Below are 54532 nucleotides of genomic sequence, written 5' to 3'. Positions count from 1 at the left end.
GCCGATCGCCCAACCGACCCAGCCCAACAGCACCCCGATCATCGCCGCCAGCGTGCCGGCCGGTGCCAACTGCCAGCGCCGCCTGCTGACCAACACCATTGACGCCCGCCTGATCGCGGTCGACGCCGACACCGGTGAGTTCTGCCAGGGCTTTGGCAACAATGGCCAGGTCGACCTCAAGGCCGGCCTGGGCAATGTCCCGGACGCGTTCTACCAATTGTCTTCGGCGCCGCTGATGGCCGGCACCACGGTGGTGGTCGGCGGCCGGGTTGCCGACAACGTCCAGACCGACATGCCAGGCGGCGTGATCCGCGGCTTTGACGTGATCAGCGGGCAGATGCGCTGGGCCTTCGACCCGGGCAACCCGCAAGATCGCAATGCGCCGACTGGCGACAACACCTACGTGCGCAGCACCCCCAACAGCTGGGCACCGATGTCCTATGACCCGGCGATGAACACCCTGTTCCTGCCGATGGGCAGCTCGTCCACCGACATCTATGGCGTCGAGCGTACCGAGCTGAACCACAAGTACGGCGCTTCGGTGCTGGCCCTGGACGCGACCAGCGGCGAAGAGAAGTGGGTGTACCAGACCGTGCACAACGACCTCTGGGACTTTGACCTGCCGATGCAGCCAAGCCTGATCGACTTCACCAAGGCCGACGGTCAGTCGGTGCCAGCGCTGGTCATCGGCACCAAGGCCGGGCAGATCTACGTGCTCGACCGCGCCAGCGGCAAGCCGCTGACCGAAGTAGTCGAGACCCCGGTCAAGCCGGGCAACATCCCCGGCGAGCCGTACTCGCCGACCCAGCCTAAATCGGTGGGCATGCCGCAGATCGGCGCCCAGCAACTGACCGAGTCGGACATGTGGGGCGCCACCCCGTATGACCAGCTGCTGTGCCGCATCGACTTCAAGAAGATGCGCTACGACGGCCTGTACACCGCACCGGGCACCGACCTGTCGCTGAGCTTCCCGGGCTCGCTGGGCGGCATGAACTGGGGCAGCATCTCCACCGACCCGGTGCATGGTTTTATCTTCGTCAACGACATGCGCCTGGGCCTGTGGATTCAGATGATCCCGTCGCAGAACAAAGGCCAGGCCGCCTCCGGGGGTGAAGCGCTGAACACCGGCATGGGCGCGGTACCGCTCAAGGGCACGCCGTATGCGGTGAACAAGAACCGCTTCCTGTCGGTGGCCGGCATTCCGTGCCAGGCGCCGCCCTTCGGCACCCTCACTGCCATCGACATGAAGACCCGCAAGGTTGCCTGGCAAGTGCCGGTCGGCACCGTCGAAGACACCGGCCCACTGGGCATCCGCATGCACCTGCCGATCAAGGTTGGCCTGCCGACCCTCGGCGGCACCCTGTCGACCCAGGGCGGCCTGGTGTTTATCGCCGGCACCCAGGACTTCTACCTGCGCGCGTTCAACAGCGCCAACGGTGAAGAAGTGTGGAAAGCCCGCCTGCCGGTCGGCAGCCAGGGCGGCCCGATGACCTATGTGTCGCCGAAAACCGGCAAGCAGTATGTGGTCATCACCGCCGGTGGTGCGCGTCAGTCGACGGACCGTGGCGACTATGTAATGGCCTACGCGCTGCCGTAAATCGCATCGCCCCCATCGCGGGTCAAGCCGGCTCCCACAGAAGCTGTGGGAGCGGGCTTGACCCGCGATGGGACTTTTACCGAACTCCCAGGAATACCCCGCAATGCCCCGCGCTTCTCGCATCACCCCTGCCCTGCTCCTGGCCCTGGCCAGCACCACGGCCCTGGCCGACGACCTGATGACCCGCAACACCCTGACCGGCGACTGGGGCGGCCTGCGCCATCAGCTCGACGAACAGGGCATCAAGTTCACTGGCGACTACAGCGGCGAAACCGCCTACAACGCCGATGGCGGCCTGCACCGCTCGGCGCGTTACTCGCAGAACCTCAAGCTGGGCGTGCAGTTCGACCTGGGCAAGCTGTACGGCCTGGACAACGGCGGCAAAGTCCAGCTGACGATCAACGACCGCCGCGGCAACAGCGCCTCCGAAGACCTGGTGGGCAACCGCCTGCCGATCCAGGAAAACTACGGCGGCCTCTACACCCGCCTGACTGAACTGAGCTACGAGCGCAGCCTGTTCACCCCGGCGCTGAACGTAAAGCTCGGCTACATGGCCATGGGCAACGACCTCGGCGGCCTCGACAGCGGCATCCTCTGCAACTTCATGAACGCCGGTTTCTGCGGCCATCCGCTGAACATGTCCGGCGGCAGCGGCTGGACCAACTACCCCAACGCGCACCTGGGCGTGCGGGTCAAATACGACCTGTCGCCGGCTTGGCAACTGCGCGTGGCGGCGTTCAACGTCGACCCCGAAAGCAACGGCAACTCCAGCCGCGCCTGGCACCTGGGCCCCAAGCACACCACCGGCACCGTGGTTCCGGTGGAGCTGGTGTACAAGCTTGCCGGCGAACTGCCGGGTGAGTACAAGCTCGGTTACTACTACGACAGCTCCGATGTGAAACGCATTGGCAGCGACAAAGAGGTGTCCGGCCGCAGCGGCCATTACCTGCTGGTGGACCAGGCCGTCTGGGCCTCGCAGAGCTCCGAGGGCCGCAGCCTGCATGCCTTCGGCCAGTACTCGGCCGCCAGCGCCGCCGCCTCGCCATTCAGCAAGTGGTATGGCGCAGGCGTGGTGCTGTACAAGCCGTTCGAAGGCCGCCCGCGTGACACGCTTGCCTTCGGCTATGGCCGCGCCGTGCCCAACCCGCGCAGCCGTGATGTGCAGCAAGACGCCGCCGTGGCCGCAGGGGTTGCCTACCCCAACCTGGACAGCGCCGAGCAGTTGATTGAACTGAGCTACGGCTACCAGGCCACCCCGTGGCTGACCCTGCGCCCGGATGTGCAATACATCATCGAGCCGGGGGCGTTTTCCGCTGACAACATCGACAACGCGCTGGTGTTCGGCCTGCAGGTCAAAGCCACGTTCTGAGCCTTGCTGATACCGGTGAGTGCCGGTTGGTCTATACGCGCCCGGGCAATCCGGGCGATGATCGCGCTCCCGGTTTTCAAGGATTGAAGATGAATACGCTGCTTTCCATCTACGCGCTGTGCGTGGTCGTGCTGTTTGTGAAGATGCTGGCGATCTCCTGCTACCAGGGCTTCTATCGCATCAGCCGCCTGACCTTCAAGAACCCCGAAGACGCCGGCCTGGTCGGCCGCCCGCCGAGCGCCGAGGAACTGCCGCAGGTCGCCCGTGCGGCTCAGGCCTGGGCCAACGATCTGGAGAACATTCCGCTGTTTTTCGTGCTCGGCGCGCTGTGCCTGGTATTCAACCCACCGCTCATGCTCACGGCCGGGCTGATGCTGTTGTTCACCGTCGCCCGCCTGCTGCACACGCTGTGCTTTCTGGCCCGCTGGCAACCGTGGCGCACGATCGCCTACGCCGTGGCAATCGTCTGCCTGTTGGCGATGGCGGCGCTGGTCAGCATGGGCGCCCTGCGGCATTTCTGATCGGGCTTGCCAGGAAGTTCTTAAGTATTGGGAATTTGCAACGAGAAAATGGCAGGGGCGGCTGGATTCGAACCAACGCATGGCAGGATCAAAACCTGCTGCCTTACCGCTTGGCGACGCCCCTGTAATTGTAGCGATGAGTGCCTGGCACTCGCTTGCGATGATGCAGCGTGGTGCAACCTGGAAAGTTGCGGGCCTGCGCTGCCAGCCGGTGAAGGCCGTTGCAAGAATGGCCGGCAATTTAACAAACTTGATTGCATCTGGGAAGCCCCCAGGCAAACAAATTGTTGTTAAAACAGCCACTTACTCTGAATCGAGGCGCCAGGTCGGCGCCTCGACCGTTCACCGGCTACGCCCGACAAGGCGCAACCGGTGTTTTACCGCCGCAAGAAACTCAGTTCCACGGACGGTCGCCGTTCTCGTCTTTGACCCGAGTCGGCAGGCCCATCACATCCAGCGCCTTGAGGAACGGCTCGGCTGGCAGCTCCTCGACGTTGACCATGCGCTGCACGTCCCACTCGCCACGGGCAACCAGCAGCGCTGCTGCTACGGGTGGTACGCCTGCGGTGTAGGAAATACCCTGGCTGTCGGTTTCGGCGTAGGCCTCTTCGTGGTCCGCTACGTTGTAGATGAACACTTCACGCGGCTGGCCGTCCTTGGTGCCCTTGACCAGGTCGCCGATGCAGGTCTTGCCGGTGTAACCCGGAGCCAGCGAGGCAGGATCCGGCAGCACGGCCTTGACCACTTTGAGCGGTACCACTTCAAGGCCTTCGGCGGTCTTGACCGGTTGCTCGCTGAGCAGGCCAAGATTTTTCAGCACGGTGAAGACGTTGATGTAGTGCTCGCCGAAGCTCATCCAGAAACGCACGTTCGGCACGTCGAGGTTCTTCGACAGCGAGTGCACTTCGTCGTGGCCGGTCAGGTACAGGTTCTGCGAGCCGACTACCGGCAGGTCGTCGGTACGCTTGACTTCGAACATGGTGTTGCTGGTCCACTGGCTGTTCTGCCAGCTCCACACCTGCCCGGTGAACTCGCGGAAGTTGATTTCCGGGTCGAAGTTGGTGGCAAAGTACTTGCCATGGGATCCGGCATTGACGTCGAGGATGTCGATCGAATCAATGCTGTCGAAATACTGTTGCTTGGCCAGGGCGGCATAGGCGTTGACCACGCCCGGATCGAAGCCCACGCCAAGAATGGCGGTAACGTTCTTTTGTTGGCACTCTTCGAGGTGCTTCCACTCGTAGTTGCCATACCAGGGCGGCGTCTCGCAGATCTTGCCCGGTTCTTCGTGAATGGCGGTGTCCAGGTAGGCCACGCCAGTATCGATGCAGGCACGCAGCACCGACATGTTGAGGAAAGCGGAACCGACGTTGATGACGATTTGCGATTCGGTTTCGCGGATCAGCGCTTTGGTCGCTTCGACGTCCAGCGCATTCAGCGCGAAGGCCTTGATTTCTGCGGGCTGCTTGAGGCTACCCTTGGCCTTGACGCTGTCGATGATGGCCTGGCATTTGGAGATGTTGCGCGACGCGATAGCAATACGACCGAGTTCGTCGTTGTGCTGCGCGCACTTGTGGGCCACCACCTTGGCGACACCTCCTGCACCAATGATAAGAACGTTCTTCTTCAATTTCTCTTGCTCTCCTTTACTGCCAGCTTACGACAGGCTGGACAAGTAGTCTTCGAAACCAAACTCACGAACCAGCTCGACACTACCGTCGAGTTGTTTCACTACGATGGACGGCATTTTCAGGCCGTTGAACCAGTTTTTCTTGACCATGGTGTAACCCGCTGCGTCAACAAACGACAGCCGATCGCCGATGGCCAGCGGACGATCGAATTGGTATTCGCCGAAAATGTCGCCGGCGAGGCAGGATTTGCCGCATACCATGTAGGTGTGTTCGCCCTCGCTTGGCGCCAGCTTGGCGTTCAGGCGGTAGATCAGCAGGTCGAGCATGTGTGCTTCGATCGAGCTGTCGACCACGGCCAGGTGCTTGCCGTTGTAGAGGGTGTCGAGCACGGTAACTTCCAGCGAGGCGCTCTGGGTGATCGCCGCTTCGCCCGGCTCCAGGTAAACCTGCACGCCGTACTTCTCGGAGAAGGCTTTCAGGCGCGCGCAGAAGGCGTCGATTGCATAGCCTTCGCCGGTGAAGTGGATACCGCCGCCAAGGCTGACCCACTCGACCTTGTGCAGCAGGTGACCGAAGCGCTCTTCGATGGTGCACAGCATCTGGTCGAACAGGCCGAAGTCGCCGTTCTCGCAGTTGTTGTGGAACATGAAACCGGAGATCTTCTCGATGACGGCCTCGACCTTCACCGGGTCCCACTCGCCCAGGCGGCTGAACGGGCGCGCCGGGTCGGCCAGCAGGTAGTCGGAGCTGCTCACCTGCGGGTTGACGCGCAGGCCGCGGACCTTGCCTTCAGACTGTTCGGCAAAACGCTCGAGCTGGCCGATGGAGTTGAAGATGATCTTGTCGCAGTTGTCGAGCATCTCTTCGATTTCATCGTCGGCCCAGGCCACGCTGTAGGCGTGGGCTTCGCCGGCGAACTTCTGGCGGCCGAGCTTGAGCTCGTACAGCGACGACGAGGTAGTGCCGTCCATGTACTGCTCCATCAGGTCGAACACCGACCAGGTGGCGAAGCACTTGAGTGCCAGCAGGGCCTTGGCCCCGGACTGCTCGCGCACGTAGGCGATCTTTTCCATGTTGCGCAGCAGCTTGGTTTTGTCGATGAGGTAGTACGGCGTTTTGATCATTTCGAGGCCCCCGGCCAGGCCGGCCAAAAAAAGGACACGCATTGTGCCTTCCCTTGTCTCAAGTCGAAAGAGCAAAAGCGCTTTTCCCTGGATCGGCGGTCAATTTCGGTGCATTCACCCGTGACCGAGCCATTGCTCGAGGAGCAAAACCGCAGCAATCACCACCATCGCCAGCCCCGACACCCGGCTGATCACCTGCGCCGCCGCTGGCCGCGCCTGCAATACCGCCTGGGAGCCAAAGCCCACCAGCAGGTAGACCACCGCGCAACTAAAAGCATGCACCAGGCCCAGGGTGACGATCTGCACCGGCACGGGCCAGGCGGCCATGGCATCGGTGAACTGCGGTAGCAAAGCCAGAAACAGCAGGAACACCTTGGGGTTCAGACCACTGACGCAGACGCCCTTGAACGCCCAGCGTGCCCACGACGCCGACTGTTGCGCCAGCCCGGCCTGCGGCGCTGAAGGATGAACAAGCATGTTGATGCCCAACCACAGCAAGTAACCGCAACCGGCCACAGTCAGCAGGGTCAGGGCCATGGGGTTGCTGGCCACCAGCCCCCCTACCCCGGCGGCGACAATCAGGGTTGCCAGCAGATGGCCGAGCAGCAACCCGGCCACTGCCGGCACCACCACCCGCCCGCGCAACCCGGCGGAAATCGCGTAGGCCCAGTCCGCCCCCGGGGTAATCACCAACAATAACGACACCGCCCAGAACGCGGCCAGCATGTTCAAGGTCATGGCCACAGCTCCGGGTGCTGAATCTGGAATTTTCTTGCCTGCATGCTTGCCTCCGCTCGCTGATCTGACGTTGAGCGGGAGATTAGAGAAAAGCTGATAGGATTATCTTTCTAATATTCCAGAACTAACGGCCAGAACAGAAAGGTTCTTCCCCATGGACAGGATTGACCGCAAGATCCTTGCGCAGCTGCAAAACGACGGGCGCCTGTCGCTGACCGAACTGGCCGACCGGGTGGGCCTGAGCCTGTCGCCCTGTCACCGCCGGGTGCGCGCGCTGGAGCAATCCGGGGTGATTCAGGGCTACCGCGCGCAGTTGGCGCCGGGCGCCCTGGGGCTGAATTTTTCGGCCATGGTCTTCGTCACCTTGCGCGAAGGTGATCGCCAGGCGGTCAGCGCCTTCGAAGCAGCGCTGCAGGAGATTGCCCAGATCGTCGGAGCGCAGCGGCTGTTTGGTGATCCGGACTACCTGCTGCAGGTGGTCACCCGCGACCTGCCAGCCTTCCAGAAGTTGTACGACGAGCGACTGTCGGCCCTGCCCAATGTGCAGCGCCTGACCTCGACCCTGGTGATGAAACGGGTGATCGAGAACCGCTCGTTGCCGATGTAAGCTGCGCGCACAATTGTTCTAAACCCCGCCGCATAAACGGGTTATGGTCGTGCATGCCTCACTGCCCGGAGCCCGCCGTGCCCAGCCACAACTGGATCGATCTCGCCCAGGACGCCGACACCGGCATCGAGTCGGTGCGCGCGCATTTCAAAGGCCACGCCTATGACCCGCACTGGCATGACAGTTACCTGATCGGGGTCACCGAGCAGGGCGTGCAGCAGTTCCATTGCCGTCAGTTGCAGCACCTCAGCACGCCGGGCAAGGTGTTCATGCTCGAACCTGGGGAACTGCACGACGGCCATGCGCCAACCGCGGACGGCTTCACCTACTCGATGCTCTACCTTGATCCGCAGTGGCTGGAGCGCGAGCTGCAAGCATTGTTCGAGCAGGCACCAGCGGCTAGTCAGCCCAGCTTTGCCGATACCTTGAGCGCCGACCCGCAGCTGTGCGGGGCCATTGCCCGGGCCTTCCAGGCGCTGCATGGGGGGGAGCTGAAAATGCTCCGGCAGACGGCAATGGACGAGCTGCTCGGCTGCATGACCCGCCACACCCTGTGGCGCAAACGCATCGACCCCGACCCACGCCTGCCGCAGGTGGCGCGCATCGCCCGCGAGTATTTGCACGCCCATTACACCGAGGACATTGGCCTGGTGGAGCTGGCCGAGGCCTGCCAGGTCGATCGCTTTCGCCTCAACCGTGCCTTCAAGAGTGCCTTTGGCCTGGCGCCCCATGCCTACCTGATCCAGCTGCGCCTGGCCAAGGCGCGCCGCTGGCTGGCCCGTGGCGACAGCCCGGCAGTGGTCGCCGCCGCCCTCGGCTTTGCCGACCAGAGCCACCTGGGCCGCTGGTTTCGCCGCGCCTACCGGCTCACACCTGCCGATTACCGCCGCCGCTGCGCAAAGCTTCCAGACTGAAAGCCCACCAGCCGGGAACATGGGGCTCCCCTGCACTGGAGTCCGATCATGTTGCCCAACCTGCTGCCTTTCGCCCTGTTCGCTTTTGTCGCCAGTATCACGCCTGGGCCGACCAATATCCTGATCCTCGGCCATGGCGCGCGCTTCGGTTTGCGCGCGACCCTGCCGCTGATACTCGGCGCCTGCCTGGCCGCCGCGCTAGTGGTGCTGCTGGTCGGCCTGGGGCTGGGTGAAGTGCTGCTGGCCTACCCGCGAGTGCAGCAACTGATGACTTGGCTCGGCGTGGCCTGGTTGAGCTGGCTGGGCTGGCAATTGCTCAATGCTGGCGCAGCACCGCTGGCCAGCCCCGACAGCCCCCGAGACCTGCGGGCCCGGGACGCGGCACTGTTGCAGTTGATCAACCCCAAGGTGTGGTTGATGGCGGTCGCGGTGCTCGGGGTTTTCAGCAGCGCCAGCGCGAACCCGTTGCAGGACAGGCTGCAACTGGCGCTCTTGTTTCTGCTCATCGCCCTGCCGTGCATGACCAGTTGGGCGCTGATGGGCGTCGGTAGCGCACGCTTGCTGCGCTCGCCGCAAAAGGCCCGGCGCTTCAATCAGCTGTTGGCGCTGCTGCTGATTGCCTCAGCCTGGCTGGCGGTGCTGGGATAGCCACGGCGGGGCCTTGCGCCCCGCCTCGCACCCTCAGCTGAAGGCGTTGATGAACCAGGTAATCAGCGGCAAGGCGACGATGTCGATCAGCACCGCCCCGCACAGCGGCACGATGATGAAGGCCTTGTACGAGAACACCTTGTAGTGGTCGCAGATCGCGCCCATGTTGGCCACCGCGTTCGGCGTCGCGCCCAGGCCATGGCCCATGTAGCCGGCGCACAGCACCGCCGCGTCGTAGTTGCCGCCGAACAGGCGGAACAAGACGAAGATGCACAGCAGCACCATGATCAGCACTTGCACCACCAGGATCACCAGCAGCGGCAGGCCCAGTTGCTCCAGCTCCCAGAACTTCAGGCTCATCATCGCCATGGTCAGGAACATGCCCAGGCTGATGTCGCCCAGGGTGCTGACGGCATTGTCGGGAATCTCGATGACCCGTGCGCGGTCGTTGAAGTTGCGCGCCAGGATGGCGACGAACATGGCGCCGACGTACACCGGCAGGACGATACCCAGGTGCGCCTTCAGCGCATCGCCGATCCAGAAGCCGAGCACCATGATCACCAACATGCAGGTCAGCAAGCGCAGCAGCACCGGCGTATCAATGCTGACAACGGGGGTTTCATTGGCTTTTTCCAGGGCTTGCAGGGCATCGACCTGGTCTGCCTGTACCACCAGTTTCTTGCGTTCGATCAGGTAACGCGCCACCGGGCTGCCGAGCAGGCCACCGGCAACCATGCCGAAGGTCGCCGAGGCCAGCGCGGCTGTAGTGGCGCCGACCGTGCCGAGGCTCTCGGCGATCGGGCCAAAGGCTGCGGCGGCGCCAAAGCCACCTTCCAGCGACACGGCGCCGGCCATGATCCCCAGCAGCGGGTCGATGCCCAGGGCCTTGGCCATGCCCACGCCGACCAGGTTCTGCAGCAGCGCCAGGCCCCAGCAGGCACCCAGGTAGATGAACAGGATCTTGCCGCCCTGGCGCAGCAGGCCAAGGCTGCCGCCCAGGCCGACGGTGGTGAAGAACGCCACCATCAGCGGCGTTTGCATGGCGGTGTCGAGCTTGATGTCCAGCCACTGCTGGTCACGCAGCAGCCACACCACCAGGGCAAAGCCAAAACCGCCGATGACCGGCGCCGGGACACAGAGCTGGCGCAGCCAGTAGCTGTGCTTCTTCAGTTGCGCACCCATCGCCAGCAGCAGGAGCGCCAGGGCGACGGTGGTCAGAGCATCGAGTTGCAGGGTCAGCATGGTTAACACTCTTCTTTTTATAGTTGGATAGGGGTTGTGGGCTTCAGTCGACCAGGCTGGCCAGCAGCCGTGCAGCGATGCGCGCGGTGCGTTGGTCCTGGTCAAGACCGGGGTTGAGTTCGGCGATGTCGGCCATGCGCAACTTGCCGCTGGCCTTGGCGCGCCGCGCCAGGTGCTCGACCACCATCAGCTCGACGCCATGGGCCGAGGGCGCACTGACGCCGGGCGCCTGGCCGGCCGGCAGGACGTCCAGGCAGAGGGTCAGGTACAGGTGGTCGATGCCGCTGAGAAAGTCATCGACGAAGGTTTCCAGCGCGGCGATATTCCACGGCTGCATCTGCCGGTCGAGGCGATAACGCACATTCAGGCGCTGGGCCTGGTCGAACAAGGCCTGGGTGTTGTTCAGCTCGCTGACGCCCAGGCAGCAGTATTCAAAGGCCATGCCGGCCTGCTGGCAGTACTCGGCAATCTGCCGGAACGGCGTGCCGGAGCTGCTCTGGGCGCTGTGGCGCAGGTCGAAGTGGGCATCGAAATTGAGAATGCCGATGCGCGGCTGCGCCTCTTGCTGGCGTAAATGGCCAGCCAGGCCGAGAAAACTGGCATAGGCGATTTCGTGCCCGCCGCCCAGGCCCAACGGCAGATGCCCTTGCCCCAGCAGTTGCGTCACCCGCTTGGCATAGGCCTGCTGGGCACCTTCCAGGTCAGTACCGAGGCAGACGAAGTCGCCGCTGTCATAGACCGGGCGCTGGCCACGCCAGGCCAGGTTGGCCAAGGCCTTGCGCAGGGCCGGCGGCCCCTGGCGGGCGCCGCTGCGGCCCTGGTTGCGGATCACCCCTTCGTCACAGGCCAGGCCCACCAGGGCGTTGCCAGCCGGTTGGTCATCAGCCCAGGGCTGCACCCATTGGTGCCAGCGCAGGGCCGCCGTGCCTTCTGCGGCGTCGACGCGGCCCTGCCAGAGCGGCAGTGCGGTAGTGCTGTTCATGCGGGTACTCCAGTAGATTCAGTCCAGCCGCGCACCAATGCGCAGGGCCACGTCGCAGGTCCAGCGGGTCAGGCGCTCGCTGTTCTGCCGGGCGCGAATGGCCGGGGCCATCAGGCTGATTGCGCCATGCAGGCGGTTGCGGCTGTCGAGCACCGGGGCACTGACGCCCCAGATGCCGTCGTCGACTTCACCGAGGCTGATGGCATAGCCCTGGTCACGGATCTGCACGAAGCTCTGGCGGTAACTGTCCAGTGCTTCGGCTTCCAGGCCCTGCTCTTCAAGAATCGCCAGGCTGCGCGCCGGCTCCATGTGCGCCAGCAACACCCGCGCCGACGCGCCGACCCGCAGCGGTTGCGCCAGGCCCTTCTGGTAACAGCAGCGCAGTGGCTGCGGGCTGTCGATCAGTTCGATGCAAATGGCCTGGCCGTTGCTCGGCACCATCAGTGCCACGCTTTCCTGGCTGAGTTCGGCCAGGCGCTTGAGCTCGGGCTTGGCCAGCGACACCAGCAGTGCTTCGCGGTCGAACTTCTTCGCCAGTTGCAGGCAGGCCGGGCCCGGCAGGTAGCGACCATGGCCATTGTCTTCGGCCAGGCCCCAACGCAGCAGGGTCTTCAGGTGCCGATAGGTGCTGCTCAGGGGCTGGTCCAGTTGCAGGCTCAGCTCCTTGGCCGACACGGCCTCGTTGGCCTGGCCGAGGGCGACGAGGATCTGCAGCAGGCGATCGGTGGGCGTGGTGTAGGTCATATGTGCTCCTTGGCGCCATGGTGCACAGTCTTTCTCAATAGGTGAAACTCGATTCCCATTGAGTGGGAAATATCCTACTTATAGCCCCTTGGCCGCCCACTGCAGGCAGCGTGTTTGCAAAAAGCCCTGCAACGCCTTGACCCGCTCGGTCACCTGCGCCCGGTGCGGGCACATCAGGTACACCGGGGCGTGCTCGCCCTGCCAGTCGCCGAACAAGCGCTGCAAACGCCCGGCCGCGACGTCCGCGGCCACGTCCAGCCAGGCCTTGTAGACCACGCCATGCCCGGCCAGGGCCCAGCGCCGGGCCACTTCACCGTCATCGCAGCGGTATTCGCCGTGCACCCGCACTTCGTTCACTTCACTGCCACGCGCAAAGCGCCACAGGTCATAGGGCCGGCCGTTGCGCTGGTAGATCACGCACTGATGGTCAGCCAGCTCCTGGGGCATCGAGGGCGTGCCGTGGCGCGCCAGGTACTCGGGGCTGGCGCAGGCCACGCGGTGGTGATCGAGCAGAATCGGCAAGGCGACCATGTCGGAATCGGCCGGCACGCCAAAACGCAGGGCGACGTCGACTGGTTCGCGGTACAGGTCGCTGGCCTGGTCGTTGAGCAGCAGTTGCAGCTGGACCCGCGGGTATTCGCGCTTGAACGCATCGAGCCAGGCCAGCAGCACGCTGCGGCCAAAGTCAGAGGGCGCCGCCAGTTGCAGCAGGCCGCCCATTTCCAGCGCCTGCTCGCGCAGGGCCTGCTCGCCTTCGGCCAGCGCGCCCAGGGCCAGGCGCACGCTGTCGAGGTAGCGCCGGCCTTCGTCGGTGAGCCGTTGCTGGCGGGTCGAACGGGCAAACAGGCGCACCTGCAAGCGCGTTTCCAGGCGCTTGAGCGCAAGGCTGGCGGCTGCCGGGGTGATGTCGAGGCTACGCGCGGCGGCAGACAGGCTGCCCTCGTCGGCCACCCGCACGAACAGTTCCAGGTCGAAAAGCGTGCTCATCAGTCCTGCCCGAACACCGGGCGCAAGAACGAGCGCTCATAGCTGAGGATGCAACGGGTGTCCTGGGCGTACTGGAAGGCGGCCAGGCACTCGGGGTCGTTCATCGAGTCCTGGCGGTAGCGTTCGTACGCGGCAAGGCTTGGAAAGGTGAACATCGCCATGGCGATATTGTTGGCACCTTCCGAAGGCAGGAAGTAGCCGTGGTGCTGGCCGCCGAAGCGCTCCACCAGCGGGATCCAGAGTTTGCCGTAGTGTTCGAACTCGGCGAGTTTGTAAGGGTCGAGGACGTAGCGCAGGTAGCAGGTGATCATCGGTGGCTCTCGCTGAAGTTGCTCGGCAGCCGAGAATGCACGATTCCAGCGCTGCCCGCATCAGTCTTGAGGGCCGCCAATCTCATCCATGAAACCTTGCACAAACAGCTCAAGCCGCCGATGCCGCTCGGCCGCCAGACGTGCGCCCTCCCCGGTTTGAAAGCCCGAGGCCAGTTTCAGCAATTTGGTGTGAAAGTGCTCGAGGCTGAACTGGTGGTCCAGGTAGTCGCGGCCTGCCGCGCTGGGATTAGTGAAATCGTACAGGGCCGAGCCCATGCGCCCACCGACGTAGAAGCAGCGAGCCACACCGACCATACCGATGGCGTCCAGACGGTCACTGTCCTGAAGGATTTTTGCCTCGAGGGTTTCCGGCGCCAGGCCGGCTGAAAAACTGTGCGTAGCGACGGCATGAGCGACAGCGCTGATGCGCTCGCCGGGCCAGCCAAGATCGGCGAGTATCCGGGCAGCTTTTTCCGCAGACAGGGTCGAGGCCTGGGCGCGCAGCGGCGAGTTCTTTTCGACCGCGACGCAATCGTGCAGCAGCGTGGCGGCCAGCAGGATGGACAGATCGCCGCCCTCCCGGGCCTGAATCCGCCGGGCATTGCTCCAGACCCGGTGGATATGCGTCAGGTCGTGAGAGCCATCGCCGTTGTCCGCCGGCAGGTGCGGCAACAGCAGGTCAGCGAGGGCTTGGCAGGGATGGAAAGGTTGGGTAGTCATCAGCATTGGGTCTGTATACCAAAATCTGTGGGAGCGGGACTTGCCCGCGATCGAGCGCGAAGCGGTCGTAACCCGGGCAACACGATTCACCCGCGAAGAGCCGCCGCGCGGCCATAGATCAGCAACTCGCCACCGGTGGCGATCACCAGGCTCAAACCGGTATAGGAAAACCCGAAGGCACGCACTTCGGTCTCGATTGCCAGGGTATGAAACCTGGCGGGCCGGTTGTAGCGCGCGCCATGCAGCCAGGAACCCGGCTCGACCAGCAGCAGGTGCTGCTCAGGCCAGGCCAGGGTGATGTTCTCCACCACCCAGCCATCGCTGGTGCTGATCGGCAGGCCGCCGCCCTGGATGCCGGACATGCGGATCACCCGCTCGTTGAGCGGGCCGATGCCGCGGGTTTCCAGATAATGGTCGCTGCCCAGGTTGTCGGTGCGGTCGCGGGCGATTTTCTCGCCGCTGCGACAGTCGATCACACTGCGGCCTGAACTCGAAGCCACCAGCAGCCGCTCGCTGTCACGGTCGAAGCCGATTTCCAGCAGGCCGGCGACGGTGAACTGGCCAGTCAACCGCCACGGCGCAGGTGCGGGTGCAACCGCTTGTTGGCGGATGACCTGGCGCAACGGGTCGAGGTGTCTGCTGGTGGTCATGGTGCCTTCCAGTGCGGATGCGTCAGCCGATACACCCGCACCGGCCGCTCGTGAAACTGCACAGTATCGAAGGCATTGAAGCCGGCTTTTTGCGCCACGCGCAAGGAGGCAATGTTGGCCGCTTCAATAATTGCAATCACTGCCGCCAGCCGCTGCTCGTTGAACGCATGCTCAAGCACGCCGCGCACCGCTTCGCTGGCCAGTCCCTGGCCCCAATAGCGTGTAGCCAGACGATAGCCCAGGCTGGCCTGCTCTACCCCTTCGACCTGCTCCGGGCTGACGCCGCAAAAACCGACCAGCTCGCCGTTGGCCTTGTCGATCAGCGCCCATTGGCCCATGCCGTAGCTGGCGTAGCACTGCACGCACCAGTCGATAAAAGCCCCGGTCATCTGTTCGTCGCAGACACCGCGCACCGAGAATTTCATCACCTCAGGGTCGCTGAGAATGGCGGTCAGGGCGGGCAGGTCTTGACGCGAGAGTTCGCGCACGAGCAGGCGTGGGGTTTCAAACAGCGGCATGAAGTGCTTCCTTGGGTCATGCAGGCGCGACGATGCGCCGTCGCCCCTACAATCCCTGTCGCCAGCCGCCGGGTCAACCCTCCCGCGAAATCGGCACCCCCGCGCTGGCTTTCGGCCCGGCCACGGCCCAGGCAATCAGGCCCAGCACGGGTACAAAGACGATAAACACGATCCACAACATCTTGCGATCCGCCCGGCTCTTGCTGCCGATGATGCGTTTGATGGCCCAGAGTTCGACCAGGGTGAGCAATACGGCAAGGGTGATCCAGATATGACCGTTTTCCATGGGTAGCCTCCAGAGGGGTTCTGAAGGTTAGGTGCGCGCAGCCAGCCGGGGTTCATTCTGATTGCCATTGCGGGCCGGGCAATATCTGGCATCATCGCCTCAACCTGCCAGTTCGCGGAGCCGCGCCTTGCCCACCCCTCGCCAGTTCAGCAAGAAATCCAGCACCAGTAACATGCTCAACCTCAAGCACCCCGAGGCTGCCTCGACCCCGGCGTACCAGGTGGGCTTTTTGCTGCTGGAGAACTTCTCCATGGCCAGCTTTACCGTGGCCATGGATGTACTGGTGACGGCCAACCTGCTCAAGAGCAACCTGTTCTTGAGCACGCCGTTTTCCCTGGGCAGCGAGCGGGTCACCAGTGACCTGGGCCTGGAGATTTATGCCGCGCACCTGGACCGCGCAGCGCTGGACAACCTCGACATGCTGATTGTTTGCGGCGGCCTGCGTACCCCTCTCAAGTACCCGCAGCTGGACAAGCTGCTGAGCGATGCTGCCGCCCACCAACTGGCCCTCGGCGGGCTGTGGAACGGCGCCTGGTTTCTCGGCCGTGCCGGGGTGCTGGAGGGCTACAACTGCACCATCCACCCCGAACAACGGGCAAGCCTGGCCGAGCGCAGCCCGCAGTGCACCATCACCCCGGCAAGCTTTGTGCTTGACCGCGAGCGCCTGACCGCCGCCAGCCCCAACGGCGCGCTAGAGATGATGCTGGCGCTGCTCAAGCTGCAACATGGCGAAGCGCTGGCCGAGGGCGTCGAGGAGATCCTGGCGTTTTCCAGCGCGCGCTTTCGCCGGGTCGACAGCAGCCAGAAGAAAACCATGAGCGCGCCACTGCGCACCATCGTCGAGCTGATGGAAAGCAACCTTGAAGAAACCCTCAGCCTCGATCAACTGGCGGCCTACAGCGGCCGTTCGCGCCGGCAGATCGACCGCCTGTTCCAGGCGCAACTGGGCACCTCGCCGAGCCGCTACTACATGGAACTGCGCATCACCAAAAGCCGGCGCCTGTTGCAGTATTCCGACCTGCCGCTGATGGACGTGGCGATTGCCTGCGGTTTTGTCTCGGTCTCGCACTTCAGCAAATGCTACTGCGCCTACTTCGGCTACCCGCCTTCACGCGAGCAGCGGCTGGGCGAGTAAGCGCGGCGGTTGCCGTTGAGGCTCAAACCGCCCTCCACCACCAGCACCAGCACCGCCAGCCAGATCGCAATATAGGTCGGCCACTGCGCCGGGGCGATGCTGTCGCCCAGCAGCACCGCGGCGACCACCAGCAGCACCGGCTCGACATAAATCAGCAGGCCGAACAGGGTCAGGTTCAGCCGTGGTGCCGACAGCGCCTGCAGGCCCAGGGCTGCGGCGCTGATCGCGCCCAAGCCGAGCACCAGCCAAGGCAGGCTTGAGGCTGCGCCGGCAAGGCCGAGCACTACTCCGCCCTTGAGCACGAAATACAGGCTCACCGGCAGGCTAAGGCTCATGTCGAACCACAACCCGCCCATGTTGTTGGTGTCGGTCACCCGGCGCAGCCAGAAGTACAGCGGATAGCCCAGCGACACCACCAGCACCGGCCAGGAAATCGCCTTGGCGATGGCGATCTGGTTAATGATGCCCAGCGCCGCCAAGGCACAGGCCAGCAGTTGCAGGCGGCTGATCGAATCCTTGAACACCAGGCGGCCGACAATCACCATCACCAGCGGCATCAGGAAGTAGCCCAGCGACACGTCCAGACCGTAGCCGTTGATCGGTGCCCACATGAACAGCCACAACTGCGCGCCGAGCAACACCGCCGAAACCAGGCGAATCGCCCAGAACCAGCGCTCTTCGAACAGGCGCAGGAATATCCGCCGCACCTGCGGCCAGTGCCCGCTGGCGATCACCATCAGGGTCAGGCACGGCACGGTCAGAAGGATCCGCCAGCCATAGATTTCGGCGCCGTCCAGGGGCGCGAGCAGGCTGGTGTAGGCGTACATCACCGCGAACAGCACCGAGGCGAGAACATTGAGCACGACGCCCAACGTGGAGTTATGCGCGGTCATTGCAAATTCCTTAATGAGGACCAGCAGAGGGTGATAATTTATTCCGCAGCCACTGATAAGTGCCCTCGTTTTCACCCCTCAAGATGAGAAATTTTTGCATGGACCTGGATGAATTCGACCTTGCCCTGCTTGCCGCCCTGCAGCGCGATAACAGCCAGCCCCTGCGTGAGCTGGCCGAGCAGGTGCACTTGTCTAGCGCCTCGGTGCAGCGGCGGATCCAGCGCTTGAAAAAGACCGGGGTAATCCAGGCCAATGCCGCGGTGATCAACCCGGACAAAGTCGGCCAGGTGATTACCCTGATGGTCGAGGTGCACGCCGACCGCACCCAGTCGGCGGACCTGGAAGTCATGAAGCGTGCGTTCTCGGGACCTGAAATTCAGCAGTGCTACTACGTCACCGGCGACGCCGACTTTTTGCTGGTGCTGACGGTAGCGAGCATGACCGTGTTCCAGGACATCGCCCAGCGGCTGTTTCATGACAACCCGAACGTGAAGTGGTTTCGCACCATCGTGGTGCTGGATCGAGTCAAGACGACCTTGCAGGTGCCGCTGTAAGATCTGCGCCTGCCTGCACTGGCTATGTGGGAGAGGCGGTGCGGCGACCCGACTTGCCCCGCGATGGGGTCAGTACAGCCTCCCCATCAGGTGGCGTCTGGATTGCGAGCGCTTCGCGCTCGATCGCGGGTCCAGCCCGCTCCCACAGCGTTGCGCTGCATTCAAATCCACTATGGCTGCGGCAACGCCTTGAGCGCTGTGGCCAACGCCTCGGCACTGGCATATTCCTTCTGCCCCGCCACAACCCCCTGCTCCAACTGAATCCACAGCACCTGGCCTTCAGCGCCCGGATAACGCGCAACCACCTTGCCGTCGCGGTCCAGCAGCACCCGGTAGTTGTAGTCACGCATGGCCGGGATGGCGAACAGTTTGCTGATCAGCGCCGGCATGCGCTGGATGTCGGCGACGAACACCGCCTCGCGTGCTTGCAGGTAGCCCTTGGGCTGCTCACCGACGGCGGCCTGGACCAGCTTGGCACCGTCCATGTTGCGCGCCACCAGCAGTACGCGGGTCTGCGCGTTGAGGCTGTAGGGCTGGTCGTGCTGGTCAAGCAAGGTAAAGGGCGCCAGGCGTTCGCCGACTTCGGCGGCGCCAGCCAGCAACGGCATCAGGCTCAGTAGCAGGGCAATGGCGTATTTCACAGGTGACCTCATTGTCAGTGCAGGACTGCTGATCCTAGCGCGGATGCGAGGGCTGCAGTACCCTTTGCGCTCATTTCAAGGAGGACCCCGCGTGCCAAGGATGCTGACATTGTTGCTCTGCTGTGCCCTGTTCCCGACCACCGCCTGGTCGGCGCTGAGCCTTGGCGAGTTCACGCTGGGCATGCCGCGCGCGCAGGTCGTGGAGGTAATGGAGCGGCATTTCACCCGGGTCTGGCTGATCAACGGCGTGCACTACAACGTGCCCCGTCAGTACTACCAGGCTGTCGACCCGGTACCGGGCATCGAACCCTACAAACTCGGCGGTGTCGAGGTCAGCCGCATCGAAGCGGCCTTCGACAAGGATGACCGCCTGCGCCAGGTTTCGCTGTCACTGGAGACCACCGACGGCGAACGCGCCATGCAACTGGTGCCATTGATGCGCCAGGCCAAAGAAGCGCCGCACAGCAGTGGCCGCCACGACCTGCTGCTCGAAGACGGTGAACTGACCTACTGGACCAGCGCGTTCTGGGAGTGGACGGTGATCAACATCGCCGACAAGCCCACTTCGCTGGAGAACATCCCGGCACGGGCGCGCAGCGACGAGAATCAGCGCGCCAAGGCGGCCAAGCGCTGATCGCGGCCTTACCCCTCGCCATTGCTGGCACCGATCACCCCTGCCCGCTCCCGGCGCGGCAAGCGGCCATTGAGCACGGCATAAGCGCCCAGGCCGATCACCAGCCCCCAGAACGCCCCGCCGATACCGAGCAAACTGATATTGGCGGCCGCAGCCAGAAAGGTGATCAACGACGCTTCGCGGGTTTTCGCATCGGCCATGGCATTGGCCAGGCTGCTGCCAATGGTGCCCAGCAGCGCAAGCCCCGCCAGGGTGCTGATGAAAGTGGCCGGGAAGGCCATGAACAGCGCGGCCAGGGTTACCCCGAAGACGCCGACAAGAATGTAGAACACGCCCGCCGCCACCCCGGCGATCCAGCGCTTGGCAGGTTCTTCGTGGGCTTCCTTGCCGGTGCAGATCGCCGCGGTGATCGCGGCGATGTTGAAGGCGTGGGAGCCGAACGGCGCCATCAACAACGAGCCCAGCCCGGTAACGGCGACAATAGGGTTGGCACTGGCCTTGAAGCCGTCATTGCGCAGCACCAGCATGCCGGGCATGTACTGGCCGGTCAGGGTAATCAGGAACAGCGGCAGGGCCACGCTGAGCATGGCATTGAATGAAAACGCCGGCGCGGTGAAGACCGGCGTCGCCAGTTGCAAGCGCAGCCCTGACAGCTCGACCTGCCCGCGCATCAGCAAAAAGCCCAGCCCCAACAGCAGGATGCCGACCACTGCATAGCGCGCACTGAAGCGCTTGAAGAGCAGATAGGCCACGATCAGCAGCGCGGCCAGCAACGGGTCGACGCTGAGCCCGGCAAAGGCACCGATGCCGAACTGCAGCAGGATCCCGGCCAGCAGCCCCGCCGCAATGCCCGGCGGGATCAGGCGGATGAGCTTGTCGAAACAGCCCGATAAGCCCAGCAGCACAAACGCGGCTGCCGAGATCAGGTAGGCGCCCACCGCTTCGGCGTAGGGCGTACTGGCCAGGGCCACCACCAGGAAGGCGGCGGCCGGTGTCGACCAGGCGGTGATGATCGGCTGGCGGCTGAGCCAACTGAGCAACAGCCCGGTAAGCCCCACGCCGATGGATACCGACCATACCCAGGAAGCCGTGAGGGCCGGGCTCAAACCAGCGACCTTGGCCGCTTGGAAAACCAGGATGAAGGTCCCGCCGTAATTGACGATAACCGAGATGAGACCGGCAATGAGCGGGGGCATGAGGTCGCCGGGGCGTAGTGCTGAAGTAGACATGGCGGCAGGGTTCCTTGCGAAGAGGCAGTGACGAGCGACCGAGTGTACGAATAGACTGGCCTGCCCGTTCAGGCCAGTTTCTTCACTTGCGGCAGACCACATGGCAACCACGTTCGAGCTTGAAACCCTGAAGATGCGTGTCAATGACGCCGAGTTCGCAGCGCTGGACCTGCACCAGCGCATCCAGCGTGCGCTGCGCGCGCTGATCCTTGAAGGGGCGCTGTCCGCTGGCGTCAAGCTGCCGGCCAGCCGTGCCCTGGCCAAATCGCTGGGCGTCGCCCGCGACACCGTCGAGAACGCCTACGTGCAGCTGCAGCGCGACGGCTATATCGTCCGCCGCGCAGGCTCGGGCAGTTATGTGCCGGACAACCTCGGCGCGCAACTGCGTGGCAGCGGGCAACGGCGCATCAAGGCCGGGGCGCAAAAACGCAGTGATCTCGAGCCCGGCCAGGGCTTGAGCCTGCGCGGACGGGCACTGTTCGACAACGGCGGCGTCAGCGACCAGCAGGTGATCAAGGCCTTTGCCACCGGCCTGCCAGAAACCCGCTCGTTCCCCCTTGCAGTCTGGGAACGCCTGCAGCGCCAGGCCGTGAAGGACCATCGCGGCAACGTCCTGCTGCACGGCGACCCGCAGGGCAGCGAAGCCCTGCGCAAGGCCATCGCCACCTACCTGAACCTCGAACGTGGCGCCAAGGTGATGCCCGAGCAGGTACTGGTGCTCAGCAGCACCCGCCAGGCGCTGTTCCTGTGCGCACAAATGCTGGTGGATGCCGGCAAGCCGATCCTGCTGGAGAACCCCGGTTACTTCGGCGCGAAGAAGGCCTTTGAAGCGGCGCAGGCGCGGATCGTGCCGATCGACGTCGACGCCCACGGCATCCGCACCGACCTGCTGCGCGCCGACCGCAGCGGCGCCAGTTGCGTCTACGTCACGCCATCGCACCAGTACCCCACAGGCGCGACCCTGAGCCTTGCGCGACGCCTGGAGCTGATCGACTGGGCGGCGCAGAACGGCAAGTGGATCATCGAGGACGACTACGACAGCGAGTTCCACTACGACGGCCTGCCCACCGCCTGCGTGCAGGGCCTGGACAGCCAGCAGCGCACCCTCTACATCGGCACCTTCAGCAAGACCCTCTACCCCGGCCTGCGCATCGGCTACATGGTCTTGCCGCCGGAGCTGGTAGCGCCCTTCAGCGCGGCGCGCAGCATCATCGACGGGCACACCCCGCAGGTGCTGCAACTGACCCTGGCGCGCTTCATGGACGACGGCCACTACAACGCCCACATCCGCGCCATGCGCAAACTCTACGCCGGGCGCCGGGCCTGCCTGCTTGATGCGATTGGCAAGCACCTGGCGGGCGTCGTCACCGCCATGCGCCCGCCGGGAGGCCTGCAGATCCCCTGCGTGCTCGAGCCAGGCTGGACAGAGCAACACACCATGAATCTGGCCGCCCGCGCCGGCGTGCAACTGCCCGGGCTCAGCCGTTTGTATGCCGGTGAACATAAACAGCAGGGCTGGCTGCTGGGCTATTCATCGCTGACAGCCAGTGAAATCGAAACCGCAATCCGGCAACTGGCCAAGGCCCTCTGCAGGAGCGGGCTGGACCCGCGATGAGGCCAGCGCCACCCGAACATCTTCACCCCGCTTGCCCGTCACGCTCCTTGAGCAGTTGCTGGATGACTTGCTCCTGGGTGTCGTAGGCGCCTTCGCCAAAGTGCACATAGCGCACCTGGCCGCTGCCATCGACGATGTAGTGCGCCGGCCAGAACTGGTTGCCGAAGGCGTTCCATATCGCATAGTCGTTGTCGATGGCCACCGGGTAGCCGATACCCAGTTTCGTCACTTGCGCACGCACATTGTCGACTACCCGCTCTTCAGGGTATTCCGGCGTATGCACGCCGATCACCACCAGGCCCTGGTCGGCGTAACGCTTGGCCCAGGTGTTGACGTGCGGCAGGCTGCGCCGGCAATTGATGCACTCGTAGGTCCAGAAGTCCACCAGCACCACCTTGCCCTTGAGCGCTGCGCGGTCCAGTGGTGGCGAGTTGAGCCACTGCACGGCGCCGGCCAGTTCCGGCATCGGCCCCAGTGTCTCAAGGCTTGCCGGCGTGCCGGCGAACAGGCGGTTGCCCAGGCCCGCCAGCGCCAGCAGCACGGCCAGCAGTGCGGCGATGCCCAGGGCCCGACGGCGACTTGTGTTGAAATTGATGTTCATGGACGAACCTCCCTGATCGATGGCTTAACCGCCTTCATGGCAGTCACTGGCAAATTTCTGGTACTGCAGGCGGTGTTCCTTGCCCTGGGAATCAAGGTAGTCCATCTGAGCGTTGACCACGCCGCAGCCCATGCTGCTGTCCTCGTGCAAGGCCAGGACCTTGTGCACATCCAGTTGCTGGCCGTAACGATACTGCTGTACCACCACCGGGTCGCTAGCCTGGGCGGCAACGGTGCCGAGGCTGAACAGGGTCAACAGGCTGGCAGTGGCAAGGGTCTTGAGGTTCATGGCGGTACTCCCGAGTCAGTTTGCACAGAGGTGGCGGCTGCCACCCGTTGCTGGCTATTTCAGGCCCGCCAGGTATCGCCAATGTGTCCGGATCGGCCCGCTTTGCCTCGCCAGGTATCTATGGCCGCAGCAGATACACTGCAATACAAAGCCCGGCAGGCAAGCCCTGCCGGGCTCTGTACACTTGCCGCCACCACCACAGCGGGAGCCGGACGATGGAGCATGTCGATCACATCCTGGTCGTCGACGACGATCGAGAGATCAGGGAGCTGGTAGGCAACTACCTGAAAAAGAACGGGCTGCGCACCACCATCGTCGCCGATGGCCGGCAGATGCGCGCCTTTCTCGAGTCCAATGTGGTCGACCTGATCGTGCTCGACATCATGATGCCCGGTGACGATGGCCTGCTGCTGTGCCGCGAGCTGCGCGCCGGCAAGCACAAGGCCACGCCGGTACTGATGCTGACCGCCCGCAACGATGAAACCGACCGCATCATCGGCCTGGAAATGGGCGCCGACGACTACCTGAGCAAGCCGTTCTCGGCCCGCGAGCTGCTGGCGCGGATCAACGCCGTGCTGCGCCGCACGCGCATGCTGCCGCCAAACCTGAGCATCAGCGAAAGCAGCCGCCTGCTCGGTTTCGGCCACTGGCGCCTGGACACCACCGCGCGCCACCTGCTCGACGCCAACGCCACCCTGGTGGCCCTGAGCGGCGCCGAGTACCGGCTGCTGCGGGTGTTCCTCGACCATCCGCAACGGGTGCTCAGCCGCGAGCAACTGCTCAACCTGACCCAGGGCCGCGAGGCGGATATCTTCGACCGCTCCATCGACCTCTTGGTCAGCCGCCTGCGCCAGCGCCTGCAGGATGACGCCCGCGAGCCGGCCTATATCAAGACGGTACGCAGCGAGGGCTACGTGTTCGCCTTGCCCGTGCAGCGGGTCGAGGCCTGAACATGGGCAGCCTGCTGCGTTGGCCGCGCACCCTCGCCTCGCGCCTGGCGCTGATCTTCTTCACCGGCCTGGTGTTGGCCTACGGTTTGTCGTTCAGCTTCCAGTTCTACGAGCGCTACCAGAGCTCGCGCTCGATGATGCTCAGTAACCTCGAGCAGGACGTCGCTACCTCGGTGGCCATTCTCGACCGCCTGCCGGCCGCCGAACGCGCCGCCTGGCTGCCGCGCCTGGAGCGGCGCACCTATCGCTACCGCCTGGATGCCGGCGAACCCGGCCAGCGGCTGAGCATGGATGACGCGCCCATGGCCGCACTGTCCATCGGCAAGGCCCTGGGCGGCCAGTACGCCCTGGACTACCAGAGCATCCCCGGGCCCACGCCGCACTTCCAGGTGCACCTGCGCCTGGCCGACGGCGCACCGTTGAGCGTCGACGTCACCCCGGCGCCGGTGCCGATGTCGAGCTGGCTGCCGGTGGTGCTGCTGATCCAGCTGGCGCTGCTGTTGCTGTGCACCTGGCTGGCGGTCAAAACCGCGATCCGCCCGCTGACCCGCCTGGCCGAAGCGGTCGACCAGCTCGACCCCAATGCCCCGGGGCCGCAACTGGACGAAAGCGGCCCGCGGGAAGTGGTGTATGCCGCAGTGGCCTTCAATACCTTGCAGGCACGTATCGGCGCCTACCTGAAAGAGCGCATGCAACTGCTGGCGGCGATCTCCCATGACCTGCAAACGCCGATCACGCGGATGAAGCTGCGGGTCGAGGCTATGGACAGCAGCAGTGATCGCGACAAGCTCTGGAGCGACCTGGAGGCCATGGAACACCTGGTGCGTGAAGGCGTCGCCTACGCCCGCAGCATCGATGGCAACAGCGAGGCACCGTGCCGGGTCAACCTCGATGCCTTGCTCGACAGCCTGGTGTTCGACTACCAGGACAGCGGCCAGCAGGTCGAGCTGCACGGCAAGACCGGCGCGCTGCTCGAAACCCGCCCGCAAGCCTTGCGCCGGGTGCTGGTGAACCTGATCGACAACGCCCTGAAGTTTGCCGGCGCGGCGCAGCTCGAGGTGCGCAGCGGCGCCAACAACGGCACGCTGATTCGCGTGCTCGACCAGGGCCCGGGGATACCCGCCGAAGAGCTCGACGCGGTGCTGCAACCGTTCTACCGGGTAGAGAACTCGCGCAACCGCAGCACCGGCGGTACCGGCCTGGGCCTGGCCATCGCCGCGCAGCTGACCCAGGCCATCGGCGGCCGCCTGACCTTGAGCAACCGCGACGGCGGCGGCCTTTGCGCGCAGATCGAGCTGCCCTGAGGCAAGCTCAGCCTTGATCACCTGCAGCGACGCTGCAACGACCCGGCGCCAGCACCGCAGTGATGCTGGCGAATGGAATGCAGCGGCATTCATCATCGCAGGCGAAGTACAGCTGCAACTGGTGGGTGCACCAGTCGATGCTGCGCACCACGCCTGACTGGGTTTCCATCACCCCGTACTCGGCGGCAAAACAGCCATACAGCACCACAGTGTCTCCAGGTTGATACAGGCGAAGGCGCTCTTTGTTGTTCTCGTCCATGTCGGTATGGCTCCAGCCTTTGAACCGGCATCATCACCAACCGCAAGGCAGCGCGCTACTGGTAAAAATGTCAGGCGACCAACAGCACGGCACCGCTCACACGGTTTTCTCGCGGGCCACCAGGGTCACCCAGTAGCGGCTGCGCGCCTGTACCGCTACCGGCAGGCTGGCCGCCAGCAGGGCCAGCACCCGATCGGTATCATCCAGGCGGAACGTGCCGGTGACGCGCAGCGTTTCCAGCGCCGGCTCCCAGTGCAGCCAGCCCGGTCGGTAACGCGACAGCTCACGCAAAAACTGCGCCAGCGGCTGGTTGTTGACACTCAGAACGCCATCGCGCCAGTCCGGCTGGTGGGGGTCGAAACGGTCCATGGCGCCACTGCCGTCGGCGGTGATAGTCAGCTGATCGCCGACCTGCAAGGCCAGCGCCGGGCCCTGGCGCGGCTGCACCTGCACTGCGCCCTGGAGCACGGCGATGCGACACTGCTCGGCGTCGCGCCGCAGGCACACCTGGGCCTGGCCGACGCTCACCCGGGCCATGCCAAGGTCAACGTGCAGCGCCTGGGCGCGGCTGACGCTCAGGGCGATTTCGCCCTCGACCAGGGTCAGGCGCTGGTGAGCAAGGTCAAGGTTGACGGCGGTTGCCGTGTTCAACTGCAACAAGCTGCCATCGGCCAGACGCACGCCACGGCGCTCGCCCACAGCGGTGCGCAGGTCGGCGCGCAGGGCCTGCAGCGGCACCTGCTGGCTGAGCAGCCAGCCGGCGGGCAACACCAGCGCCAAAGCCAGGCCACGCTTGAGCAGGGTTCGACGGTTGGCTTCGGGACGGTCGAGGCTGGCCATGGCCAGGGTTGGCGGCACATCCTGGAAACGCTGGCGCAAGCCCTCGGCGCGCTGCCAGATCTGCTCGTGCTGGGCATTGGCCGCGCGCCAGTGCTGCAGACGCTGCAAATCCTCGGCGCTGGCCTGCCCGGAATCGAGCAAGGCCAGCCAGTGCGCGGCGGTGCGCGCCAGTTGCCGGGCTTCGCGGCTGAAGGTGCGGTTCATAGTTCAACCAGCAGGCAATGCTCATAAGCCTGGGCCATGTAGCGTTTGACCGTACGTTCACTGACAGCCAGGCGCTCGGCGATCTGTGCGTAATTCAGGCCTTCAAGCTGCGACCAGAGAAACGCCCGACGCACCGCCGCCGGCAAACCGTCGAGCAGTTCGTCCAGGGCTTGCAGGGTTTCCAGCAGCAACCAACGCTGCTCTGGCGAAGGCATCAGGGCCTCGGGCAGGCTGGCCAGAGCCTCGAGGTAGGCCCGCTCCAGGCTGCGGCGCTTGTGGAAGTTGACCAGCAAACGCTTGCCGACCGTCAGCAGATAGGCCCGTGGCTCGCGTAACTCGCTCAACACCTGAGGGCTGCCCAACACGCGCAGGAAAGTATCCTGGCTAAGGTCGGCGGCATCCCAGCGGTTGCCCAGGCGCTGGTACAGCCAGCGCTCCAGCCAACTGCGATGCTCTCGGTAGAGGCCCTGCAGGGTCTGCTCGGTGGGGCCCGTCGCTTCGCTCATGTCAACGCACCTGGATGGACTAGACTCAAATGAGATTGATTCTAATTAATACCCTGATGCAAACCAAGCGCTATTACATGGCTTTTATCATCTGCCAGCGTTGCCGCACCTCGCGCACGGTGCTGGCCGACACCCCGCGCAGCTCGCGTGGATAGTCCACCTGCGGGTTTTCCTCGAAGCGCGTGGCGCAGAACTGGCCGTTGCTGGCACGCAGGATGTAGCCGCTGTCCTGGCAGTCTGCCGAGGCCAGGTACAACACCCCGGGCACAACCCACTCGGGCTTGAGGTCTTCGGGCTCGCCCTGCTGACCCCACATGCGCGTGCGCGCCACCGGCGAAATCGCGTTGACGGCAATCCCGTGCTCGGCGCCCTCGGCGGCCAGGGCGTTCATGATCCCCAGTTGCGCCATCTTGCCGGCGGCGTAGGCACCCAGGCCGGTTTGCGCATGGCGCAGGTACATGGCCCGGTCCGAGGTCGTGAGCACGATGCGCCCGCTGCCAGACGCCTTGAGCGCCGGCCAGGCGTGCTTGCTCAACCACAGCGGCGCGTGGACGTTGATGGCCAGGGCGCGCTCGATGAATTCGCTGCTGCAGTCTTCGATGTTCTGGTAACCGACCCAGCCGGCGTTATGGATCAGCGCATCGAGGCCGCCGAAGGTGTCGAGCACCTTGCTGATCAACTGTCGGCACGCTTGCTCATCGCCAAGGTCGGCGCTGTGACCAATCACCTGGTGGCCTTCGTTGCGCAACAGTTCGGCGGCGCCCTCGGCAATCGAAGCATCGTGGCCACAACCTTCGCGGTCGGTGCCAAGGTCGCTGATTACCACCTGCGCACCGGTTTGTGCCAGGGCGCGGGCATAGGCCAGGCCCAGGCCACGGGCGCCGCCGGTGATGAGTACGGTTCTGAATGGGGTCACAAGCAGTCTCCTGATGGCCGTTCAGCCTAGCCAGTGAGCGCTGCAAAGTTGAATACTATCGAACAGGGTCGCCGATATCCGTGGGATATCGGCGGCTCCCGGGCACTACTCGCTGCGGCGCGCCAGGCCGGAGACGATGGCAACCATCAGCAAGCTGATACCCCAGCCAACCAGAATTTCGAACCAGATCAGCAGGCGCACGAAATGCTTCCAGCCAAATGATGTGAACTCGTCCCAATACCCTTGCTTGGGTGTCGGCACCAGCGGCGCCCAGTCCGACTCCTGCTGCAGGTCGACCAGGGGCATCAGTACATCCAGGGAATAGGCCAGGGGGCTGAAGCCGGTGTATTCCTCACGCAGGGTTTGGCACAGGTACCAGTTGCCTTCACCACGGTAACTGGCTGGGAGTGGACTGCCTGGATTTAGCTTGCGCCAGGCATCTGCGCGATCAGGCCGACATTCAAGATAACTGTCGCTTTGGAACACTATCGGATTGCTGGGTGCGAACACCCCTTTTTGCAAAGCCGCATACCAGTAGATACCCCCGCAGAACAACCAAATGCAGACAAACCAGATCAACAGCTGCATGGGCCTGTAGCCAAAACCGGTCAGCTTTCCGTAAAGAAAATGCAAGCCTCTACCAAAGCCGGAATACAGGGTGCGGACCCAAGGATACCAGTGTGCCGCAGGTTGGCTGACATGGCCGATTTCTCGTAGTTTCTGTTCGTAGGCAATACCCATTTCCCGCGCTTGCTCGGTATGCCCCATTTCCCCCAGTACTTTCTGCAAATGCCGCCAGGGCTGCGGGCGAAAACTGCTCTCGGCATCCATCACATCCCCAACCCGCCGCAGGGTCGGAACTTGACGACTCAACCAATCAGCCCTGAACACAGGGCAAACAGGTGCTCGTGCAGAAAGGGCTTTATAGACCAGGCCGTTGAGCGCTATGTGTTCCCCCCAGCTATTCTCGTCATCATCCAACTCCCCTACTCTGGCCCCCACGAAAGAGGAACTGCAAAGCTTCCTGGCAATGTTACGCAGTGCCAGAGTGCCTTCTATCTGTGCGCCATCAAGGATCAGCGCTCGCCCTTGCTCTGCGCTCAGGCAAGCCCCCTCGCAATTGAAGTCGCCGGCAATTCTGGAACGGGAGAAGTTTACCGAGCGCCGTGCATCAAACCCTTTCCCCAGGTTGACTGTCCCGGTAATCACCGCACCGGAGGCAATGAGAGAATGCCCCTTGTCACCCTCGAGAACAGCGTCCCTGGCGATCAGGTCACCTTCAATTTGTGCGCTATTGAAGCGGACCAGACCTTTTGCCTTGAACCCGCTGGTGAGCAATGCATTTCCAGTCAATACAAGATTGCTGGCAGTCAGGGCAACGCCTCCATTGCCGTCAAATTCAGCCCCCCTGCAGTTGAATTGCCCGATGATATGCGCGGCAATAAACCGTACCTGTCCCACCATCACGCATCCATCGACCAGAAACACTCCTCCGCGGACGACTATTCCGTCCGCAGACAATGCAGTTCCGTGAGTAGACTTCAAGTGGCCCCTGCAGCTCAGTTGCCCTTCGATACGCGCGCAAACCAGACGGACTGCGCCGTTCGCGGTGAATCCCTCACCGATGGTGATATCGCCTTTGACCTGCAGGCCATCGGCGCCCAGCGCATACCCACCGCGACCGTCCAGCCTGGCCCCGGTGAGCTGGAACTGGCCTTCGATCCTGGCCCCGAGACAACGGATGGTCCCCTTTGCATGAGCAGCCTGTGTCAGAAACAGGCTACCGTTGATGTGCGCAGAGTCCAGGATCAATGCTTCATTGCCCTTGCCGTCAAACTTGGCATTGGAGCAATCCAAGGCACCTTGGGTTTTCATCGAAACGCATCTGACCGTTCCCTTAGAGCGAAACCCTTCGCTGAAGTACACATCCGCATTCACGGCAACCTGATCGAGGACCAGGGCAACCCCGCCCTTGCCATTGAATCGCCCCCCTCGACAGTTGATCTGCCCAGAGACACGCGCCCCTTCAAATGACACGCAGCCACGGCTTTTAAAACCGTCGTCCATTGATAGCGCGCCCCGTACATCCACCCGATCGGCCAGCAAGGCATCAGCGCCATTGCCATTCAGGTCGGCGCCGCTCAAGCAAAAGCCGCCACCGATCTGGGCATCTTCAAGATCGATTCTGTCACTGGAGCGAAACCCGCTCAGATCCAAGGCACCGCGTGTGATGAGTCGGTCTGCCCGCAGGCCCGGGCTTTGACAGTTGGCCAGTACCAGCGTCCCGCAAACCTGGGCGTCGGTGAAATCCGGGGCGTGCTCAAACAAGCAATCCTCCAAATTCAGTGGATACGCCAGCGTAGTTCCGCTCAGATCCAACTGCCCCTCGATGCACACGCCCTCAAGACGAACACCGCGTTCATGAGCCGGTGCAGCAGCATCCCCACCCAACAACAGGAATCTGAGTAGTTCTGCGCGTACGCACTGGCCATCTTCAGCACTGACAGGACGATGCTCGAGAATGCGGACAACCTCACCGTCGCGGCACGCTGCCAATAAAGATTCCTCCGCCGAGTTCAAATCGACGAAATCGCTCAGCGACCTCCCTGTAGCTTTCATCAACCCTCTCTCTGCACCGGCCAAAATAGACAGATGTTAGAGAAACCCTCGCATGCCATCAATATGACACTCTTGCGAGTGAGGCATAATCGCAAACTGCTCTGATTCAAGGACACGCTCCGTGATCGAAACCCGCCTGCTGCGCCAGTTCATCGCCGTGGCCGAGGAGTTGCACTTTCACCGCGCCGCCGAGCGCCTGCACATGGCCCAGCCGCCGCTGAGCCAGGCCATCGCCCGGCTTGAGCAGCGCCTGGGCTTTGCCCTGTTTACCCGACACTCCCGAGGCGTGGCGCTGACGGCCGCCGGCGCGAGCTTTGTGCATACCGCGCGGGCGACTCTGGCAGCCCTGGAGCACGGCATCGTCCAGGCACGCCACGTCGCCGAAGGCATCGCCGGCCAACTGCGTATCGGCAGCCTGGCGCTGGCGGGCTATCCGCTGCTGCTCAAGGCGCTCAAGCAGTTTCGCAGCGACTGGCCCAAGGTACAGCTGGAGCTGCAACAGGGGTCGTCGGCGCAGTTGGTCGAACAGTTGCTCGATGATCAACTGGATATTGCCGTGGTCCGCCAGTTGCCACTGATGAGCGAACGCCTGAGCAGCCGTTTGTTGCTGGAAGAAGAGATCTTGCTGGCACTGCCGAGTGAACATCCGCGCGCTGGCGAAGCGGCTGTCAGCCTGGCGGATTTTGCCGATGAAGATTTTGTCTTCACCCCACAAGCCCTGGGCGCAGGCTATCACCAGCAACTGCTCGACCTGTGCCAAAGCGCGGGTTTTTACCCGCGCATCAGCCAGCAGGCGGCGCAACTGCAAACGCTGATCAACCTGGTCGGTTGCGGCTTCGGCATCGCCCTGGTGCCGGCCGCAGCCGCCCAGGCCAATGCCCAGCCAGGGCTACGCTTTTGCCGCTTGCGCGAGGCCAGCCCGCGCCTGGGGCTGTACCTGATGTGGCGCAGCGACGATCCCTCGCCGCTGCCGGGGCGCTTTATCGCGTTGACTGAAAACGCGGGCACTGACCTTCGAGCCGATAACGCAGGGTAACCAGCTGGCCACTGGAGTCCTCGAAGGTCATCAGCATCGGCGCCGCTTCGCAGCCGCGGGCCATGGGCGTCTGTTCGATCAGACGGGCGACATCCACAGATTTGCCGTAGGTAAAGTCCTGGATAGTGGGGGCAGTCTTGCCGGTTCTTGCTGCATAGGCCTGCACTGCCTGCTCATGGGCAACCAGACGCGCATCCTTTACCTCTGGTGCCGAAGCCTGCGCGCTTTGGCCGGCCAGCAGAACCACTGCGGCCATTACCAAACCTTGCATGCGCTTCATTGGCGGATACCTCGAATGAAGTGAAATGACAACAGGAACAACGGTTTCGAGCTTACGCCGCTAATGGTATTCCAGCTACAAAGTGATACCGAGGGCCTGACGCAATTGCTCACCGCGGCTGTCAGACGCGGCGCTGACCAGGGCATAGTTGTAGTCACCTCGCGACCAGTAGCGGGCCTGCAGCTGGCCGTCGGTGCGTTCACCACTGGGCATGCGCGCGTAGTGCTCACCGGGCGAGCGCAAGAACAGGCTGACCCGCTGGCCCTGGGCGTCCTCGAACAGCAGCAGCGCCGCCGGCCCCTGCTCGTTGCTCAGCAGCCGCGCGCCCACCGGGGTGAAGCCGTAGGCCGAAAGGTCCGGCAGGTTGCCGACATGGGCAAAGTGCTGGCCCAGCCAGGCCTGCAGGCGCGCCGGGTCCTGGGCGCTGAGGTCGAGGGCCTTGGCGTCGGCGAACAACCGATGGGCCTGCACGGCATCAGCCATCGGCGGGTTACTGGCCAGCAGAATCGCCTCGCGCCCTTGCCAGCCGCCCAGGCCGCCGATGCCCAGGGTAACCAGCAGCACCGCAGCACTGGCCCAGCGCCGCTGGCGCCGACGGCGCAGCTCACGGCGTACGTTGGCCGGGTCCAGGCGCGGGTTGGGCGCCTGCCCGGCAAAGCCGGACAGCGCCGCGCGCAACTGGCGGGCATCGTTGCGCCAGGCTTCGACCCGCGCCGCCTGTTCGGGGTTGGCCGCCAGGTACAGCTCCACCGCCCGGCGCCGCTCGCTGTCCAGGCGCTCGTCAACATAGGCGTGTAATTCGTGATCAGACGGGATCAAGCTCATTTCAACCTCCGCAGCGCCGCGGGCGGGGTGTTGCCCTCGGCCAGTTCGCGCATGGCCGCACGGGCGCGCGACAAGCGTGACATCACCGTGCCAATCGGCACATCCAGGGCCAGCGCGGCCTCCTTGTAACTCAGGCCTTCGACGCTGACCAACAACAATAAGGCGCGCTGCTCGGTGGGCAACTGCGCAAACGCCGCCAGGCCCGACTGGGCAACAACGATGTCTTCGGTGTTGCTGCCCGCCTCCTCGCCACGGCCGAACCAGGCCAGCCAGCGCGCCTGGCGGCGTTCGCGGCGTTTGCCGTCGATAAACTGCCGGTACAGGATCGAGAACAACCAGGCGCGCAAGCTGCCCTCTTGCCGCTGTTGCCCGCGGCGGCTCAAGGCGCGCTCGACGGTGGCCTGGACCAGGTCATCGGCACTGCTGGCCTCGCGCGTCAGCCACAGGGCGAAGCGGCGCAGGCGCTGAAGCATTTCGCGCAATTGCTCGTCGTCTAGTTCGTTCATTGCCGCAGTCTTGGCCTGTAGGCGATCAGTGTACGAGGCAGACGCTGGCGGTGAAGAATTATTCCCGGGCGTTGGAATAAATTTCTGCGACCGGCGTCGTACCGGCTCATTCACTGACCCGGATCACCGCCATGAGCACTCCGTTACACGGCCGCCCCCGCGCCCTGCGCCTGGCTGCCATTGGCCTCGGGCTGGCGGCCCTGGCCGCTGGCTTTGCCTACACCGCAGGCTGGATCGGCGCCGAACGCCTGAGCCCCAAGCGCTTTATCGACACCTTCGAAGACCAGGCCGGGCACTATCCCGGCTACCGTAAGAATCACGCCAAGGGCCTGTGCGTCAGCGGCTACTTCCAGAGCAGCGGCGCGGCGGCCAAGCTGTCCACCGCGCGGGCATTCAGCCAGGCCCGGGTGCCGGTGATCGGCCGCTTCGCCATCGGCGGCGCCAACCCCCACAGCGCCGATGCCAGCGTGCCGACCCGTAGCCTGGCGTTGCAATTGAGCAGCGACGATGGCCAACTGTGGCGAACCGGCATGAATACCCCGCCGGTGTTGGCGGTAGGCACGCCCGAAGCCTTCTACCAGCAGGTACTGGCCATGACCCCGGACCCGGCCACCGGCAAACCGGACCCAGCGCGCCTGCAGGCGTTTTTCGCCGCCCACCCGGAAAGCGCCGCCTTTCGCCAATGGGCCAAGGACTACAAAGCTTCGGACAGTTTCGCCAACTCAAGCTACAACAGCATCAATGCCTTTGCCCTGATCGACGCCGCTGGTAGTGCCCGCTTCGTGCGTTGGAGCCTGCTGCCGCAAACGCCGTTCGCCGCATTGCCGGCCCAGGTCGATGATCGCGACTACCTGCAACACGACCTGCGCCAGCGCCTGGGCCTGGGCCCGCTGCGCTGGACCTTGCAACTGACCCTGGCCGAAGCCGGCGATGCCGTCGATGACCCCAGCCAGCCCTGGCCCGCGCAACGGCCCACGGTGAACGCCGGCACCCTGGTGATCGACCAGGTCGATGCCGCGGAGCAAGGCGCCTGTCGCGACCTGAACTTCGACCCGCTGATTCTGCCGAGCGGCATCCGGCCGTCCGCAGACCCGATCCTCGCAGCCCGCTCGGCGGCCTACTCGGAATCCTTCAACCGTCGCGCCCGTGAAGCCGCGCAGCTGGGAGCCCGCCCATGAAACCTGTTGCCTTCCACCCCCTGGCCCGCGCCGTGCACTGGCTGATGGCCGTGCTGATCCTGGCCATGCTGTTTGTGGGCGTGAGCATGGTCAGCGACCTGTCGCCGCGCCATACCTGGTTGATCAGCCTGCACAAGGCCATTGGCCTTGCGCTGTTGCTGCTGGTGATTGTGCGCATCGGCCTGCGCCTGAGCCTGCCGCACCCGCCGCTGCCCGCCGACGTGCCAGCACCGCAGCGCTGGGCGGCCAAGGCTTCGCACCTGTTGTTGTACGGGTTGATGCTGGCGATGCCGCTGCTGGGCTGGGGCATGCAGTCTGCCGGTGGCTACCCGCTGCCGTTGCAACTGCCGGCGCTGCTGCCCCACGACCTGCAGCTGTATGCCCTGCTGCGCCAGGCCCACGCTTGGCTGGCCTATGTGCTGTTTGCCACCGTGCTGGTGCACCTGGGCGCAGCGCTGGTGCACGGGCTGATCCGACGTGATGGCGTGCTGCGCAGCATGTGGCCGGGGCCGTTACCCAAGGATTAATATCTTAATTATTTTTCATTCCTGGCCATTTCCACCCTAAAGAGGTCTATTCAAAAATAAAGATAATATGTTAACAATATAGGCAGAGACACCTGGCACCCGCCACACACAACAACAAGAAAGGTAGCCCTAATGCTTCTGCCCCGTTCGCTGACGGTGAGTGCCGGCCTGTGCGCCGCATTCACCCCCTACCTGGCCCAGGCCGAGTTCATCAAGGACAGCAAGGCCAGCCTTGAGACGCGCAACTTCTATTTCAGCCGCGACTTTCGCCAGAGCGGTGCGCCGCAGAGCCAGGCGCGGGAGTGGGCCCAGGGTTTTATCCTGAAAATGGAGTCGGGTTTTACCGAAGGCACCGTAGGCTTCGGCCTCGATGCCCTGGGTGAGCTGGGGGTCAAGCTCGACTCCAGCCGCGACCGCCGTGGCACCGGCCTGCTGCCCTTTGGCGCCAGCCAGGAGCCGGTCGACGACTACAGCGAGCTGGGCCTGACCGCCAAGCTGCGCGTCAGCAAGACCACCCTCAAGCTCGGCACCCTGCAACCGATGCTGCCGGTGGCGGCGATCAACGACGTACGCCTGCTGCCCTCGACCTACAGCGGCGGCCTGCTGACCTCGCAAGACATCGACGGCCTGACCTTGAACCTCGGTCGCCTGGAAAAGCAGAACCTGCGCGACTCCTCGAGCAACGACGAGATGAGCTATGCCGGGGTCGAAAGCAACCACCTGGACCTGGCCGGCGGCACCTACGCGATCAACCCGCGCCTGGCCGTCAGTTACTACTACGCACAAATGCAGGACATCTACCGCCAGCACTACGCCGGACTGGTCCACGACCTGCCCCTGGCCGAAGGCATCAACCTGCGCAGCGACCTGCGCTACTTCGACACCCGCGAACAGGGCAGCCACAACCTGCGCGCAACCTCACGGGTCGATGGTGGCAAGATCGACAACCGCTTCTTCAACGGCATGCTGACCCTGGGCGTGGGCGCGCACAAGTTCGGCCTCGGTTACCAGAATCTTTCTGGCGACGGCGATTTTGCCTACCCGGGCCTGGACCCTTATTCGGTCAACCTGGTCACCGTCAACGTCTTCACCAAGGCCGAGACCGATGCCTGGCAAGCGCGCTACGACTACAACTTCGCCGCCCTCGGCCTGCCGGGCCTGAGCTTCATGACGCGCTACGTCAACGGCAGCCATATCGAGACCGCCAGTGTCAGCGGCGGCAAGGAATGGGAGCGCGATACCGACATTGCCTACGTGGTGCAAAGCGGGCCGCTGAAGAATGTCAGTGTGCGCCTGCGCAATGCCACCTTCCGCTCCAGCGGCGGCTTGACCACCGATATCGACGAGAACCGCCTGATCGTCGGCTATACCCTGGCCCTCTGGTAAACACGGGTGGCGGCAGTGTGAAAACAACCCTTTATTAGTTTTTTGGGAATGCTTATCATCTGCATCATTTTTTCGGGATGCAGCCAGGATGAGCGCACCGCCGTCACCGCCCAATGCCGAGCTCGGCCAGCTCTACCAGCACCATCACGTGTGGCTGCAACACTGGTTGCGCCGGCGCCTGAGCTGCCCGCAGCGCGCCGCCGACCTGATGCAGGACACCTTCGTGCGCATCCTCGCTTCCTCCGAGGCGCTGGAACTGGTGCGCCTGCTGCGTGAGCCGCGCAATTACCTGGTAACTGTGGCGCGGCGGGTGATGATCGATCATTTCCGCCGTCAGCAACTGGAACGCGCCTACCTCGAAGCCTTGGCCGCGCAGCCGGAAGCCGAGCAGATCTCCACCGAAGAGCAGGTGTTGATTCTGGAAACCCTGCGGGAAATCGACCAACTGCTGGCCGGCTGTGGCGCCAAGGCGCGCAAGGCGTTTCTGATGGCCAACTGGCTGGGCATGACCTACGTGGAAATCGCCGCTGCCTTGGGCGTGTCGCTGACCACGGTGAAAAAATACCTGATCAAGACCACCGAGCGCTGCCTGCTGCTCGCCTTCGATGCCCAGCCATGACTGACCGCGAACGCCAACGCCAGGCCCTCAAAGCCGCCGCCCGCTGGCATGTGCAACTGGCCGCCGGCGATGCCCCGGCCGAACTGCAGCAGGCCTGGCAGGTGTGGCTGGCCAGCGCCGCCGAGCATCGCTGGGCCTGGGCACGGGTCGAGCAGTTGCAAGGGCGCCTGGCCAGTGTGCCGGGGGCGCTGGCCTTCGACACCTTGCAACGCAGCGAAGCCCAGGGCCTGCCCCGGCGCAGTGTGCTCAAAGGCCTGCTGCTGGCCAGCGGCCTTGGCCTTGGTGGCTGGGCCAGCTACCGCAGCCAGCCGGCGCAGCAGTGGCTGGCGGATGAGCACAGCGCCACCGGCGAAATCCGTCACCTGCGCCTCGCCGATGGCAGCCAATTGGTGCTCGACACCGCCAGCGCCGTGGACATCCGCTTCGACGATCAGCAACGCCTGATTCGACTGCGCCACGGGCGGATTTTTCTTACTAGCGGCAAAGACGGCCGCCAGCGCCCGTTGCGGGTGGAAACCGCCGAGGGCCTGGTCGAAGCCCTGGGCACGCGCTTCAGCGTTGATCAGCGCGAGGCCGCCAGCCGGGTCGAAGTGTTCGAGCATGCGGTGCGCATCAACCCGCGCCAGGCCCCGGCACGACGCCTCGAGGCCGGCCAGCGTTGCCAGTTCGACAGCCATGCGGTGCAGGCCGCGCAGGCCGTCGCCAGCAGCGAAGCGGCCTGGACCGGTGGGCACCTGATCGTCGAGGACTGGCGCCTGGGCGAGTTGCTCGACGAACTCGGCCGCTACCGCCCTGGGCTGTTGTCCTACTCCAGCGAGCTTGAAGGGCTACGGGTTTCCGGGACGTTCTCGCTCACCGACAGCGATGCGGCGCTGTCGGCCCTGGCCACTTCGTTCAAGCTCAAGGTGCGTCGTTACAACCGCTTCTGGGTCAGTGTCGACCTGAGTTGAATTTTTTCAGCCAGGGGGTGCCTGTTTTTTTTCGTTCGTCCGCCTCTGTAGGAAATAATCTCATTTGCGAACGAAGAGGATTTCCATGCAACCCCGCTTCCCCCGTGCCCCCCTTCCCCAGTTGATTGGCCGCCATCTGCTGGCTGCCGCCCTGGCCCTGCCCCTGCTGCCCGTCACTGTTGCCCAGGCGGCAGAGAGCGACAGCACCAGCAGCGGCCAGGTCTTTGCCATCGAAGCAGGTTCCCTGAGCCGGGTGCTGGGCAGCTTTGCCGCAGCCGCCGGGGTCAACCTGTCGTATGACGCGCAGTTGACTGCCAGCCTGCACAGCCCGGGCCTGCAGGGCCGCTTCGGGGTGCTCGAAGGCTTGAGCCGGATCCTCACCGGCAGCGGCCTGCAGGCTTATCGCCAGGTCGATGGCAGCTACTCGCTGCGCCCGCTGCCGGCCAGCAACGGTGCGCTGGAGCTGGGTGCAACCACCATTGGCGCCAGCACCTTGCAGGCGCCGATGGAAACCACCGACAGCTTCACCGCGCGCCAGGTCAGTTTCGCCAAGGGCGAGCATTCGCTGCGCGAAACGCCGCAATCGGTGACGGTCATCACCCGCAAGATGATGGATGAGCAGAACCTCACCACCCTCGAACAGGTGATGGAGAAAACCCCGGGGATCACCGTGCACGATTCGCCCATGGGCGGTAAATACTTCTACTCGCGCGGTTTCATGCTCGCCGGCCAGTACCAGTACGACGGTGTGCCGCTGGACCTGGGTGGCAACTACGTGCAGGCCAACAGCTTCGCCAGCGACATGGCCTACTACGACCGCGTCGAAGTGCTGCGCGGCGCCGCCGGCATGCTCAAGGGCTCGGGCAGTTCCGCCGGCGGGGTCAACTTCATTCGCAAACGCGGGCAGGAAAAGGCCGCCACCAGTGTCAGCCTTTCAGCCGGCTCCTGGGACAACTACCGCGCCCAGCTCGATACCGGCGGCCCGCTGAACGAATCCGGCAGCCTGCGCGGCCGCCTGGTGGTCGCCGGCCAGGACCGCCAGTACTTCTACGACATGGGCAAGCGCGACGACCAGGTGGTCTACGGCGCCCTCGACTACGACTTCAACGACGCCACCACCCTGGGCATCGGCGCCGCCTACGAGAAGCTCAATGCCACCCCCTGCTGGCAGGGCCTGCCACGCTACAGCGATGGTTCGGACCTGAAACTGTCGCGTTCCACCTGCCTGGGCGCGACCTGGAACAGCTGGGAAAGCCAGCGGGTCAACCTGTTCGCCGACCTTACCCACCACTTCAACGACCAGTGGCTGCTGAAAGTCGCCGCCATGCACAGCCACAACACCCAGGACATGCAGTACGCCATGACCCTGGGCAGCGTGCCGGTCGGCAGCACTTCGGCCAACAGCCAGCTGTACTCCGGCGTGTTCGACTACGACCAGCACGACTACGGCATGGATGCCTACCTGGACGGCAAATTCACCGCCTGGGGCCTGGAGCACGAGCTGATCGTCGGCGCCAACGCCAGCCGGGCCAAGGGCAGCGACAGCTACGCGCTGATCAACATGACCCAGCTGATGGGCGTGACCATGAACCCCTTCGCCCCCGACCGCGACATTCCCAAGCCGCCAGACAGCCTGTACCAGACGGCCTCCTACCGTGGCGGCCCGCTGCCGGTGGAAAGCGACACCCGGCAGATCGGCACCTATGCAACCTTGCGCCTGAAACTGGCCGAACCCCTGACCCTGGTGCTCGGCAGCCGGGTCAGCTGGTACCGCAGCCAGCGCGACTCCTACACCCAGGCCTGGGACTACTGGCAGCACGACCGCAGCCAGGAAAACGGCCAGGTCACACCGTTCGCCGCACTGATCTACGATCTGGACGAGACCTGGTCGGTGTACGGCAGCTACGCCGACATCTTCCAGCCCCAAGGCACTTACACCGATGCCCAGGGCAGCCCGCTGCAGCCCAAGACCGGCGCCAACTACGAGCTGGGGATCAAGGGCGAATGGCTCGATGGCGGCCTGAACGCGGCGTTCAACCTGTTCCGCACCATCGAGGCGCACCGCGCCGAAGCCGATTACGACTCGGTGTGCGCCGGCTCCTCCGACGGTTACTGCTACAGCGACAAGGGCAAGGTCCGCGCCCAGGGCTTCGAAGCCGAGCTCAGCGGCGAGCTGGCCGAACGCCTGCAGGTGCTGGCCGGCTACACCTACACCGAGCTTGAGTACCTCAAGACCAACAGCACCAGCCAGGACGCCACCTTCACCGCCAGCTACGTACCGCGCCATCTGCTGCGGGTCTGGGCCGACTACCAACTGGACGGCCCGCTGCAACGCTGGAGCCTGGGCGGCGGGGTCAATGCGCAAAGCGACAACCACTACCAGGACCGCGCGGCGAAAACCGAACAGCCCGGCTATGCGATCTGGAACGCGCGCGTGGGTTACAAACTGGACGACAACTGGAGCATTGCCGTCAACGGCAACAACCTGTTCGACAAGCACTACTATTCCAGCGTCGGCGCCCTGGCCTGGGGCAACTTCTATGGTGAGCCGCGCAACTTCATGGTGACCCTGAAGGGCGATTTCTAAAAAGGCAGTTAAACAGTCGGCGGCGATGAATCAAGCGCCCGTCGCCGACTACCGCTCACGCGAACTGATAGCGAAACGGTCGCAGACAATTGAGGAAATCAGGTCGGCATAGCGCGCACGAAAACTGCCCTCCACCCGTAGATACTGCGAATCGTCGCCTTTGTCGACAGTGACATTTAGCGTGCCGTAGGGCAGACGTAAAACGCCACTTTGAATTATCCGAATGTCGTCTACTTTCGCCAGATCAAAAGAGTACGATCCCGAGACCGGAATGCGACGGTGGGGAATGAATATCGAAACAGGCACCCGGGCCTGAAACACCAAGAACACGCCTTCCAAGCCCATGGTCACTGAGAACGCATCGGCAACCAATGCTGTTTCGTTGTAACCCACCCGCCACGTGCCCTTGAACTCATTACCCGAGCGGCTGCCCGCAAGCGATGCGTTGGCCGGCGCGGCCTCGCGTTCTCGGCTGGTGAAGAGAAAATCAGGACATTCAAACGTTGATTTCCCATCGATCAACACGCTGGAAAAACGTCCAGCATAAAAACCAATCAATGCCTGGTCCGTCAACTTTACATCGACCGTCAACATGCCCTGCTCGATGGGCACTTGGGCGCCGCCCATCCAGATACTAACGTCCGAGCCTCGATGCAAATTGAACTGGTAATGTCCCGCGTTTGGAATACAGACAAACGGGATGCTGATCATGACCGTTTGCAATCCCCCCCCGGCGATCAAAAAGACCCCCTTGAAACCATAGAGAAACTCGAAGGTCTGGGCCCGAATTTCATATGTCTCATCCCAGATATGCAGTGAAGCCTGTAAATAGGAAGTACTCTGCGGAGCAGGAGGTTGCATCTCAAGTTCGGTTGCCGAAGCAATTGCTGCGTACTCTGAGTCTTTCATCACGTAATCCTCTGAGTGCCGGGCCAGGTGGCTGACAGCGTCAGGGTAGGTCTGGTGAAACTCATCAGTAAACTGGCAAAAATGCCAGGTCCATGGTTGTCGAAGCAAAAGTGCGAGAGTACATAACGAGCTGCAAATAATTATTATTTGCAGCCTTACTGTTTTGCCAAGGGCTTTCCTACGGCACAATACCCAGTATGTTCACCTGCCCTGGATAGCCCATGACCACCGCAACGGACCCTGCCGTGCTCGACCATAGCGAGCGCTCCCCCTTTGACCTGCGCCCGCTGCTGGCGGCGAACATGGCCTGCACCATGGCGATGATGGCGTTCGTCTCGTTGATCGGCCCGATTGCCCGCACTCTCGGCCTGGCCACCTGGCAAGCCGGCGCGGCGGTAACGGTTGCCGGGGTGATCTGGATGCTCCTGGCCCGCCCCTGGGGCCGTGCCAGTGATCGCCTGGGGCGGCGCAAGGTGTTGCTGCTCGGCACCGCGGGTTTCACCGTCGCCTACTGGGCGTTGTGCCTGTTCATCGATACCGCCTTGCACCTGCTGCCCAGCGCCGCCCTGGCCTTTGCCGGGCTGGTGCTGGGCCGCGGCCTGATCGGCGCTTTTTACGCGGCGTTGCCGGTCGGTGGCGCGGCGCTGATCGCCGACAATATCGAACCCCGGCACCGCGCCCGGGCCATGGCTTCGCTGGGGGCGGCCAACGCTTTCGGCCTGGTCATCGGCCCGGCCCTGGCGGCGGTGCTGGCGCGCTTCAGCCTGAGCCTGCCGTTCTATGTAATGGCGGTGCTGCCGATGCTGGCGTTTGTGCTGCTGCTCAAGCTCAAGCGCCAGGAACTGCACCTCAAACAGCCGCCACGCCCGGTGCGCCTGGCCGACCCGCGCCTGCGCCGGCCACTGCTGGTGGCCTTCGTGGCGATGCTCAGCGTGTCGGTGGCGCAGATCACCGTCGGTTTCTTCGCCCTCGACCGCCTGGGCATGGCCCCGGCCGATGCTGCGCAAACCGCTGGCGTCGCCCTGACCATGGTCGGCGTGGCGTTGATTCTGGCGCAGATCCTGGTGCGCAAGCTCGAATGGCCACCGCTGCGGATGATCCGCGTCGGCGCCAGCATCGCCGCCGCAGGCTTTGCCGCCAGCGCCCTGGCCACCAGCGCCGTGGGCCTGTGGGCGTGCTTCTTTTTCTCGGCCTGCGGCATGGGCTGGGTGTTCCCGGCGTTTTCGGCGCTGGCGGCCAACGCCATGGACGCCTCCGAGCAAGGCGCCACGGCCGGTTCCATCGGCGCCGTGCAGGGCCTGGGAGTGGTCATCGGGCCGCTGGCCGGGACCCTGATCTACGCCGTCGATCCGCGCCTGCCGTACCTGATTGTTGCGGCGCTGCTGTTGTTGGTCGGGCTGTGGCCGCAGCCGAAAAAGCCCGCCTAACAGGTGGGCCGCTAAAGCCGGTTCGAATGTGTTTTAATGCCTCGCCCAAAATTTTTGACACATAAGGCGGCTATGGACACGGGGACACGACTCAAACTGGTGCGTGAACGCAACAAACTCTCCCAACGGGAGCTGGCTCGGCGCAGTGGCCTGACCAACTCGACGATCTCGCAGATCGAGCAGAATCGCGTCAGCCCTTCGGTCAGTTCCCTGAAAAAGCTGCTTGAAGGCATTCCGATGTCGTTGGCGGAGTTCTTCAGTTTTGACGAGCCGATCCGCGAAGAACGCTTTGTGTTCCGCTCGACCGAACAGCCCGACCTGGGCAACAGCGGCCTGCGCATGCTGCTGGTCGGGGCCAGTGTCGAAGGCCGGCAAATGCGCATGTTGCGCGAGCTGTACGCGCCGGGCGCCGACTCCGGCGAGCCGATCGTGCACGCCGAGGGCGAAGAGTGCGGCCTGGTGACCCGTGGCACCATCGAATTGCGGGTCGATGGCCAGGTCAGCATCCTCAACTCCGGTGACGGCTACTACTTCCCCACCACCCTGCCCCACAGCTTCAAGAATATCGGCCAGGATGAGGCCGAGATCATCAGCGCCAACACCCCGGCGAACTTCTGATGGTGCGATCGCGGGTCTTGCCCGCTCCTACAGGACCTGTGTAGGAGCGGGCTTGCCCCGCGATGAACCTTGCTGCTACATCCAGCCTAGCCACTGCCACCAGGTCGCGGCAAACACCAGCATCAGCCCATAACCGATCAGGGTGACGATGATCCCCACCCGGGCGAACTGTTTGGCGGTGAAGGTCTCGGTGCCCAGGCAGACCATGTTCTGCGGCGCGTTGATCGGCAAGATAAAGCCGTAGCTGACCACAAAGCCCAGGGCCATGGTCATGCCCAGGCGGCTGAAGTCCCCCGGCAAGGTCTGCAACACCGCAATCAAAATCGGCAGCAGCGCCGAGGTCAGGGCGGTGGCGCTGGCAAAGCCCAGGTGAATCAGAATCAAAAAGGCCGCAAGGATCGAGAACACCCCCAGGGTACCCAGTTGATCCAGCCCGGTATGGGCCACCACTTGCGCGCCCAGCCATTGCCCGGCCTGGGTGGTAAGCAAGGTAGTACCCAGGCTGATGCCCACCCCGAAGACAATCACCGTGCCCCAGGGAATGCGCGCCTGCACATCTTTCCAGGTCATCACCCCTACCCGTGGCAGCAGCAGGATCACCAGCCCGGCATAGGTGGTCGAAGTGGTGTCAAAGTGATGCAGCTTGCCCTCGGTGGCCCAGGCCAGCAGCAGCAACAGCGACACGCCCAACAGACGTTTCTGCGCGCCGCTCATCGGCCCGAGCTCGGCCAGGGTCTTGCTTACTGCCGCCTTGCCACCCGGAATCGCATCGCTTTCGGGCGGCAGCATTTTCAGCACCAGGACGATCAGCACCACCGACATGATCACTGCCCACGGCGCGCCAGCGATCAGCCAGTCGATCCACGACACCCGCGCACCGAGCATCTTGTCCATGAAGCCGACGGTCAGCAGGTTCTGCGCCGCGGCAGTCTGGATGCCGATGTTCCAGATGCTGGTGCCCTGAGCGACGATGATCATGATCCCGGCAGCGATGTTCGAGCGTTTGTCGACACCAAAGGCAGCGATCACCCCCATCATGATCGGCACCACGCAGGCACTGCGCGCGGTGGCGCTGGGCACCACCAGGCTGAGCAGCACGGTGACGGCCACCGCCCCCAGAAGGATGCGCCGGGTGCTGACGCCGATGCTCGACAAGGTCACCAGGGCGATACGCCGGTCCAGCCCGGTGTGGGTCATGGCCGCGGCGATGAACAAGGCACCGACTACCAGGGCCAGGGCACTGTTGGAAAAACCGGTCAGGGCCAGGGTGATGGCGGCCGAGGAGCCGTAGATCACCGAAGGGTCGGCCACCGTCGGCGCCGTGCCGAGCAAAAAGGCCATCAGCGAGGTAATCATGATCGCGCTGGCTTCGTACGACACCGCTTCGCTGATCCACACCACCACGGCAAAAGCCAGAATCGCCAGCACCCGGTGGCCGGCCACTGGCAGGTCGGCGGGCATCGGCAGCAACAGCACCCCGACCAGCGCTGCGATACCGACCAGCAGGCCAATCGGCACGCGGGCTCTGGCGGTTTGTGAGACAGGCACATTGGCCGGCGAATTCATCGGTAACTCCCTTTAGAACATGTGCGGCCATGATCGCGCAGATCGCTTTTGCGCAGACTGATACGCATCAATGCCCCGAATTCGAGGCATTGTCCGACAAGATGTAGTGCCTTGAAAAAAACACTACAAAACCTGTTGACGCCGTTCGTCGCCCCTTGCATGATGAGGTCGTCTCCCCGATCGGGGGTACTGGCAAGGGTGTTCCAGGCAGCTCGACAGATCCATGAGCTGTGTGCGGATGGGTACTGCCCAAAAGGCAGCGTGTAGAAGCCCCCAGTTGTGACGCTGCTGTAGCAGCTTTCATTTAACGCTACATGTTATGCGCCAAGTGCGAACAAACAACGAATGATCAAGGGGGCTTTATGATGAATCTGAACAATCAACCGACTGTTGAAGAACTGGCCCGGCTGTTCGCCGCGCGCAAGGACACTCTCGACAGCCACATCCTCTGGGTTTGCAAAACCGGTGAAGTTCACCTGGACAGCCTGGAAACCATGAGCGACGAAGCCGAGTTCGAAGAACGCAAGCCGAACATGCGTGCCCGCCTGAAGATGTACCGTCGCGGCCAGGGCTACGTTGGCAAAAAGGCCGCCGCCGACACTCAATATGTCGGCCGGGTTCTGCAGACCCTGCAAAGCGAGTGGGCTGCGCTGCAGAACAAGCCTGGCGTCGCGGTGATCGACCGTCTCTGCTAAGGGTCGCTGGGGTGCGGCATTGCCCCAGCCACGCTTGAGCCCAATCCACGCGGATTGGGCTTTTTTATTTATGGCGGTACAGGGCTAGAATGCCCCCCTTTGCGCCAAGAGCCCGCTTATGACCCAGCCAGCTTTCGGAACCGGTGACACCTCCTACCAGGCCGCCGGAGGCATCGACGGCCTGCGCCGCCTGGTCGATGACTTCTACCGCTTGATGGATGAAAACCCCGAGGCACGGACCGTGCGCCAGATGCATCCGCAAAGCCTGGAAGCTTCGCGCGACAAGCTGGCGTGTTTTCTCAGTGGCTGGCTCGGCGGCCCGCGGCTGTTCAGTGAGCGCTATGGCCCGATCGCCATCCCGGCCTTCCATGCCCAATGGCCGATCAATGAAAGCCACAGCGCTATCTGGTTGGGCTGTATGCAACAGGCGATTAACCTGCAGGAGTATTCTGCAGAATTTGCCGAGTACCTGTTGCGCCAACTGCGCGTGCCGGCCGAACGCATCGTCCAGGCCAGCCGCGCCCGTCACCCTCAGGCCTGACGGCGCAGCGGCGCCTTCTCCAGCGGCAAGGCACCGGTGGCCAGCGCCCTGGCGCGGTCAACGCCCCAGACCATGGCGCGGGTCATGGTCTCGCCGGGGCGATTGTCGTGGTACTCCTCGACCAGCGCCTTGCCCTGGCGCGTATAGATGCCGAGGAACAACTGAGTGGCGCCGGTGCGCGACAGCCTCACCTGAACGTCGATACTGGTGCCGTCGCTGAGCTGTTCGTCATGGCTGCGGCTGTGCAGTTGTGCGTCAGCCCAGTTCCAGTAGGTCTCTTCCCTGATACGCATCGAATGGCTCCTGTATTGATAGCGGCATTAGTAAGGCACACAACCCGGCATCAGGCGAGCGCCAGCCGCGCAACCTTTGCGCAAGGTCAAACAATGCAAAAAAAAGGTTCTTCACGGAATCCCGGGTTGGGATGTTGAGGCTGCGAGTTTATCCATTCAGTGTGGGGCTGCTGCTGGCCCCTTCCGCCTTTACGGCGGCCTACTTTTCTCTTGGGAAGAAGTAGGCAAAACCGCTTGCTCCTACATACGGCCCTACGCTGCGCTCCGGGTCCCCTCGCTACGGCACCTTCCGGGGCATCGCGGCCTACGACTTGCTTTGCAAGTCTACATCTCGCGTCTTCGGCTGCCGCCGAAGGTGCTGCGCACCGCCCCTACAGGCACCTACGCTCGGCCTCCTGAAGTCGCTTTTCGCGGCGCCTGGAAGTACGTGCATGAACATCAAGATCAAGACCAAACAAGTTGGTGCTCGTTTTATCAGCGGGCTTGTCCCGCCCCTGCGTCAGCATGGCTTCGCCAACATCTGCTTTCGTAGATGCGTCAGTGCAGGCGCCGCCCGTAACTTCGCGACTTCAGGAGGCTGAGCGTAGGTGTCTGGAGGGGGCTGGTGCGTAGCACCCTTCGGCGGCAGCCGAAGTCGCGAGACGTAGACTTGGCGAAGCAAGTCGTAGGCCGCGATGCCCCTGGAAGGCACCGTAGCGAAGGAACCCGGAGCGCAGCGTAGGGCCGTATGCTGGAGCGAGCGGTTTTGGTTCCTTTTGCCAAGAACAAAAGGGACCCGCCGTAAGGGCGGAAGGGGCCAACAGCGGCGCCACACCGAATGGATAAGCCCGCAACCCAACCCAAGAATCATAGCCCCCGGGATTCCGTGAAGAACCAAAAAAAACCCCGCCGTTGGGCGGGGTGGTGGTCGATTCGTTTACTTCTTCGCTGGCAAGCGCGGGGTGAACTTACCCTTCTTGCTGCGCTGTAGCGCGTTCAGGCGCACCTGCGCATCATCCAGCGTCATGTTGGCAAAGCCCAGGCGATAGCCGCTCTGGCCACAGCGCACCACACTGTTGATGGGAAATTCGTCGCCCTGGTCCTCAATGTAGGATTCAATCATGCCCCAGTCTCCCTCCGATGGCGGACCAGTACCGGCAAGCAGATGATTGCCCAGAAAAGTACTGACCCTGGTGACTCTGAGACTAGCCGGTCATTTGTGGACCGCACGGGCAAGGACAAAAAAGCCCGACCAATGGCCGGGCTGTTTTGTCGCACCCCTGGCGTTTACCTGAGCTTCACTGCGGTACCGGTAACGAACACCACGACCATGCCGCCACGGGCCGAGGGCATGCTGATTTCATAGTCCAGGCCGACCACCGCATCGGCCTGCAGGCTGCGCGCGCGGGCGCGGATTTCGTCGGTGGCCTGGATGCGCGCTTCTTTCAACGCACTTTCCAGGGTTTGCGAACGGCCACCGAAAAAGTCGCGGAAACTGGCGAACATATCGCGAACCACGTTGATACCCTGAACCGACTCGGCGCTGACCACATCCAGATAGGCGGAAATTTCCCGGCCTTCGATGGTCCCTGTGGTGGTAATGATCATGCTGCTCTCCTTCGGCCTTGCCTGTCAGCCGCCCGCAATTGAGCGGGCGGAAAAAGCGCGATGGTAACAAAACCGTCGGCCGCTGCGTGGCCATTTATACAAGCAATTGGTTGTGTAATACATGCCAACCACCTAGACTCCCCTTCCATTGCCGCCTTACTTGCGAAGGAGTCGCCGATGAACACCGCCCACCCTCAGCCCGCGTCATGGGCCGAACTGCTCCACGGGCGCAATGCCCTGCGCTCGATCGCCCTGGCCGGCGGCGTCGCCCTGCATGCAATCAACGTCTATATCGTCACCACCATCCTGCCCACAGTGATCGCGGATATCGGCGGCCTGGCCTTTTATGCCTGGAGCACCACGCTGTTTGTCGCCACCTCGATCATCGGCTCGACCCTCTCGGCGCAATTGATCGAGCGCCTGGGCGCGCGGGCGGCATTTCTCCTGGCCCTGGCGGTGTTCAGCCTGGGCTCGGTGATCTGCGCCGCCGCGCCGAGCATGCCGGTGCTGCTGATCGGTCGCAGCGTCCAGGGCCTGGGCGGCGGTATCCTGTTCGCCCTGAGCTATGCCCTGATCCGCTTGATCTTCGATGAGCGCCTGTGGCCCCGGGCCATGGCCATGGTCTCGGGCATGTGGGGCGTGGCCACCCTGTGCGGGCCGGCGGTAGGCGGTATCTTTGCCCAGGGCGGCCACTGGCGCTGGGCGTTCTGGTCGCTGCTGCCAGTGGCGGCGCTGCTGGCGCTGATCGTCATCAACCAGTTGCACGGCAAGGTGGCTGCCAGCACCCGGGCCACTCGCCCACCCTATGGCCTGATTGCTTGCCTGGTCGCCTCGGTGCTGGCGATTTCTGCCGCCAGCCTGGCCCAGCAACTGCTGTGGAACCTGCTCGGGATTGGCGCGGGCCTGGCCATCGCAGTGCTCATCGCCCGCCTCGACCACCAGCCCGAGCGCCGCTTGCTGCCTTCTGGTGCTTATTCCCTGGGCACCTCACTGGGCAAGTTGTATGCGGTGATGTGCCTGTTGATTGCGGCAGTGACCACGGAAATTTTCGTCCCCTACTTCCTCCAGGCCATTCACGGCCTCAGCCCGCTGGCCGCCGGCTACATGACCGCGGCCATGGCGGCGGGCTGGACCCTGGCCGCGCTGTGCAGCGCCAGCCGCACCGGTGAGGCCGCCGAGCGCATGATCCGCGTCGGCCCGGGCATCGTCCTTGCGGCCCTGCTGGGGCTGGCGTTGATGACCGGCCAGCAGGCCTGGCTGGGCAGCACTGGCGGCCTGGCCGTGTATTGCCTGGCGCTGGCCGGCGTGGGCCTGGGGATCGGCCTGGGCTGGCCGCACCTGCTGACCAAGGTGCTCAGCGCCGCGCCACCCGGTGAAGAAAACCTGACCTCGGCATCGATCACCACCGTGCAGCTCTACGCCACGGCGCTGGCGGCAGCCCTGGCCGGGGTGGTCAGCAACAGTGCCGGGCTGGTCGAGCCGGGCGGCGTCGCTGGCGCGCAACAGGCCGCGACCTGGCTGTTCGCGGTGTTTGCCATCGCGCCACTGCTGACCTGGCTGTTGGTCTGGCGCCTAACTGGCACTGCACCCAAGGTCATGGCCCGATGAGCCTCAGCAACCTCGATAGCGCCTCAAGCGCCGAGCGCATCCTGTTCTTGCTCAAGACCCGCGGCGCGTTGAAAACCACCGACCTGGCCAGCCTGCTGCAGATCAGCTTCGAGGCCACGCGCCAGCACCTGCAGAAGCTGCAGGCCGCCGGGCAAATCAATGGCATCAGTGTCCCGAGCACTGGCGCCGGGCGGCCTTCGCAAAAGTGGATGTTGACCGACGCCGCCCAGCGGCGCTTTCCCGACACCCACAGTGTGCTGACCCTGCAACTGATCGACAGCGTCGAACAGGTGTTCGGCCCCGAGGGGGTCGACCAGCTCATCAGCCGCATGGAAGCCAGCAGCCGCGCCGAATACCAGCAGGCCTGCAACCAGGCCCAGGGGCTGGAAGACAAAGTGCGGGTGCTGGTGCAACTGCGTGAGCGGGCCGGCTACATGGCCCAGATGCAGGCCTGCGGCGACGGCTGGCTGATCATCGAAAACCACTGCCCGATCTGCGTGGCCGCCAGCCGCTGCCAGGGGTTTTGCCGCTCGGAGCTGCAGGTGTTCCAGGCCGCGCTCGGTGAGCAGGCGCAGGTGGAGCGCTGCGAACACCTGCTGAGCGGTGATCGGCGTTGTGTCTACCGGGTTATGCCGGCGTAATCACCCACGGCTAGGCCATCCGCGCCAGCAACAACTGGCGCAGGCGCGGGCCGAAGACGTTGATCAACAGCCCGGCCATCACCAGCAGCGCGCCCCAGCCTTGCAGCGGGGTCAGGCGCTCGTCCAGCAGCAAGGCCGAAGAGCTCAGGCCCACCACCGGCACCAGCAACGAAAACGGCGCCACCTTGCCGGCCGGGTAGCGCGACAGCAGATGGCTCCACAGGCTGTAGCCGAGCATGGTGGCGATAAACGCCAGATAGGCCAGCGCCAGCACCGAGCTCCAGCCGATGCCGCGCAGCGAGCTTTCGATCCGCTCGGGGCCTTCCAGCCACCACGACAGCGCCAGAAACGGCAGCGGCGGTACCAACCCGCCCCAGATCACCAGGGCCACCAGGTCGATATTGCCGAAACGCCGGGTGATGATATTGCCCATGGCCCACATCGCGGCGGCGCACAGGGTCAGCAGCAAGGCAAAAAACGGCACGCTGGCGCCGTTTTCGCTGCCGATCAGGGCCAGGCCGCCGGCGGCCACCAGCAGGCCCAGTACGCTGGCCGCGCGCAGCCGCTCGCCGAGGAAGATCGCGGCAAAAAACAGGGTGAAGAACGCCTGGGATTGCAGCACCAGCGACGCCAGCCCCGGCGGCATGCCATTGCCCATGGCCTCGAAGAGAAAGGCGAACTGGCCCAGGGAGATGGTCGCGCCGTAGGCAATCAGCCAGCGCCAGGGCAACTGCGGGCGCTTGACCAGCAGCACCGCCGGAAACGCCACCAGGGCAAAGCGCAAGGCGCCCAGCAACATCGGCGGCAAGCCATCGAGGCCGACCTTGATCACCACGAAATTGACGCCCCAGGCGACAATCACCACCAGCGCCAGCAGTAAATCCTTTAACGGCATGCTTCCCTCAACGGCTTTGTAATATTTCGCAACAGCATAACCTTATGCACGAAATCATCGCAGCATCCATCGCGACGGATGGACGCCGCAAAGCCGACACCTCCACTTGACTGTATTTGTATATACATGCTCATATCTGTTTCAGTCGCCCGCCTGCGTTCGGCTGGCGACCCGACCGCGACAACACAACAATAGGCGGAGATCCCGAGCAATGACCCAGGCCAATGCCTCGCGCAGCAAGCCCCTGATCGAGCGGCGCTCGATCGACTACATCCCGGAAAACGAACGACACGGACGCCTCTACAGCCAGTTCACCCTGTGGCTGGGTGCCAACCTGCAAATCACCGCAATCGTCACCGGGGCCCTGGCCGTGGTGCTCGGTGGCGATGTGTTCTGGTCGCTGATCGGCCTGCTGCTCGGGCAACTGGTCGGCGGCGCGGTCATGGCCCTGCACGCCGCCCAAGGGCCGAAACTCGGCCTGCCGCAGATGATCTCCAGCCGCGTGCAGTTCGGGGTGTACGGCGCGGCCATCCCGATTGCCCTGGTGTGCCTGATGTACCTGGGCTTCACCGCCACCGGCACGGTGCTCTCGGGCCAGGCCATCGGCCAGTTGCTGAGCGTCAGCGACAGCGCCGGCATTCTGATTTTCGCCGGGGTCATCGTCCTTGCCACGGTGTTCGGCTACCGCATGATCCACTGGATCGGCCGGGTGGCCAGCGTGCTGGGAATCATCGCCTTCGTCTACCTGTTCAGCCGCATCATGGTCATCAGCGACATCGGCCAGTTGCTGGAGAACCGCCACTTCACCTGGGCCTCGTTCCTGCTCGCGGTGTCGCTGTCGGCGTCCTGGCAGATCTCGTTCGGCCCTTATGTCGCGGATTATTCGCGCTACCTGCCGAGCAACACCTCATCGTTCAAGACCTTCCTCGCCGCAGGCCTGGGCTCGGTGGTCGGCGCCCAGGCGTCGATGGTCCTCGGGGTGTTTGCCGCGGCGATTGCCAACGGCCAGTTCTCCGGCCGTGAAGTGGCCTACATCGTCGGCCTGGGCGGTACCGGCGCCACCGCCGCGCTGCTGTACTTCAGCATCGCCTTCGGTAAGGTGACCATCTCGACCCTCAACTCCTACGGCAGCTTCATGTGCATCGCCACCATCATCAGTGGCTTTCGCGGGCACATCGAAGTCACCCGCCGTCAGCGGCTGTTCTTCGTCCTCGCCATCGTTGGCGCTTCGACGTTGATCGCCCTGCTCGGCCAGCATTCGTTCCTGGCCGCGTTCAAGTCGTTCATCCTGTTCCTGCTGACCTTCTTCGTGCCCTGGAGCGCGGTCAACCTGGTGGACTACTACTTCATCACCAAGGAGCGCTACGACGTGCCGGCGCTGGCTGACCCCAACGGCCGCTACGGGCGCTGGAACCTGCCTGGCATCATCGTCTACACCATCGGCGTGCTGGTGCAGATGCCGTTCATTTCCACCAAGCTCTACACCGGCCCGATGGTTGCCCACCTGGGCGGCGTTGACCTGTCGTGGATCATCGGCCTGATCGTACCGAGTGTGCTGTATTACCTGGTGGCGCGGCGCAAGGCTGCCGATGCCCCGGCGCAGATGATCCTGCCGCAAACCAGCCAGTCCTGAAACAAAAAGGCCGAGCCCCATCACCGGGGCTCGGCCTGTTTTTGTTCCTGCCCTTCATAGCTTGGCGATCGACACCTCGGTGGATTTGACGAAGGCAATCACTTCGCTGCCGACCCGCAGCTCCAGCTCGTGCACCGAGCGGGTGGTGATCACCGAGGTGACGATGCCGGCGGAGGTCTGTACGTCGATTTCCGATACCACCGGGCCTTCGATGATCTCCTTGACCGTGCCTTTGAACTGATTGCGTACGTTGATCGCCTTGATGGTCATGTGCTGCTTCCTCGTCCTGGGGTGCACTGCCGCGCAGTGCTTGAGGTGCAGATTGCGCTCGAGCGAATAAAATTAAAAAGAATAAATACTTACGAATATAGAACAAAACGAAATATACAAATCGACATATCGAAAGACCTACAAGTTATTTATTTTCAGTTTTTTAGATCCTTTAGCATCGGTACCACCCTCATCGAGCAAGTGAGCGCCACCTTTGCACCGCACTCCATCGACCCCTTTGCACATCGCCCGGGAACTGGCCAGCGAGTTCGCCCGCAACGCCGTCGAGCGCGACCGCCAGGGCGGCACGCCCAAGGTTGAACGCGATGCCATCCGCAGCAGCGGCCTGCTGGCCTTGAGCATCCCCCGCGAGTTCGGTGGGCTGGGCGCCAGCTGGAGGCAAACGTTCGAGGTGGTTCGTGAATTCGCCCGGGTCGACAGTTCCCTGGCCCACGTGTTTGGTTTTCATCACCTGATGCTCGCCACCGTGCGCCTGTTTGCCACGCCCGCGCAGTGGCAGCCATGGTTTGAACTGACCGCGCGCAAGAGCTGGTTCTGGGGCAATGCCCTCAACCCGCTGGACACCCGCACGGTGGTCAAGGACCGTGGCAGCTTTCGCGAGTTCTCCGGTAAAAAAAGCTTCTGCTCCGGCGCCAGCGATTCAGAGATGCTCATCGCCTCGGCGGTGGACGAGAGCGCCGGCGGCAAGCTGCTGATTGCGGCGATCCCCAGCGGGCGCACCGGCATCACCCTGCACAACGACTGGCACAACATGGGCCAGCGCCAGACCGACAGCGGCAGCGCCAGCTTCGAACGGGTACGGGTGGAAGAAAGCGACCTGCTGCTCGACCCCGGTCCCTTGAGCACGCCGTTCGCCTGCCTGCGGCCGCTGATTGCCCAGCTGCATTTCGCCAATATCTTCCTCGGCATCGCCGAGGGCGCTTTCGAAGAGGCCCGGGATTATGCCCTGCGCGAGTCGCGGCCATGGTTCAAATCGCTCGCCGAACAGAGCAGCGCCGACCCGTATGTACTCAAGCATTTCGGCGACTTCTGGGTGCGCCTGCAGGGTGCGCGGCTGCTGGTTGACCAGGCCGCCCAGGAACTGGACCAGGCCTGGGCCAAAGGCGCGGCGCTGAGCGCCGAACAACGCGGGCGCCTGGCGGTGAGCATCGCTACCG

General features: G+C 63.8%; 60 protein-coding genes and 1 tRNA gene (2 of these 61 only partly in view). 28 read left to right on the top strand and 33 right to left on the bottom strand.

Translation table 11 applies throughout. The features are described 5' to 3' along the window. From JYG36_RS11295 to JYG36_RS11285, 3 genes are all read left to right on the top strand, one after another. Nucleotides 1-1597, top strand: partial view of a glucose/quinate/shikimate family membrane-bound PQQ-dependent dehydrogenase gene (locus JYG36_RS11295; RefSeq protein ID WP_213603970.1) — the 3' portion only. 821 nt of this gene lie to the left of the window's left edge; only the last 1597 of its 2418 coding nucleotides appear in the window; its start codon lies off the left edge, out of view; its stop codon occupies nucleotides 1595-1597. A 103-nt stretch (nucleotides 1598-1700) separates the two neighbouring features. Beyond that, the gene (locus tag JYG36_RS11290; RefSeq protein ID WP_213603968.1) at nucleotides 1701-2966 is read left to right on the top strand and encodes a carbohydrate porin; all 1266 of its coding nucleotides are present in this window, start codon (nucleotides 1701-1703) and stop codon (nucleotides 2964-2966) included. Nucleotides 2967-3055: 89 nt separating this feature from the next. After that, complete coding sequence (locus JYG36_RS11285; RefSeq protein ID WP_045194187.1) at nucleotides 3056-3487, top strand: MAPEG family protein; 432 nt, start codon at nucleotides 3056-3058, stop codon at nucleotides 3485-3487. Nucleotides 3488-3536: 49 nt separating this feature from the next. On the opposite strand, the gene JYG36_RS11280 is transcribed toward JYG36_RS11285, so the two are convergent. The 4 genes from JYG36_RS11280 to JYG36_RS11265 form a co-directional block, all read right to left on the bottom strand. Then, nucleotides 3537-3611, bottom strand: a tRNA-Gln gene (locus tag JYG36_RS11280). A 270-nt stretch (nucleotides 3612-3881) separates the two neighbouring features. Continuing rightward, complete coding sequence (locus JYG36_RS11275) at nucleotides 3882-5117, bottom strand: saccharopine dehydrogenase family protein (RefSeq protein WP_045194188.1); 1236 nt, start codon at nucleotides 5115-5117, stop codon at nucleotides 3882-3884. Nucleotides 5118-5144: 27 nt separating this feature from the next. Continuing rightward, a complete protein-coding gene (gene nspC / locus JYG36_RS11270; RefSeq protein WP_045195650.1) occupies nucleotides 5145-6242 on the bottom strand; it encodes a carboxynorspermidine decarboxylase in 1098 nt (365 codons plus the stop codon). 114 nt (nucleotides 6243-6356) lie between these two features. Continuing rightward, entirely contained in the window at nucleotides 6357-6980 is a 624-nt protein-coding gene (locus JYG36_RS11265) for a LysE family translocator (protein ID WP_213603966.1), read from the bottom strand. A gap of 154 nt (nucleotides 6981-7134) precedes the next feature. On the opposite strand from JYG36_RS11265, the gene JYG36_RS11260 reads away from it, so the two are divergent. From JYG36_RS11260 to JYG36_RS11250, 3 genes are all read left to right on the top strand, one after another. After that, nucleotides 7135-7587, top strand: a complete 453-nt coding sequence (locus tag JYG36_RS11260; protein ID WP_213603964.1) for an Lrp/AsnC family transcriptional regulator — start codon at nucleotides 7135-7137, stop codon at nucleotides 7585-7587. Between the two features lie 77 nt (nucleotides 7588-7664). Next, nucleotides 7665-8501 carry an AraC family transcriptional regulator gene (locus JYG36_RS11255; RefSeq protein ID WP_195884505.1) on the top strand — a complete coding sequence of 279 codons (837 nt, stop codon included), beginning with the start codon at nucleotides 7665-7667 and terminating at the stop codon, nucleotides 8499-8501. A gap of 51 nt (nucleotides 8502-8552) precedes the next feature. Next, nucleotides 8553-9149, top strand: a complete 597-nt coding sequence (locus tag JYG36_RS11250; protein ID WP_093387475.1) for a LysE family translocator — start codon at nucleotides 8553-8555, stop codon at nucleotides 9147-9149. 33 nt (nucleotides 9150-9182) lie between these two features. On the opposite strand, the gene gltS is transcribed toward JYG36_RS11250, so the two are convergent. The 9 genes from gltS to JYG36_RS11205 form a co-directional block, all read right to left on the bottom strand. After that, nucleotides 9183-10391, bottom strand: coding sequence for a sodium/glutamate symporter (gene gltS / locus JYG36_RS11245; protein WP_093381397.1), 1209 nt, complete (start codon nucleotides 10389-10391; stop codon nucleotides 9183-9185). A 43-nt stretch (nucleotides 10392-10434) separates the two neighbouring features. Next, nucleotides 10435-11373, bottom strand: coding sequence for a formimidoylglutamase (gene hutG / locus JYG36_RS11240; RefSeq protein ID WP_213603962.1), 939 nt, complete (start codon nucleotides 11371-11373; stop codon nucleotides 10435-10437). 18 nt (nucleotides 11374-11391) lie between these two features. Continuing rightward, nucleotides 11392-12117, bottom strand: a complete 726-nt coding sequence (locus JYG36_RS11235) for an IclR family transcriptional regulator (protein WP_213603961.1) — start codon at nucleotides 12115-12117, stop codon at nucleotides 11392-11394. Nucleotides 12118-12195: 78 nt separating this feature from the next. After that, complete coding sequence (locus JYG36_RS11230; protein WP_093381393.1) at nucleotides 12196-13104, bottom strand: LysR family transcriptional regulator; 909 nt, start codon at nucleotides 13102-13104, stop codon at nucleotides 12196-12198. Beyond that, the gene (locus JYG36_RS11225; RefSeq protein ID WP_038995821.1) at nucleotides 13104-13415 is read right to left on the bottom strand and encodes an NIPSNAP family protein; all 312 of its coding nucleotides are present in this window, start codon (nucleotides 13413-13415) and stop codon (nucleotides 13104-13106) included. The genes JYG36_RS11230 and JYG36_RS11225 overlap by 1 nt, the downstream gene beginning before the upstream one ends. Before the next feature lie 60 nt (nucleotides 13416-13475). Further along, complete coding sequence (locus JYG36_RS11220; protein ID WP_045195652.1) at nucleotides 13476-14135, bottom strand: HD domain-containing protein; 660 nt, start codon at nucleotides 14133-14135, stop codon at nucleotides 13476-13478. Between the two features lie 86 nt (nucleotides 14136-14221). Beyond that, nucleotides 14222-14785 (bottom strand): hypothetical protein, encoded by a 564-nt coding sequence (locus JYG36_RS11215; RefSeq protein ID WP_213603960.1) that lies wholly within the window; start codon nucleotides 14783-14785, stop codon nucleotides 14222-14224. Then, the gene (locus tag JYG36_RS11210; RefSeq protein WP_213603959.1) at nucleotides 14782-15303 is read right to left on the bottom strand and encodes a GNAT family N-acetyltransferase; all 522 of its coding nucleotides are present in this window, start codon (nucleotides 15301-15303) and stop codon (nucleotides 14782-14784) included. The genes JYG36_RS11215 and JYG36_RS11210 overlap by 4 nt, the downstream gene beginning before the upstream one ends. A 73-nt stretch (nucleotides 15304-15376) precedes the next feature. Further along, on the bottom strand, nucleotides 15377-15589 hold the full coding sequence (locus JYG36_RS11205; RefSeq protein WP_038995826.1) for a PLD nuclease N-terminal domain-containing protein: 213 nt from the start codon (nucleotides 15587-15589) through the stop codon (nucleotides 15377-15379). Nucleotides 15590-15716: 127 nt separating this feature from the next. On the opposite strand from JYG36_RS11205, the gene JYG36_RS11200 reads away from it, so the two are divergent. After that, complete coding sequence (locus tag JYG36_RS11200; protein WP_213603958.1) at nucleotides 15717-16724, top strand: GlxA family transcriptional regulator; 1008 nt, start codon at nucleotides 15717-15719, stop codon at nucleotides 16722-16724. On the opposite strand, the gene rarD is transcribed toward JYG36_RS11200, so the two are convergent. Further along, on the bottom strand, nucleotides 16688-17617 hold the full coding sequence (rarD, locus tag JYG36_RS11195) for an EamA family transporter RarD (RefSeq protein WP_213603957.1): 930 nt from the start codon (nucleotides 17615-17617) through the stop codon (nucleotides 16688-16690). The genes JYG36_RS11200 and rarD overlap by 37 nt on opposite strands. Before the next feature lie 98 nt (nucleotides 17618-17715). Between rarD and JYG36_RS11190 the strand changes: the two genes are divergently transcribed. Continuing rightward, nucleotides 17716-18171 (top strand): Lrp/AsnC family transcriptional regulator, encoded by a 456-nt coding sequence (locus JYG36_RS11190; protein ID WP_045194217.1) that lies wholly within the window; start codon nucleotides 17716-17718, stop codon nucleotides 18169-18171. Nucleotides 18172-18341: 170 nt separating this feature from the next. Here the strand turns inward: JYG36_RS11190 and JYG36_RS11185 are convergent, their stop codons facing one another. After that, nucleotides 18342-18812, bottom strand: a complete 471-nt coding sequence (locus JYG36_RS11185; protein WP_195884512.1) for an FAD/FMN-containing dehydrogenase — start codon at nucleotides 18810-18812, stop codon at nucleotides 18342-18344. A gap of 100 nt (nucleotides 18813-18912) precedes the next feature. Between JYG36_RS11185 and JYG36_RS11180 the strand changes: the two genes are divergently transcribed. Further along, entirely contained in the window at nucleotides 18913-19446 is a 534-nt protein-coding gene (locus JYG36_RS11180) for a hypothetical protein (protein WP_093381379.1), read from the top strand. Nucleotides 19447-19454: 8 nt separating this feature from the next. Here the strand turns inward: JYG36_RS11180 and JYG36_RS11175 are convergent, their stop codons facing one another. Beyond that, nucleotides 19455-20675 carry a benzoate/H(+) symporter BenE family transporter gene (locus JYG36_RS11175; RefSeq protein ID WP_213603956.1) on the bottom strand — a complete coding sequence of 407 codons (1221 nt, stop codon included), beginning with the start codon at nucleotides 20673-20675 and terminating at the stop codon, nucleotides 19455-19457. Between the two features lie 100 nt (nucleotides 20676-20775). Between JYG36_RS11175 and pdxR the strand changes: the two genes are divergently transcribed. Next, nucleotides 20776-22290 (top strand): MocR-like pyridoxine biosynthesis transcription factor PdxR, encoded by a 1515-nt coding sequence (gene pdxR, locus JYG36_RS11170; RefSeq protein ID WP_213603954.1) that lies wholly within the window; start codon nucleotides 20776-20778, stop codon nucleotides 22288-22290. A 22-nt stretch (nucleotides 22291-22312) separates the two neighbouring features. Here pdxR and JYG36_RS11165 read toward each other — a convergent pair whose 3' ends face one another. Then, the gene (locus JYG36_RS11165) at nucleotides 22313-22891 is read right to left on the bottom strand and encodes a thioredoxin family protein (protein WP_249744423.1); all 579 of its coding nucleotides are present in this window, start codon (nucleotides 22889-22891) and stop codon (nucleotides 22313-22315) included. A 24-nt stretch (nucleotides 22892-22915) separates the two neighbouring features. Beyond that, the gene (locus tag JYG36_RS11160; RefSeq protein ID WP_213603952.1) at nucleotides 22916-23179 is read right to left on the bottom strand and encodes a DUF2790 domain-containing protein; all 264 of its coding nucleotides are present in this window, start codon (nucleotides 23177-23179) and stop codon (nucleotides 22916-22918) included. Nucleotides 23180-23394: 215 nt separating this feature from the next. Between JYG36_RS11160 and JYG36_RS11155 the strand changes: the two genes are divergently transcribed. Together JYG36_RS11155 and JYG36_RS11150 are read left to right on the top strand one after the other, a co-directional pair. After that, a complete protein-coding gene (locus JYG36_RS11155; protein WP_093381369.1) occupies nucleotides 23395-24129 on the top strand; it encodes a response regulator in 735 nt (244 codons plus the stop codon). A gap of 14 nt (nucleotides 24130-24143) precedes the next feature. Further along, a complete protein-coding gene (locus JYG36_RS11150; RefSeq protein ID WP_213604400.1) occupies nucleotides 24144-25433 on the top strand; it encodes a sensor histidine kinase in 1290 nt (429 codons plus the stop codon). A 7-nt stretch (nucleotides 25434-25440) separates the two neighbouring features. On the opposite strand, the gene JYG36_RS11145 is transcribed toward JYG36_RS11150, so the two are convergent. From JYG36_RS11145 to JYG36_RS26600, 5 genes are all read right to left on the bottom strand, one after another. Continuing rightward, nucleotides 25441-25692 carry a hypothetical protein gene (locus tag JYG36_RS11145; protein ID WP_093381367.1) on the bottom strand — a complete coding sequence of 84 codons (252 nt, stop codon included), beginning with the start codon at nucleotides 25690-25692 and terminating at the stop codon, nucleotides 25441-25443. 96 nt (nucleotides 25693-25788) lie between these two features. Next, nucleotides 25789-26736 (bottom strand): FecR domain-containing protein, encoded by a 948-nt coding sequence (locus tag JYG36_RS11140; RefSeq protein ID WP_213603950.1) that lies wholly within the window; start codon nucleotides 26734-26736, stop codon nucleotides 25789-25791. Further along, nucleotides 26733-27242 carry a sigma-70 family RNA polymerase sigma factor gene (locus tag JYG36_RS11135; RefSeq protein WP_213603948.1) on the bottom strand — a complete coding sequence of 170 codons (510 nt, stop codon included), beginning with the start codon at nucleotides 27240-27242 and terminating at the stop codon, nucleotides 26733-26735. The genes JYG36_RS11140 and JYG36_RS11135 overlap by 4 nt, the downstream gene beginning before the upstream one ends. A 73-nt stretch (nucleotides 27243-27315) precedes the next feature. After that, nucleotides 27316-28158: an SDR family NAD(P)-dependent oxidoreductase gene (locus tag JYG36_RS11130; RefSeq protein WP_249744422.1), complete on the bottom strand. Its 843-nt coding sequence runs from the start codon at nucleotides 28156-28158 to the stop codon at nucleotides 27316-27318. A 105-nt stretch (nucleotides 28159-28263) separates the two neighbouring features. After that, nucleotides 28264-30777: a hypothetical protein gene (locus JYG36_RS26600; RefSeq protein WP_052676469.1), complete on the bottom strand. Its 2514-nt coding sequence runs from the start codon at nucleotides 30775-30777 to the stop codon at nucleotides 28264-28266. Between the two features lie 121 nt (nucleotides 30778-30898). Here JYG36_RS26600 and JYG36_RS11120 point away from each other — a divergent pair, with 121 nt between their 5' ends. Further along, a complete protein-coding gene (locus tag JYG36_RS11120; protein WP_093381361.1) occupies nucleotides 30899-31813 on the top strand; it encodes a LysR substrate-binding domain-containing protein in 915 nt (304 codons plus the stop codon). Here JYG36_RS11120 and JYG36_RS11115 read toward each other — a convergent pair. From JYG36_RS11115 to JYG36_RS11105, 3 genes are all read right to left on the bottom strand, one after another. Further along, a complete protein-coding gene (locus tag JYG36_RS11115) occupies nucleotides 31758-32069 on the bottom strand; it encodes a DUF2790 domain-containing protein (protein ID WP_213603946.1) in 312 nt (103 codons plus the stop codon). The two genes, JYG36_RS11120 and JYG36_RS11115, sit on opposite strands and share 56 nt — an antisense overlap. A 99-nt stretch (nucleotides 32070-32168) precedes the next feature. Next, on the bottom strand, nucleotides 32169-32918 hold the full coding sequence (locus JYG36_RS11110) for an anti-sigma factor family protein (protein ID WP_213603944.1): 750 nt from the start codon (nucleotides 32916-32918) through the stop codon (nucleotides 32169-32171). Then, entirely contained in the window at nucleotides 32915-33424 is a 510-nt protein-coding gene (locus JYG36_RS11105; protein ID WP_093381355.1) for a sigma-70 family RNA polymerase sigma factor, read from the bottom strand. Before JYG36_RS11105 ends, JYG36_RS11110 begins: the two co-directional genes overlap by 4 nt. 131 nt (nucleotides 33425-33555) lie before the next feature. On the opposite strand from JYG36_RS11105, the gene JYG36_RS11100 reads away from it, so the two are divergent. The 6 genes from JYG36_RS11100 to JYG36_RS11075 all read left to right on the top strand — a co-directional run bounded on the left by JYG36_RS11100 (nucleotide 33556) and on the right by JYG36_RS11075 (nucleotide 40671). Further along, nucleotides 33556-34602, top strand: a complete 1047-nt coding sequence (locus JYG36_RS11100; protein ID WP_213603942.1) for a catalase family peroxidase — start codon at nucleotides 33556-33558, stop codon at nucleotides 34600-34602. Further along, complete coding sequence (locus JYG36_RS11095) at nucleotides 34599-35129, top strand: cytochrome b (RefSeq protein WP_045194240.1); 531 nt, start codon at nucleotides 34599-34601, stop codon at nucleotides 35127-35129. Before JYG36_RS11100 ends, JYG36_RS11095 begins: the two co-directional genes overlap by 4 nt. Before the next feature lie 132 nt (nucleotides 35130-35261). After that, a complete protein-coding gene (locus tag JYG36_RS11090) occupies nucleotides 35262-36515 on the top strand; it encodes an OprD family porin (protein ID WP_093381349.1) in 1254 nt (417 codons plus the stop codon). A gap of 88 nt (nucleotides 36516-36603) precedes the next feature. Beyond that, on the top strand, nucleotides 36604-37134 hold the full coding sequence (locus tag JYG36_RS11085; protein ID WP_045194244.1) for a sigma-70 family RNA polymerase sigma factor: 531 nt from the start codon (nucleotides 36604-36606) through the stop codon (nucleotides 37132-37134). Beyond that, on the top strand, nucleotides 37131-38084 hold the full coding sequence (locus JYG36_RS11080) for a FecR domain-containing protein (RefSeq protein WP_045194246.1): 954 nt from the start codon (nucleotides 37131-37133) through the stop codon (nucleotides 38082-38084). Before JYG36_RS11085 ends, JYG36_RS11080 begins: the two co-directional genes overlap by 4 nt. A gap of 85 nt (nucleotides 38085-38169) precedes the next feature. Beyond that, nucleotides 38170-40671: a TonB-dependent siderophore receptor gene (locus tag JYG36_RS11075; RefSeq protein WP_213603940.1), complete on the top strand. Its 2502-nt coding sequence runs from the start codon at nucleotides 38170-38172 to the stop codon at nucleotides 40669-40671. Between the two features lie 48 nt (nucleotides 40672-40719). On the opposite strand, the gene JYG36_RS11070 is transcribed toward JYG36_RS11075, so the two are convergent. Continuing rightward, on the bottom strand, nucleotides 40720-41580 hold the full coding sequence (locus tag JYG36_RS11070; RefSeq protein ID WP_093381341.1) for a hypothetical protein: 861 nt from the start codon (nucleotides 41578-41580) through the stop codon (nucleotides 40720-40722). A gap of 221 nt (nucleotides 41581-41801) precedes the next feature. Here JYG36_RS11070 and JYG36_RS11065 point away from each other — a divergent pair, with 221 nt between their 5' ends. Together JYG36_RS11065 and JYG36_RS11060 are read left to right on the top strand one after the other, a co-directional pair. Continuing rightward, on the top strand, nucleotides 41802-43007 hold the full coding sequence (locus JYG36_RS11065; RefSeq protein ID WP_045194250.1) for an MFS transporter: 1206 nt from the start codon (nucleotides 41802-41804) through the stop codon (nucleotides 43005-43007). A 72-nt stretch (nucleotides 43008-43079) separates the two neighbouring features. Next, nucleotides 43080-43625, top strand: a complete 546-nt coding sequence (locus JYG36_RS11060; RefSeq protein WP_010226800.1) for a cupin domain-containing protein — start codon at nucleotides 43080-43082, stop codon at nucleotides 43623-43625. 75 nt (nucleotides 43626-43700) lie between these two features. Here JYG36_RS11060 and JYG36_RS11055 read toward each other — a convergent pair whose 3' ends face one another. Beyond that, the gene (locus JYG36_RS11055; protein ID WP_093381336.1) at nucleotides 43701-45191 is read right to left on the bottom strand and encodes a DASS family sodium-coupled anion symporter; all 1491 of its coding nucleotides are present in this window, start codon (nucleotides 45189-45191) and stop codon (nucleotides 43701-43703) included. A gap of 362 nt (nucleotides 45192-45553) precedes the next feature. Between JYG36_RS11055 and JYG36_RS11050 the strand changes: the two genes are divergently transcribed. Both JYG36_RS11050 and JYG36_RS11045 read left to right on the top strand, forming a co-directional pair. Beyond that, nucleotides 45554-45886 carry a hypothetical protein gene (locus tag JYG36_RS11050; protein WP_283817199.1) on the top strand — a complete coding sequence of 111 codons (333 nt, stop codon included), beginning with the start codon at nucleotides 45554-45556 and terminating at the stop codon, nucleotides 45884-45886. 118 nt (nucleotides 45887-46004) lie between these two features. Beyond that, a complete protein-coding gene (locus tag JYG36_RS11045) occupies nucleotides 46005-46427 on the top strand; it encodes a group II truncated hemoglobin (protein WP_213603938.1) in 423 nt (140 codons plus the stop codon). Here the strand turns inward: JYG36_RS11045 and JYG36_RS11040 are convergent. Then, a complete protein-coding gene (locus tag JYG36_RS11040; RefSeq protein WP_045194260.1) occupies nucleotides 46418-46720 on the bottom strand; it encodes a hypothetical protein in 303 nt (100 codons plus the stop codon). The genes JYG36_RS11045 and JYG36_RS11040 overlap by 10 nt on opposite strands. Before the next feature lie 431 nt (nucleotides 46721-47151). Between JYG36_RS11040 and JYG36_RS11035 the strand changes: the two genes are divergently transcribed. After that, complete coding sequence (locus JYG36_RS11035; protein WP_213603422.1) at nucleotides 47152-47301, top strand: hypothetical protein; 150 nt, start codon at nucleotides 47152-47154, stop codon at nucleotides 47299-47301. Between the two features lie 335 nt (nucleotides 47302-47636). Here JYG36_RS11035 and JYG36_RS11030 read toward each other — a convergent pair whose 3' ends face one another. After that, nucleotides 47637-47822, bottom strand: coding sequence for a hypothetical protein (locus JYG36_RS11030; protein ID WP_045194262.1), 186 nt, complete (start codon nucleotides 47820-47822; stop codon nucleotides 47637-47639). 164 nt (nucleotides 47823-47986) lie between these two features. Beyond that, nucleotides 47987-48307, bottom strand: coding sequence for a YbjQ family protein (locus JYG36_RS11025; protein ID WP_045194264.1), 321 nt, complete (start codon nucleotides 48305-48307; stop codon nucleotides 47987-47989). Nucleotides 48308-48484: 177 nt separating this feature from the next. Here JYG36_RS11025 and JYG36_RS11020 point away from each other — a divergent pair, with 177 nt between their 5' ends. Continuing rightward, a complete protein-coding gene (locus JYG36_RS11020; RefSeq protein WP_213603936.1) occupies nucleotides 48485-49915 on the top strand; it encodes an MFS transporter in 1431 nt (476 codons plus the stop codon). After that, nucleotides 49912-50556 carry a helix-turn-helix transcriptional regulator gene (locus tag JYG36_RS11015; RefSeq protein WP_045194267.1) on the top strand — a complete coding sequence of 215 codons (645 nt, stop codon included), beginning with the start codon at nucleotides 49912-49914 and terminating at the stop codon, nucleotides 50554-50556. Before JYG36_RS11020 ends, JYG36_RS11015 begins: the two co-directional genes overlap by 4 nt. 10 nt (nucleotides 50557-50566) lie before the next feature. On the opposite strand, the gene JYG36_RS11010 is transcribed toward JYG36_RS11015, so the two are convergent. After that, on the bottom strand, nucleotides 50567-51451 hold the full coding sequence (locus tag JYG36_RS11010) for an EamA family transporter (protein WP_123566206.1): 885 nt from the start codon (nucleotides 51449-51451) through the stop codon (nucleotides 50567-50569). Between the two features lie 211 nt (nucleotides 51452-51662). On the opposite strand from JYG36_RS11010, the gene JYG36_RS11005 reads away from it, so the two are divergent. After that, nucleotides 51663-53084 (top strand): purine-cytosine permease family protein, encoded by a 1422-nt coding sequence (locus JYG36_RS11005; RefSeq protein ID WP_045194271.1) that lies wholly within the window; start codon nucleotides 51663-51665, stop codon nucleotides 53082-53084. Between the two features lie 54 nt (nucleotides 53085-53138). Here JYG36_RS11005 and JYG36_RS11000 read toward each other — a convergent pair whose 3' ends face one another. After that, nucleotides 53139-53354 carry a TOBE domain-containing protein gene (locus tag JYG36_RS11000; RefSeq protein WP_010227092.1) on the bottom strand — a complete coding sequence of 72 codons (216 nt, stop codon included), beginning with the start codon at nucleotides 53352-53354 and terminating at the stop codon, nucleotides 53139-53141. 214 nt (nucleotides 53355-53568) lie between these two features. Between JYG36_RS11000 and JYG36_RS10995 the strand changes: the two genes are divergently transcribed. Further along, nucleotides 53569-54532, top strand: the 5' portion of a protein-coding gene (locus tag JYG36_RS10995; protein ID WP_045194272.1) for an acyl-CoA dehydrogenase family protein. 212 nt of this gene lie beyond the right edge of the window; 964 of the gene's 1176 nt are visible here — the first part of the coding sequence; it begins with the start codon at nucleotides 53569-53571; its stop codon lies beyond the right edge, outside the window.

The sequence above is a fragment of the Pseudomonas sp. SORT22 genome, assembly GCF_018417635.1.
GTDB lineage: Bacteria > Pseudomonadota > Gammaproteobacteria > Pseudomonadales > Pseudomonadaceae > Aquipseudomonas.
This window is presented reverse-complemented; position numbering and strand designations above follow the sequence as displayed.

Coding starts and splice junctions, on each gene's coding strand:
- JYG36_RS11290 (WP_213603968.1), top strand. CDS start 1,701: ATGCCCCGCGCTTCTCGCATCACCCCTGCCCTGCTCCTGGCCCTGGCC.
- JYG36_RS11285 (WP_045194187.1), top strand. CDS start 3,056: ATGAATACGCTGCTTTCCATCTACGCGCTGTGCGTGGTCGTGCTGTTT.
- nspC (WP_045195650.1), bottom strand. CDS start 6,242: ATGATCAAAACGCCGTACTACCTCATCGACAAAACCAAGCTGCTGCGC.
- JYG36_RS11265 (WP_213603966.1), bottom strand. CDS start 6,980: ATGACCTTGAACATGCTGGCCGCGTTCTGGGCGGTGTCGTTATTGTTG.
- JYG36_RS11260 (WP_213603964.1), top strand. CDS start 7,135: ATGGACAGGATTGACCGCAAGATCCTTGCGCAGCTGCAAAACGACGGG.
- gltS (WP_093381397.1), bottom strand. CDS start 10,391: ATGCTGACCCTGCAACTCGATGCTCTGACCACCGTCGCCCTGGCGCTC.
- hutG (WP_213603962.1), bottom strand. CDS start 11,373: ATGAACAGCACTACCGCACTGCCGCTCTGGCAGGGCCGCGTCGACGCC.
- JYG36_RS11235 (WP_213603961.1), bottom strand. CDS start 12,117: ATGACCTACACCACGCCCACCGATCGCCTGCTGCAGATCCTCGTCGCC.
- JYG36_RS11230 (WP_093381393.1), bottom strand. CDS start 13,104: ATGAGCACGCTTTTCGACCTGGAACTGTTCGTGCGGGTGGCCGACGAG.
- JYG36_RS11225 (WP_038995821.1), bottom strand. CDS start 13,415: ATGATCACCTGCTACCTGCGCTACGTCCTCGACCCTTACAAACTCGCC.
- JYG36_RS11220 (WP_045195652.1), bottom strand. CDS start 14,135: ATGACTACCCAACCTTTCCATCCCTGCCAAGCCCTCGCTGACCTGCTG.
- JYG36_RS11215 (WP_213603960.1), bottom strand. CDS start 14,785: ATGACCACCAGCAGACACCTCGACCCGTTGCGCCAGGTCATCCGCCAA.
- JYG36_RS11210 (WP_213603959.1), bottom strand. CDS start 15,303: ATGCCGCTGTTTGAAACCCCACGCCTGCTCGTGCGCGAACTCTCGCGT.
- JYG36_RS11205 (WP_038995826.1), bottom strand. CDS start 15,589: ATGGAAAACGGTCATATCTGGATCACCCTTGCCGTATTGCTCACCCTG.
- rarD (WP_213603957.1), bottom strand. CDS start 17,617: ATGACCGCGCATAACTCCACGTTGGGCGTCGTGCTCAATGTTCTCGCC.
- JYG36_RS11190 (WP_045194217.1), top strand. CDS start 17,716: ATGGACCTGGATGAATTCGACCTTGCCCTGCTTGCCGCCCTGCAGCGC.
- JYG36_RS11180 (WP_093381379.1), top strand. CDS start 18,913: ATGCTGACATTGTTGCTCTGCTGTGCCCTGTTCCCGACCACCGCCTGG.
- JYG36_RS11175 (WP_213603956.1), bottom strand. CDS start 20,675: ATGTCTACTTCAGCACTACGCCCCGGCGACCTCATGCCCCCGCTCATT.
- pdxR (WP_213603954.1), top strand. CDS start 20,776: ATGGCAACCACGTTCGAGCTTGAAACCCTGAAGATGCGTGTCAATGAC.
- JYG36_RS11165 (WP_249744423.1), bottom strand. CDS start 22,891: ATGAACATCAATTTCAACACAAGTCGCCGTCGGGCCCTGGGCATCGCC.
- JYG36_RS11160 (WP_213603952.1), bottom strand. CDS start 23,179: ATGAACCTCAAGACCCTTGCCACTGCCAGCCTGTTGACCCTGTTCAGC.
- JYG36_RS11155 (WP_093381369.1), top strand. CDS start 23,395: ATGGAGCATGTCGATCACATCCTGGTCGTCGACGACGATCGAGAGATC.
- JYG36_RS11145 (WP_093381367.1), bottom strand. CDS start 25,692: ATGGACGAGAACAACAAAGAGCGCCTTCGCCTGTATCAACCTGGAGAC.
- JYG36_RS11140 (WP_213603950.1), bottom strand. CDS start 26,736: ATGAACCGCACCTTCAGCCGCGAAGCCCGGCAACTGGCGCGCACCGCC.
- JYG36_RS11135 (WP_213603948.1), bottom strand. CDS start 27,242: ATGAGCGAAGCGACGGGCCCCACCGAGCAGACCCTGCAGGGCCTCTAC.
- JYG36_RS26600 (WP_052676469.1), bottom strand. CDS start 30,777: ATGAAAGCTACAGGGAGGTCGCTGAGCGATTTCGTCGATTTGAACTCG.
- JYG36_RS11115 (WP_213603946.1), bottom strand. CDS start 32,069: ATGGCCGCAGTGGTTCTGCTGGCCGGCCAAAGCGCGCAGGCTTCGGCA.
- JYG36_RS11110 (WP_213603944.1), bottom strand. CDS start 32,918: ATGAGCTTGATCCCGTCTGATCACGAATTACACGCCTATGTTGACGAG.
- JYG36_RS11105 (WP_093381355.1), bottom strand. CDS start 33,424: ATGAACGAACTAGACGACGAGCAATTGCGCGAAATGCTTCAGCGCCTG.
- JYG36_RS11100 (WP_213603942.1), top strand. CDS start 33,556: ATGAGCACTCCGTTACACGGCCGCCCCCGCGCCCTGCGCCTGGCTGCC.
- JYG36_RS11095 (WP_045194240.1), top strand. CDS start 34,599: ATGAAACCTGTTGCCTTCCACCCCCTGGCCCGCGCCGTGCACTGGCTG.
- JYG36_RS11090 (WP_093381349.1), top strand. CDS start 35,262: ATGCTTCTGCCCCGTTCGCTGACGGTGAGTGCCGGCCTGTGCGCCGCA.
- JYG36_RS11085 (WP_045194244.1), top strand. CDS start 36,604: ATGAGCGCACCGCCGTCACCGCCCAATGCCGAGCTCGGCCAGCTCTAC.
- JYG36_RS11080 (WP_045194246.1), top strand. CDS start 37,131: ATGACTGACCGCGAACGCCAACGCCAGGCCCTCAAAGCCGCCGCCCGC.
- JYG36_RS11075 (WP_213603940.1), top strand. CDS start 38,170: ATGCAACCCCGCTTCCCCCGTGCCCCCCTTCCCCAGTTGATTGGCCGC.
- JYG36_RS11070 (WP_093381341.1), bottom strand. CDS start 41,580: ATGAAAGACTCAGAGTACGCAGCAATTGCTTCGGCAACCGAACTTGAG.
- JYG36_RS11065 (WP_045194250.1), top strand. CDS start 41,802: ATGACCACCGCAACGGACCCTGCCGTGCTCGACCATAGCGAGCGCTCC.
- JYG36_RS11060 (WP_010226800.1), top strand. CDS start 43,080: ATGGACACGGGGACACGACTCAAACTGGTGCGTGAACGCAACAAACTC.
- JYG36_RS11055 (WP_093381336.1), bottom strand. CDS start 45,191: ATGAATTCGCCGGCCAATGTGCCTGTCTCACAAACCGCCAGAGCCCGC.
- JYG36_RS11050 (WP_283817199.1), top strand. CDS start 45,554: ATGATGAATCTGAACAATCAACCGACTGTTGAAGAACTGGCCCGGCTG.
- JYG36_RS11045 (WP_213603938.1), top strand. CDS start 46,005: ATGACCCAGCCAGCTTTCGGAACCGGTGACACCTCCTACCAGGCCGCC.
- JYG36_RS11040 (WP_045194260.1), bottom strand. CDS start 46,720: ATGCGTATCAGGGAAGAGACCTACTGGAACTGGGCTGACGCACAACTG.
- JYG36_RS11035 (WP_213603422.1), top strand. CDS start 47,152: ATGAACATCAAGATCAAGACCAAACAAGTTGGTGCTCGTTTTATCAGC.
- JYG36_RS11030 (WP_045194262.1), bottom strand. CDS start 47,822: ATGATTGAATCCTACATTGAGGACCAGGGCGACGAATTTCCCATCAAC.
- JYG36_RS11025 (WP_045194264.1), bottom strand. CDS start 48,307: ATGATCATTACCACCACAGGGACCATCGAAGGCCGGGAAATTTCCGCC.
- JYG36_RS11020 (WP_213603936.1), top strand. CDS start 48,485: ATGAACACCGCCCACCCTCAGCCCGCGTCATGGGCCGAACTGCTCCAC.
- JYG36_RS11015 (WP_045194267.1), top strand. CDS start 49,912: ATGAGCCTCAGCAACCTCGATAGCGCCTCAAGCGCCGAGCGCATCCTG.
- JYG36_RS11010 (WP_123566206.1), bottom strand. CDS start 51,451: ATGCCGTTAAAGGATTTACTGCTGGCGCTGGTGGTGATTGTCGCCTGG.
- JYG36_RS11005 (WP_045194271.1), top strand. CDS start 51,663: ATGACCCAGGCCAATGCCTCGCGCAGCAAGCCCCTGATCGAGCGGCGC.
- JYG36_RS11000 (WP_010227092.1), bottom strand. CDS start 53,354: ATGACCATCAAGGCGATCAACGTACGCAATCAGTTCAAAGGCACGGTC.